At 47.6% G+C, this 57,671-nt stretch carries 52 protein-coding genes and 1 riboswitch (2 of these 53 cut by a window edge); of the genes, 38 read left to right on the top strand and 14 right to left on the bottom strand.

Features of this window, described 5'->3' with window-relative positions; all coding sequences use genetic code 11:
• Both ppx and ppk1 read right to left on the bottom strand, forming a co-directional pair.
• Nucleotides 1–31 carry the 5' portion of an exopolyphosphatase gene (gene ppx / locus C4S60_RS15370; protein ID WP_103881239.1) on the bottom strand. The gene continues 1,475 nt to the left of window position 1, outside the view, so only the first 31 of its 1,506 coding nucleotides appear in the window; the start codon lies at nucleotides 29–31; the stop codon falls past the left edge of the window.
• Nucleotides 9–2,192: a polyphosphate kinase 1 gene (gene ppk1, locus C4S60_RS15365; protein WP_103881238.1), complete on the bottom strand. Its 2,184-nt coding sequence runs from the start codon at nucleotides 2,190–2,192 to the stop codon at nucleotides 9–11. The genes ppx and ppk1 overlap by 23 nt, the downstream gene beginning before the upstream one ends.
• 280 nt (nucleotides 2,193–2,472) lie before the next feature.
• Between ppk1 and C4S60_RS15360 the strand changes: the two genes are divergently transcribed.
• The 4 genes from C4S60_RS15360 to phoU are packed head-to-tail and all read left to right on the top strand — an operon-like array spanning nucleotide 2,473 to nucleotide 7,873.
• Nucleotides 2,473–4,671, top strand: a complete 2,199-nt coding sequence (locus C4S60_RS15360) for an ABC transporter permease subunit (RefSeq protein ID WP_103881237.1) — start codon at nucleotides 2,473–2,475, stop codon at nucleotides 4,669–4,671.
• A 20-nt stretch (nucleotides 4,672–4,691) separates the two neighbouring features.
• Nucleotides 4,692–6,338 (top strand): phosphate ABC transporter permease PstA, encoded by a 1,647-nt coding sequence (gene pstA / locus C4S60_RS15355; protein WP_103881236.1) that lies wholly within the window; start codon nucleotides 4,692–4,694, stop codon nucleotides 6,336–6,338.
• Nucleotides 6,339–6,340: 2 nt separating this feature from the next.
• Nucleotides 6,341–7,159 carry a phosphate ABC transporter ATP-binding protein PstB gene (pstB, locus tag C4S60_RS15350; RefSeq protein ID WP_103881235.1) on the top strand — a complete coding sequence of 273 codons (819 nt, stop codon included), beginning with the start codon at nucleotides 6,341–6,343 and terminating at the stop codon, nucleotides 7,157–7,159.
• An 18-nt stretch (nucleotides 7,160–7,177) separates the two neighbouring features.
• On the top strand, nucleotides 7,178–7,873 hold the full coding sequence (gene phoU / locus C4S60_RS15345) for a phosphate signaling complex protein PhoU (RefSeq protein WP_103881234.1): 696 nt from the start codon (nucleotides 7,178–7,180) through the stop codon (nucleotides 7,871–7,873).
• A 9-nt stretch (nucleotides 7,874–7,882) separates the two neighbouring features.
• Here the strand turns inward: phoU and C4S60_RS15340 are convergent, their stop codons facing one another.
• The 5 genes from C4S60_RS15340 to C4S60_RS15320 form a co-directional block, all read right to left on the bottom strand.
• A complete protein-coding gene (locus tag C4S60_RS15340; RefSeq protein WP_103881233.1) occupies nucleotides 7,883–8,371 on the bottom strand; it encodes a hypothetical protein in 489 nt (162 codons plus the stop codon).
• A gap of 86 nt (nucleotides 8,372–8,457) precedes the next feature.
• Nucleotides 8,458–9,399, bottom strand: a complete 942-nt coding sequence (locus C4S60_RS15335) for a LysR family transcriptional regulator (protein WP_103881232.1) — start codon at nucleotides 9,397–9,399, stop codon at nucleotides 8,458–8,460.
• Complete coding sequence (ppk2, locus tag C4S60_RS15330) at nucleotides 9,383–10,180, bottom strand: polyphosphate kinase 2 (RefSeq protein ID WP_103881231.1); 798 nt, start codon at nucleotides 10,178–10,180, stop codon at nucleotides 9,383–9,385. Before ppk2 ends, C4S60_RS15335 begins: the two co-directional genes overlap by 17 nt.
• 23 nt (nucleotides 10,181–10,203) lie before the next feature.
• A complete protein-coding gene (locus tag C4S60_RS15325; protein WP_103881230.1) occupies nucleotides 10,204–10,953 on the bottom strand; it encodes a copper homeostasis protein CutC in 750 nt (249 codons plus the stop codon).
• A 191-nt stretch (nucleotides 10,954–11,144) separates the two neighbouring features.
• The gene (locus C4S60_RS15320) at nucleotides 11,145–11,753 is read right to left on the bottom strand and encodes a peroxiredoxin C (RefSeq protein ID WP_103881229.1); all 609 of its coding nucleotides are present in this window, start codon (nucleotides 11,751–11,753) and stop codon (nucleotides 11,145–11,147) included.
• A gap of 188 nt (nucleotides 11,754–11,941) precedes the next feature.
• Between C4S60_RS15320 and C4S60_RS15315 the strand changes: the two genes are divergently transcribed.
• Nucleotides 11,942–12,847, top strand: coding sequence for a hydrogen peroxide-inducible genes activator (locus C4S60_RS15315; RefSeq protein ID WP_103881257.1), 906 nt, complete (start codon nucleotides 11,942–11,944; stop codon nucleotides 12,845–12,847).
• Between the two features lie 576 nt (nucleotides 12,848–13,423).
• Nucleotides 13,424–14,923, top strand: coding sequence for an aldolase/citrate lyase/malate synthase family protein (locus C4S60_RS15310; RefSeq protein ID WP_103881228.1), 1,500 nt, complete (start codon nucleotides 13,424–13,426; stop codon nucleotides 14,921–14,923).
• Between the two features lie 103 nt (nucleotides 14,924–15,026).
• On the opposite strand, the gene C4S60_RS15305 is transcribed toward C4S60_RS15310, so the two are convergent.
• The gene (locus C4S60_RS15305; protein WP_103881227.1) at nucleotides 15,027–15,479 is read right to left on the bottom strand and encodes a CBS domain-containing protein; all 453 of its coding nucleotides are present in this window, start codon (nucleotides 15,477–15,479) and stop codon (nucleotides 15,027–15,029) included.
• 255 nt (nucleotides 15,480–15,734) lie between these two features.
• Here C4S60_RS15305 and queA point away from each other — a divergent pair, with 255 nt between their 5' ends.
• The 5 genes from queA to secF all read left to right on the top strand — a co-directional run bounded on the left by queA (nucleotide 15,735) and on the right by secF (nucleotide 21,475).
• Nucleotides 15,735–16,787 (top strand): tRNA preQ1(34) S-adenosylmethionine ribosyltransferase-isomerase QueA, encoded by a 1,053-nt coding sequence (gene queA, locus C4S60_RS15300; protein ID WP_103881256.1) that lies wholly within the window; start codon nucleotides 15,735–15,737, stop codon nucleotides 16,785–16,787.
• A gap of 219 nt (nucleotides 16,788–17,006) precedes the next feature.
• Nucleotides 17,007–18,140, top strand: a complete 1,134-nt coding sequence (gene tgt / locus C4S60_RS15295) for a tRNA guanosine(34) transglycosylase Tgt (protein WP_208623275.1) — start codon at nucleotides 17,007–17,009, stop codon at nucleotides 18,138–18,140.
• 169 nt (nucleotides 18,141–18,309) lie between these two features.
• On the top strand, nucleotides 18,310–18,639 hold the full coding sequence (gene yajC / locus C4S60_RS15290) for a preprotein translocase subunit YajC (RefSeq protein ID WP_103881226.1): 330 nt from the start codon (nucleotides 18,310–18,312) through the stop codon (nucleotides 18,637–18,639).
• 22 nt (nucleotides 18,640–18,661) lie between these two features.
• Nucleotides 18,662–20,518: a protein translocase subunit SecD gene (gene secD / locus C4S60_RS15285; protein WP_103881225.1), complete on the top strand. Its 1,857-nt coding sequence runs from the start codon at nucleotides 18,662–18,664 to the stop codon at nucleotides 20,516–20,518.
• 9 nt (nucleotides 20,519–20,527) lie between these two features.
• Nucleotides 20,528–21,475: a protein translocase subunit SecF gene (secF, locus tag C4S60_RS15280; RefSeq protein ID WP_103881224.1), complete on the top strand. Its 948-nt coding sequence runs from the start codon at nucleotides 20,528–20,530 to the stop codon at nucleotides 21,473–21,475.
• A 155-nt stretch (nucleotides 21,476–21,630) separates the two neighbouring features.
• Here the strand turns inward: secF and suhB are convergent, their stop codons facing one another.
• Entirely contained in the window at nucleotides 21,631–22,434 is an 804-nt protein-coding gene (gene suhB, locus C4S60_RS15275; RefSeq protein ID WP_103881223.1) for an inositol-1-monophosphatase, read from the bottom strand.
• A gap of 177 nt (nucleotides 22,435–22,611) precedes the next feature.
• On the opposite strand from suhB, the gene trmJ reads away from it, so the two are divergent.
• The 21 genes from trmJ (at nucleotide 22,612) to C4S60_RS15170 (ending at nucleotide 42,285) form a co-directional block, all read left to right on the top strand.
• Nucleotides 22,612–23,343, top strand: a complete 732-nt coding sequence (gene trmJ / locus C4S60_RS15270) for a tRNA (cytosine(32)/uridine(32)-2'-O)-methyltransferase TrmJ (RefSeq protein ID WP_103881222.1) — start codon at nucleotides 22,612–22,614, stop codon at nucleotides 23,341–23,343.
• 112 nt (nucleotides 23,344–23,455) lie between these two features.
• Nucleotides 23,456–23,962, top strand: coding sequence for a Fe-S cluster assembly transcriptional regulator IscR (gene iscR, locus C4S60_RS15265; protein WP_103881221.1), 507 nt, complete (start codon nucleotides 23,456–23,458; stop codon nucleotides 23,960–23,962).
• A 29-nt stretch (nucleotides 23,963–23,991) separates the two neighbouring features.
• The gene (locus C4S60_RS15260; protein ID WP_103881220.1) at nucleotides 23,992–25,206 is read left to right on the top strand and encodes an IscS subfamily cysteine desulfurase; all 1,215 of its coding nucleotides are present in this window, start codon (nucleotides 23,992–23,994) and stop codon (nucleotides 25,204–25,206) included.
• A 33-nt stretch (nucleotides 25,207–25,239) separates the two neighbouring features.
• Entirely contained in the window at nucleotides 25,240–25,620 is a 381-nt protein-coding gene (gene iscU / locus C4S60_RS15255) for a Fe-S cluster assembly scaffold IscU (protein ID WP_103881219.1), read from the top strand.
• A 58-nt stretch (nucleotides 25,621–25,678) separates the two neighbouring features.
• Nucleotides 25,679–26,002: an iron-sulfur cluster assembly protein IscA gene (gene iscA, locus C4S60_RS15250; protein ID WP_103881218.1), complete on the top strand. Its 324-nt coding sequence runs from the start codon at nucleotides 25,679–25,681 to the stop codon at nucleotides 26,000–26,002.
• 97 nt (nucleotides 26,003–26,099) lie between these two features.
• The gene (gene hscB, locus C4S60_RS15245) at nucleotides 26,100–26,615 is read left to right on the top strand and encodes a co-chaperone HscB (protein WP_103881217.1); all 516 of its coding nucleotides are present in this window, start codon (nucleotides 26,100–26,102) and stop codon (nucleotides 26,613–26,615) included.
• 23 nt (nucleotides 26,616–26,638) lie between these two features.
• On the top strand, nucleotides 26,639–28,489 hold the full coding sequence (gene hscA / locus C4S60_RS15240; RefSeq protein WP_103881216.1) for a Fe-S protein assembly chaperone HscA: 1,851 nt from the start codon (nucleotides 26,639–26,641) through the stop codon (nucleotides 28,487–28,489).
• A gap of 18 nt (nucleotides 28,490–28,507) precedes the next feature.
• Nucleotides 28,508–28,846 carry an ISC system 2Fe-2S type ferredoxin gene (gene fdx, locus C4S60_RS15235; RefSeq protein ID WP_103881215.1) on the top strand — a complete coding sequence of 113 codons (339 nt, stop codon included), beginning with the start codon at nucleotides 28,508–28,510 and terminating at the stop codon, nucleotides 28,844–28,846.
• A gap of 19 nt (nucleotides 28,847–28,865) precedes the next feature.
• The gene (iscX, locus tag C4S60_RS15230) at nucleotides 28,866–29,066 is read left to right on the top strand and encodes a Fe-S cluster assembly protein IscX (protein WP_103881214.1); all 201 of its coding nucleotides are present in this window, start codon (nucleotides 28,866–28,868) and stop codon (nucleotides 29,064–29,066) included.
• A gap of 176 nt (nucleotides 29,067–29,242) precedes the next feature.
• Entirely contained in the window at nucleotides 29,243–30,541 is a 1,299-nt protein-coding gene (gene pepB, locus C4S60_RS15225) for an aminopeptidase PepB (protein WP_103881213.1), read from the top strand.
• A 34-nt stretch (nucleotides 30,542–30,575) separates the two neighbouring features.
• Nucleotides 30,576–31,001 (top strand): nucleoside-diphosphate kinase, encoded by a 426-nt coding sequence (gene ndk / locus C4S60_RS15220; protein ID WP_103881212.1) that lies wholly within the window; start codon nucleotides 30,576–30,578, stop codon nucleotides 30,999–31,001.
• A gap of 188 nt (nucleotides 31,002–31,189) precedes the next feature.
• Complete coding sequence (gene rlmN, locus C4S60_RS15215) at nucleotides 31,190–32,314, top strand: dual-specificity RNA methyltransferase RlmN (protein ID WP_103881211.1); 1,125 nt, start codon at nucleotides 31,190–31,192, stop codon at nucleotides 32,312–32,314.
• A gap of 488 nt (nucleotides 32,315–32,802) precedes the next feature.
• Complete coding sequence (gene rodZ, locus C4S60_RS15210; RefSeq protein WP_103881210.1) at nucleotides 32,803–33,753, top strand: cytoskeleton protein RodZ; 951 nt, start codon at nucleotides 32,803–32,805, stop codon at nucleotides 33,751–33,753.
• An 8-nt stretch (nucleotides 33,754–33,761) separates the two neighbouring features.
• Complete coding sequence (gene ispG / locus C4S60_RS15205; protein ID WP_103881209.1) at nucleotides 33,762–34,886, top strand: flavodoxin-dependent (E)-4-hydroxy-3-methylbut-2-enyl-diphosphate synthase; 1,125 nt, start codon at nucleotides 33,762–33,764, stop codon at nucleotides 34,884–34,886.
• Between the two features lie 26 nt (nucleotides 34,887–34,912).
• Nucleotides 34,913–36,181 (top strand): histidine--tRNA ligase, encoded by a 1,269-nt coding sequence (gene hisS / locus C4S60_RS15200; protein ID WP_103881208.1) that lies wholly within the window; start codon nucleotides 34,913–34,915, stop codon nucleotides 36,179–36,181.
• Nucleotides 36,182–36,251: 70 nt separating this feature from the next.
• The gene (locus C4S60_RS15195) at nucleotides 36,252–36,866 is read left to right on the top strand and encodes a YfgM family protein (RefSeq protein WP_103881207.1); all 615 of its coding nucleotides are present in this window, start codon (nucleotides 36,252–36,254) and stop codon (nucleotides 36,864–36,866) included.
• Between the two features lie 11 nt (nucleotides 36,867–36,877).
• Nucleotides 36,878–38,035 (top strand): outer membrane protein assembly factor BamB, encoded by a 1,158-nt coding sequence (gene bamB, locus C4S60_RS15190; RefSeq protein ID WP_103881206.1) that lies wholly within the window; start codon nucleotides 36,878–36,880, stop codon nucleotides 38,033–38,035.
• Nucleotides 38,036–38,208: 173 nt separating this feature from the next.
• A complete protein-coding gene (gene der / locus C4S60_RS15185) occupies nucleotides 38,209–39,690 on the top strand; it encodes a ribosome biogenesis GTPase Der (protein WP_103881205.1) in 1,482 nt (493 codons plus the stop codon).
• A 68-nt stretch (nucleotides 39,691–39,758) separates the two neighbouring features.
• Nucleotides 39,759–40,625, top strand: coding sequence for an alanyl-tRNA editing protein (locus C4S60_RS15180; RefSeq protein ID WP_103881204.1), 867 nt, complete (start codon nucleotides 39,759–39,761; stop codon nucleotides 40,623–40,625).
• 322 nt (nucleotides 40,626–40,947) lie between these two features.
• Nucleotides 40,948–41,967: a sensor domain-containing diguanylate cyclase gene (locus C4S60_RS15175; RefSeq protein ID WP_103881203.1), complete on the top strand. Its 1,020-nt coding sequence runs from the start codon at nucleotides 40,948–40,950 to the stop codon at nucleotides 41,965–41,967.
• An 81-nt stretch (nucleotides 41,968–42,048) separates the two neighbouring features.
• A complete protein-coding gene (locus C4S60_RS15170) occupies nucleotides 42,049–42,285 on the top strand; it encodes a zinc ribbon domain-containing protein (RefSeq protein ID WP_103881202.1) in 237 nt (78 codons plus the stop codon).
• On the opposite strand, the gene xseA is transcribed toward C4S60_RS15170, so the two are convergent.
• Nucleotides 42,280–43,653, bottom strand: a complete 1,374-nt coding sequence (gene xseA / locus C4S60_RS15165; RefSeq protein ID WP_425275136.1) for an exodeoxyribonuclease VII large subunit — start codon at nucleotides 43,651–43,653, stop codon at nucleotides 42,280–42,282. The two genes, C4S60_RS15170 and xseA, sit on opposite strands and share 6 nt — an antisense overlap.
• Before the next feature lie 207 nt (nucleotides 43,654–43,860).
• Here xseA and guaB point away from each other — a divergent pair, with 207 nt between their 5' ends.
• The 3 genes from guaB (at nucleotide 43,861) to C4S60_RS15150 (ending at nucleotide 47,766) form a co-directional block, all read left to right on the top strand.
• On the top strand, nucleotides 43,861–45,324 hold the full coding sequence (gene guaB / locus C4S60_RS15160; RefSeq protein ID WP_103881201.1) for an IMP dehydrogenase: 1,464 nt from the start codon (nucleotides 43,861–43,863) through the stop codon (nucleotides 45,322–45,324).
• Nucleotides 45,325–45,442: 118 nt separating this feature from the next.
• Nucleotides 45,443–46,996, top strand: coding sequence for a glutamine-hydrolyzing GMP synthase (guaA, locus tag C4S60_RS15155; protein WP_103881200.1), 1,554 nt, complete (start codon nucleotides 45,443–45,445; stop codon nucleotides 46,994–46,996).
• A 176-nt stretch (nucleotides 46,997–47,172) separates the two neighbouring features.
• Nucleotides 47,173–47,766: an acetate uptake transporter gene (locus C4S60_RS15150; RefSeq protein WP_103881199.1), complete on the top strand. Its 594-nt coding sequence runs from the start codon at nucleotides 47,173–47,175 to the stop codon at nucleotides 47,764–47,766.
• 81 nt (nucleotides 47,767–47,847) lie between these two features.
• Here C4S60_RS15150 and C4S60_RS15145 read toward each other — a convergent pair whose 3' ends face one another.
• From C4S60_RS15145 to thiD, 3 genes are all read right to left on the bottom strand, one after another.
• The gene (locus tag C4S60_RS15145) at nucleotides 47,848–49,398 is read right to left on the bottom strand and encodes an alanine/glycine:cation symporter family protein (RefSeq protein ID WP_103881198.1); all 1,551 of its coding nucleotides are present in this window, start codon (nucleotides 49,396–49,398) and stop codon (nucleotides 47,848–47,850) included.
• 328 nt (nucleotides 49,399–49,726) lie between these two features.
• Entirely contained in the window at nucleotides 49,727–50,389 is a 663-nt protein-coding gene (gene tenA, locus C4S60_RS15140) for a thiaminase II (RefSeq protein ID WP_103881197.1), read from the bottom strand.
• A 155-nt stretch (nucleotides 50,390–50,544) separates the two neighbouring features.
• A complete protein-coding gene (thiD, locus tag C4S60_RS15135; protein WP_103881196.1) occupies nucleotides 50,545–51,369 on the bottom strand; it encodes a bifunctional hydroxymethylpyrimidine kinase/phosphomethylpyrimidine kinase in 825 nt (274 codons plus the stop codon).
• Nucleotides 51,370–51,438: 69 nt separating this feature from the next.
• Nucleotides 51,439–51,538, bottom strand: a riboswitch (TPP riboswitch).
• A 341-nt stretch (nucleotides 51,539–51,879) separates the two neighbouring features.
• Here thiD and C4S60_RS15130 point away from each other — a divergent pair.
• From C4S60_RS15130 to C4S60_RS15120, 3 genes are all read left to right on the top strand, one after another.
• Nucleotides 51,880–54,402 (top strand): glycosyl hydrolase family 18 protein, encoded by a 2,523-nt coding sequence (locus C4S60_RS15130; protein ID WP_103881195.1) that lies wholly within the window; start codon nucleotides 51,880–51,882, stop codon nucleotides 54,400–54,402.
• 197 nt (nucleotides 54,403–54,599) lie between these two features.
• Entirely contained in the window at nucleotides 54,600–55,409 is an 810-nt protein-coding gene (locus tag C4S60_RS15125) for a phosphate/phosphite/phosphonate ABC transporter substrate-binding protein (RefSeq protein WP_103881194.1), read from the top strand.
• 9 nt (nucleotides 55,410–55,418) lie between these two features.
• Entirely contained in the window at nucleotides 55,419–57,242 is a 1,824-nt protein-coding gene (locus C4S60_RS15120) for an ATP-binding protein (RefSeq protein ID WP_103881193.1), read from the top strand.
• 16 nt (nucleotides 57,243–57,258) lie between these two features.
• Here C4S60_RS15120 and ribB read toward each other — a convergent pair whose 3' ends face one another.
• Nucleotides 57,259–57,671, bottom strand: partial view of a 3,4-dihydroxy-2-butanone-4-phosphate synthase gene (gene ribB, locus C4S60_RS15115; protein WP_103881253.1) — the 3' portion only. Its footprint extends 250 nt past the window's final position; 413 of the gene's 663 nt are visible here — the last part of the coding sequence; the start codon falls outside the window, past its right edge; it ends in the stop codon at nucleotides 57,259–57,261.

The following is a 57,671-nucleotide window of genomic DNA, read 5'->3' as shown; positions in this document are numbered from 1 at the left end:
CTTTGATACTACTGTCCTTGTTCTGGTTCATTGTGCTCTTGTTGCTGCCTGTTCTTTTTGGTTTGTTTCTCTATTTGTTTAAGATAGTCGTAAATAGCAATTTGTGAACGAACTTTCTTGCGATTGCCTCGGGGGACGTAGCTATTGGTCATCTCTTTATCTATCCAGCGCGCCTTCACCGTGTCGGTAAACTGAATGTTGATGATGTCGATTATTCGTTGTTTTAGCCTTGGGTCGCGGATCGGAGCTGCTACCTCGATTCGGTGATCGATGTTGCGGGTCATCCAGTCAGCCGAGGAAATGTAGACCTGAGGATCACCATCATTATGAGTAATGATCACCCGGGGATGTTCCAGAAAACGATCGACAATACTGATGATTGTGATGTTGTCGCTGATGCCCTCCACCCCTGGAACTAAAGAGCACATACCACGGATGATCATATTGATTTTCACTCCAGCAGTGCTGGCACCATATAGCTTGTTGATCAGTCCCTTATCAACCAGATTGTTTACCTTTAGTGTCAGGGCTGCTTTTTTCCCGGCCTTAGCATTGGCAATTTCACTATCGATTAGCCGATATAACTGTTTGCGCGAGTTCCTCGGTGAGACGATGAGATGATTGAACTTGACCGGGCGATAAGGATTTTCGATGTAGCCAAAAACGTTACGGACTTCTTCGGTGATATCCTGATCCGCAGTCAGCAACGAGAAATCAGTATAGATACGCGCATTGCGTTCGTGGAAGTTTCCGGTACCGATATGGGCGTAGTGCACAAGCTGTTCGTCTTCTCTGCGGCTGAACAGGAGCAACTTAGCGTGAATCTTGAGGCCAGGCGCGCCGAAGATGACCTGAACCCCATTTTCTGTCAGTACTTTCGCCCATTCAATATTGGCTTCTTCGTCAAAGCGCGCCTGAAGCTCAACAACAACCGTGACGCTCTTGCCATTGTGCACGGCATCGATCAAAGAGTTCATCAGTCGGGAGTCTTTGGCGACTCGATATATGTTGATTTTAATGCTCAGAACTTTGGGGTCGAACGAAGCCTGACGGACTAATTCAGTAATGTGTTCAAAGGTGTGGTACGGATAGTAAAGCAGGATATCCCGGGCACGGATGGCATCAAACAGGTTGTGAAAACCGTCAAAGTCCGCACAGCGCATCGGTGGTAGAGACTTGTGCTCAAGATAATCACGGCCGACATTTGGAAAACCGATAAAATCTTTGAAATTGTGGTAGCGCCCTCCGGGGATCAGACTATCGTAGTTGGATATGCCCAATTTGCTACACAACGTATTTAACATATCCTCCGGCATATCTCTCTCATAGACAAACCGCACCGGCATAGCGGTCAGTCGCTGACTGACGCTTTCTGACATCTGCTCTAGCAGGCTATGCTCTACCTCGTTGCTTAAATCGTACTCGGCATCACGTGTCATTTTCATCGCAAAGCCACTCAGTTCATCGTAGTCAAAGAACCCTTGAAACAGCTCATCCAGACAATAACGGATTATATTATCTAGTAATATTATGGTCTTACGGCGTTTTCCTTTCTGCTCAGGTACCATGACAAAACGGGGGAGGTGGTCGGTCGGGATCTCGACTATTGCATATTGCGATTGGCCGTATTGTGATTGGGCCTGTTGTGAACGATCCTCCTCGGACGAACCCCACTGCGTATGCTCATCCTGAGGTTGGTCCCACTTCTTCATGTCTACAACGATGTAGGCATATTCGTCCTTAAGAAACTGTAAGACATTGATATCGTCGCTGAGAATAAAAGGTGTTAAGTGTGGCAGAACTTTTCGTCGGAAAAACTTCCGGATCCACTTCTGCTGATTTTCATCAAGCTGACTTTCATTGACGAGGAAGATGCGATGACGGGCCATTTCTAGGATGAGTTCATTGTATAGCTCATCAAAACTGAGATTAAGCTTGAGCGCTTTGCTTTGCATCTTGCCAAGAAGGTGCTTAGAGTTGTCATTGATCCCACTTTCCTGATTGATCAGGATGCGGCGTTTTACGTCAGAGAAACGAACCTTGTAGAACTCATCAAGGTTATTGGAGAAGATGCCGAGAAATCGAATGCGCTCAATCAGTGGCACTGATTTATCGGCTGCTTCTTGCAATACGCGTTCGTTGAAAGATAGCCAACTGAGTTCTTTTTCGATGTAGAGTTTCTCTGTGCTCATAGGGTTAACCACTGACTTTTGTGTCCCATAGTTGCCTATAGGAGGGATGAAAGACTAATCTGATCGTGAACCTTAGTGATCCTGTATGACATTTTTATCTCAAATAGAGTGCGGTACGACACATTTCATTATTTTCAGCAGCTTAGATGAGATGTAATATAAGTGTCATCTAAGCGACATAAAATGTTGAGGCAACTCGTACATGCTTGTGATTGTCCTTGACCTCCTTATGGGGAGCACCCCGTAGATCCTAATCGTTACAAAGAGAACCGATGCAGATATGGCTTCAGCCAATTTTTCATTACAGACCACAGATCGCAAGCGACTGATTCAGGATCGTTTGGTTCGCTGGATCGTCTCTTTTGGCGGTTTGAGTGTGTTAGCAAGCCTTATTTTTATCTTTGTTTATCTGGCGTTTGTGACATTTCCTCTGTTCTCTGAGGCAGAAACCTCCTGGTCTGAAGGCAAACCCATTTCGCTGGATGCTCCGATTGTATTCAGTGCTATTGATGATCACGCCACTCGAACGGTGTTCATCACCAGGCAGGGAAACGTAATTGACAAGTCGCTGACCTCAGATGAGATGACCTCAAAAATCTTACTGCCTAAATTACTTAGTGTAGAGCCCATTGGTGTTAATCAGTTATTGTTAACCGCCACAGATGGGCGTATGGCGACCGCTGCGATTAAGTTTCAGTGGCAGGCCGAGCATCAGCGAAGTCGATTAACCCTTGAACTGCCGAATGCTGACGATTGGGTATCCGTGACCACAAACAACAGCGCACTTGTGCTCTCAACTGCAGAGCGACATCGTCATGAATCAGTGTATGCAGCCCTGGATTCTGCCGGTTATCTACATTTAGTTTGGCAGAACGACAGGGTGGATCAAGCGACAGGGATCCCAAATCGAGTGACTGATCAACTATCAGCTCAGGTCTTTGTGGATGAGGCTGAAGAGATACTGCTGACGCCTGACGGTCGAACAGTTTATCTGCGAGCCGGAGATGAGTTGCTGGTAGTAAACAGAGCCGGCGAGAGCTTAAATGTCAGAGAGGTCGTCGACCTGTCGGCTCCCACAGGTAACAGAGTGACCAAGATGCAACTGCTGGCTGGAGCACACTCTTTAATGGTTGAGTACGAAGGAAACAGAGTTTGGCAGTGGTTTGATGTACTGGAAAATGGCGTGCGAACGCTAACACCAATTCGTGGTTTTCAGTTTGACGCGCAACTACAGAGCTTGATACCAGAGAACATGAGCAAAGGCTTTGCAGTGCTGTTGGGTGATGGCACGATGCAGAGTGTTTACACCACCAGTGAGAAAATCGCGCCGTCGAGTCCACTCCCGACAAAACGTGTCCATGCTGCAGCACTGTCTATGAATAACCAATACGCTCTGTTGTTATCGGACAGCCAACTCTACGTTGGTCATCTGGATAACGAGTTTGCAGAAGTCTCGTGGCGCGCGCTATGGGGAAAGGTCTGGTATGAAAGTTATCCTGAACCCGAGTTTGTTTGGCAGACCACCGCAGGTTCGGATGACTTTGAAGCCAAGTACAGCCTGGTGCCCATCGCGTTTGGGACCATAAAGGCGGCTCTCTTCGCGATGTTGTTTGCGGTACCTATTGCCGTGTTTGGTGCGATCTACACTGCTTACTTTATGTCTTCGGGCATGCGTAAGGTAGTGAAACCCACCATCGAACTGATGGAAGCGCTGCCGACTGTTATTATTGGCTTTCTCGCCGGGCTTTGGTTTGCTCCCATTGTGGAAACACACTTGCCCGCTGTAGTCCTCTTGCTGGTGGCGTTGCCACTGGCCTCGCTGCTGATGGGGGGGATTTGGTATATTATCCCACGCCGATACACGTCAAAGTTACCCAGCGGATTGCATCCATTCACCCTGATCCCAGTGATCATTGTTGTGATGTACTTTGCGATGGGTTATTCCAGTGAGTTGGAGTTGTGGCTGTTTAATGGCGATGCTCGAGTGTATCTGGCACAACACGGAATCGATTTTGATCAGCGCAATGCCCTGGTGGTGGGATTTGCCATGGGGTTTGCAGTGATCCCCACCATTTTTACCATCGCAGAAGATGCCATTTTCTCGGTTCCTAAGCATTTGTCTGATGGTTCACTTGCCTTAGGGGCAACTCAATGGCAAACCCTGACACATGTGGTGCTGCTGACGGCCAGTCCGGGTATTTTCTCTGCGGTCATGATGGGGTTGGGCCGTGCCGTTGGTGAGACCATGATTGTTTTAATGGCGACCGGAAACACGCCGATCATGGATTGGAATATCTTCGAGGGGATGCGAACTCTGTCCGCCACGATGGCAGTGGAATTACCAGAATCGGAAGTGGGCAGTACCCACTATCGATTGCTATTCCTTATCGCGCTAATTCTGTTTAGTTTTACTTTCCTGGTGAATACCTTGGCCGAGTGGGTACGACAGAGACTTAGGGAGAAATACAGTGCGCTGTAGGTATAGAAAGGAGTCACGTTATGTTTAAGTGGCTTAAGTCTGGCGCTCCCTGGGTTTGGCTGACTGGCGGGGCGGTCAGTATCAGCCTGATTTCGGTATTGGGATTGCTGCTGCTTATAGGTTGGAAAGGCTTGACCTACTTCTGGCCAGCGCCACTGTATCAGTGGCAGGATTCTCATGGTGCGGCACTGATTGGCCAGATCTATTCCAAGAGTTGGGTCCAGACACGCAATATCCCTAACGCCAGGGACGTGTTGCCTGAAGAGGTTCTCGCGACTGGTAAAGTTGAGCGCTACAGCATTAAGATAGCTAATAGAGACCGCTACGGATTTGACTTTGTCTCCGTGTTAGCTCCCGAATTATATCATGAGGATAAACCCACTGACCTGGTCGTCATAGAGCGAAGCCGGGGCGGACATTTTTTTGGTCGCATTATCGCTCTCAAAGGGCCATTGGGGCAGGTGAACAGCGAGTTGGCAACACTGCTGAGCATCGAGTTGTCCCAGGTGGAAGAAATTCGTGATCAAATTGAAGCGATTGTAGAACGTAAGATAAAAGGTCTGAACCATCAACTAGAGGCTCTGCGTCTTAAGCAGCGTAGAGATAAGCTCAACGGTGTGCTGACGGACGAACTTGCACAGCGCTATCAGCAGCAGACCAGCATTATTCACCAGCAATTGGCACAGAGTGAAATCGAACTTGACGCGTTACAGCATGAGCTTGCCAGTAAGGTGCTTACTGTCGAAGACATGAAAGGGGAACGCTTTGATATTGGTTTGAACCGGGTGTTGGACTTCTGGTATCCCAATCAAATGTCTTTCAGCGATAAATTATCTCACTGGGCGCAGCAGGTCTGGAAGTTTCTGTCGGATAACCCGCGTGAATCCAATTCTGAAGGGGGTGTTTTTCCGGCCATCTTCGGTACGGTGCTATTGGTTATCATTATGTCCGTTATGGTGATGCCACTGGGGGTCTTGGTGGCGGTCTATCTGCATGAGTACGCTGAGAACAACTTTTTGACGCGTATGGTGCGGGTTGGGGTGATCAACCTTGCCGGTGTGCCGTCTATCGTTTATGGCGTTTTTGGTCTGGGCTTTTTCGTCTACACCATCGGTGCTTCCATTGATTCACTGTTTTATGCCGAACGACTTCCTGCACCCACATTTGGTACTCCGGGGCTACTCTGGTCAGCGTTAACTTTGGCGATATTGACGTTGCCAGTTGTGATCGTGGCAACAGAGGAAGGGCTGAACCGTATTCCAATGTCGGCGCGCCATGGTTCATTGGCGCTTGGTGCTACTCAGTTTGAAACTTTATGGCGTATCGTTTTGCCGATGGCCAGTCCGGCTATCATCACCGGACTGATATTGGCGGTCGCCAGAGCTGCAGGGGAAGTGGCTCCCTTGATGTTGGTCGGGGTGGTAAAGCTGGCATCCAGTTTGCCGATAGACTCGCAATTCCCTTTCTTGCATCTGGAGCGCAAGTTTATGCACCTCGGTTTTCATATTTATGATGTCGGATTCCAAACTTCGAATATTGAAGCCGCCAGACCGTTGGTATATGCCACATCATTCTTACTGGTTACCGTCGTCGTTGGGCTAAACTTAACAGCGATAGCCATCCGCAATAATTTGCGTGAAAAATACCGAACTTTAGGACAAGACTAAGCATGTTTTCTATCAATCAGACTTTGGGCTACCCAACCCCGCTCGACGTCAATAATCTCAGTGATGAGCAAACGGCAATTGCTATCGAAAACTTAAACTTGTTCTATGGCAATAAGCAGGCGCTCGATAATGTCTCGATGCGAATTCCCAAAGGACAGGTGACCGCATTTATCGGGCCATCCGGTTGTGGTAAGTCTACGTTATTGCGCTGTATTAATCGTATGAATGACCTGATCGAAGGGTGTACGGTCGAGGGCAAAGTGAAGTTGCATGGCGGCAATGTGTATCATCCCAAAGTCGATGTGGCGACATTGCGTCGTCGGGTGGGCATGGTGTTCCAACGTCCTAACCCGTTCCCTAAGTCTATTTATGAAAATGTGGTTTACGGACTGAGGCTGCAGGGTATCAAAAACAGCCGTCACCTGGACGATGCTGTAGAGCGCTCGCTGCGGGCCGCTGCACTGTGGGATGAAGTGAAAGATCGCTTACATGAAAATGCGTTTGGTCTGTCTGGTGGTCAGCAACAGCGACTGGTCATTGCCCGGGCGATTGCCATCGAACCGGAGGTGCTGTTATTAGATGAACCGACATCTGCTCTCGATCCGATCTCCACGTTAACCATTGAGGAGCTCATCAACGATCTCAAAACCAAGTATACAGTTGTGATCGTCACCCACAATATGCAGCAAGCGGCGCGAGTTAGTGACCATACTGCGTTTATTCACCTTGGAAAACTGGTAGAGTACTCCGATACTGATAGTATCTTTACCTCGCCAATCGAAAAACAAACAGAAGACTACATTACCGGTCGCTACGGATAATTAAGGAAGCGTTCAGACATGCATTTTGGTCGTCATATTTCGGGTCAGTTTAATGCGGAGTTGGAGTCTATTCGCACCCATGTTTTGGGTATGGGAGGGCTGGTGGAGCAGCAACTCTCTTTTGCGATGCAGGCTCTGCATAAAGATGATATTGAGCTTGCCAAGAAAGTGGTGCGTGACGATCACAAAGTCAACGCGATGGAAGTCTCAATTGATGAAGCTTGTACCCGTATTATCGCGAAGCGTCAGCCAACGGCTAAAGATCTGCGTCTGGTGATGGCCATCATCAAGACCATTACTGATTTGGAGCGTATCGGAGATGTAGCCTCCCGAATTGCCAGAGTAGCTATCGAGCAGCCGTCCACTAAGCAGCAAAAATTTCATGTTTCTCTGGAGCCTCTTTGCCGTCAGGCGATCACTATGTTGCATCAGGTCCTCGATGCTTTCGCTCGCATGGATGTCGATGCTGCGGCCGAGGTTTACAAGCTGGATGATAAGCTGGACGCAGAGTATGAAGCGGTGGTGCGTCAGTTGATGACTTATATGATGGAAGACCCGAAGAATATTCCCAATATTCTTCAGGTCATGTGGTCAGCTCGGGCGATAGAGCGTGTTGGGGATCGCTGTCAGAACATCTGTGAGTACATCATCTATTTTGTTAAGGGCAAGGACATTCGTCACCTGGACCAAAAAGCCATCAACGACATACTTTAATGCGGTGCTCTAGAACCGGGCCACAACACCAAAATTCAGGGTGAAGTTGTTATCAAGCGAGATAAACGTATTCTCAGCCCCGAACACGTCGTAGTCAAACCCTGTTTTCAGACCGAAAGCGGGATTAAGCATATACACGTAGCTGGCACTGATACTCAGGCCTGTAGCGCTGCGGTGTGCCCATTCACTGCCTGACTTTTTATCGCCATTGTAATTCGCGACACCGATTTCCGCCTGAAGGCCATAATTTTCGCGATCGCCAAACATATGCTGCAGACCAATTCGGTATGAATCTATGGTCTCATCGTAACGACTGGTGTCATAGGTTTTGCGGGCATAACTGAAAAACACTGCGTCCATGCCAAGGGTGTCAGCGACACCGAGTTGAATCCCTGCACCGTTGTAAGCGCCAATTTTCACTTCCGGTGAAACGTGAAATGTTTGCGCGTAAGCAGTAAAAGAGAAGCTTGCAATTAAAGGTAATAACAGCTTTTTCATCGACACACCTTCTGGAACAGTTTAGGAGCGCCGATAGTAAGCGCTCGGGTGTGTATGTGGCTAAAAAGCATTGCTTATAGCTGCTATTAGCGTTGGTTATTTAAGTGTTGTTGGAGCTTATCGCGAATGATGGTCTCAATCCACTGAGCCTTGGGTGACTGACGGTTCTTATTGTGAAGGTAACTGTACAAGCTTTTGGTGTAGGTGTGACCGTCCAGATTAAGCTGTAGTGCCCTCAACTCTGGGTAGTTTTGAACTGGAAACAGATTGGAATGAGGCAGCAGCATATCCGTTGACATTACAACATCAATAAGCGCCAGCAAAATTTCTGAACGAAAGCCTATTTTCGGCTGGTAGCCTTGCTGTTCGAGTACTTGCCCGGCAAAGCTAAAGTTGTCGTTCCAGCCCGGAGAAACCAGTGAAGCAATTTCATAAGGGGCGGCGTCTTTTGGGGTGATCGTGGATTTAGTGATGGGGTGGCCCTGCCTGACGAGCACCAGCCCCTCCAGCGTTGCCAATTTGTTTCTTGCGACTTCTTTCGAGAGGTTGTCCAGATCATAGTGGACGCCAATCAGTACTTCACCACTGCGGATCTGCTCGGGGGTGTGGTGACTCCAGCTGACCAGCTCCAGATGGACTTTTGGTGCCTGCTTACGGATTTCAGCGAATAACGACCCGGCAAGGCAGGGCATCACGATAGGTGCCAGCGCCACCTTGATTGACCCTTCCAGAACTGAGGGTTCAAATTCCTCCAGTTGCTCGAGACAGGACTCTAAGCCATCCATAAATGGTGCTATTTTCTCTTCCATCTGAATGGCAAACGGCGTGGGTTCCAGACCTCCCTGAACTTTGACGAACAACTCATCGTTGAGGTGAAAGCGCAGCTTTTGCAGCGCCTGACTAATAGCGGGTTGAGTGACAAACAGCCGTTCTGCGGTTTTTCGCGTATTTCGCTCAAGAAACAGGACACGAAATGTTTTGAGTAAATTGAGATCGATTTTCTGAAACAGGTTAGTTGGTGTCGTCATAATGATCCGGTACGAAAGATTGTTCATTCATAGGTGTACGCATGTAACCTTGTTTATTGATGTCAGGCAGATTGATTTTTGGGTAATCAACCTCGTGGTACTCAATCTGGCTGAGCAGGTGGGCGATGCAATTGAGCCTGGCCCGCTTCTTATCATCTGAAGGGACAACCCACCACGGGCATTGTTTGGTGTCGGTGTAGGAAAACATGATGTCTTTTGCTTCAGAGTACTCTGCCCAGCGATTGCGCGATTCCAGATCCATCGGGCTAAATTTCCAACGCTTTATCGGAGTATTCACACGTTCTAGAAAGCGTTTTTCTTGCTCCTCATCCGATACAGAGAACCAGTATTTCAGTAAAATAACACCGGAGCGAACCAGCATGCGTTCAAATTCGGGGCAGGAGCGCAGAAACTCCTGATACTCCTCTTCGTTGCAAAAACCCATTACCTTTTCTACCCCTGCCCTGTTGTACCAGCTACGATCGAAAAGCACCATTTCTCCGGCTGAAGGCAAATGAGCGACATAGCGCTGAAAATACCATTGAGTTTTTTCTTTTTCGGTAGGGGCAGGTAATGCAGCAACCCGGCAGACTCTTGGATTGAGCTTTTCGGTGATGCGTTTGATCACGCCACCTTTTCCTGCGGCATCTCGACCCTCAAATACGACGACGATCTTCAGGCCCTGATGTTTCACCCATTGTTGAAGTTTGACTAGCTCAATTTGTAGTCGGGCCAGTTCCTTCTCGTAATGCTTTTTGTCCATCTTACCGTTCTTGCCCATGGTCTTCCTTTTCTCGGTATTATTTATAGAGAGTTTAGCACCTTAGAGACGCTGCGAATTTTCTCGCTACTGGTCACAGGTATCGCGAAGTCGTCAATATCGTGGTTGCCCATCTTGGCGTCACTAGCGATGTAGTGCATCTTACTTTTGCGGCTGGCTTTGCCGGAAAGGTGAATTTCCTCTATCCGACTGGTGTTGACTATCTGGGCGACATTGTCGGCAGCAACACCAGCACCAGCCATAATGGCAATACGCCCATTCGCCTGTTGATTCAATTTAGCGAGATAGTCGGCCCCATCGAGAGCGGTAGCCTGTAAGCCAGAGGTGAGTATTCGCTCACACCCCAGAGCGATGACGTCTTCAAGCGCTTGTTCAGGGTTTTTGCATTGGTCAAAAGCACGGTGAAACGTCACACCCAGACTCAACTCATGCGCCAACTTGATTAAGCGTATTGCGTGGGGCATATCGATGTGACCGTCTTTATCGAGTAAACCAAGAACAATGCCCTGCGCGCCATATTTGGCTGCAGTGCGAATGTCTTCGGCCATGATTTCGATATCATCACAGTCATAAAGAAAATCACCTTGTCGGGGGCGTATCATGACGTACACGGGAACATATGAGGATTGGACTGCCTGTTTAATCAGTCCGGCATTGGGTGTCAGACCACCCAGTGACAGTGATGAGCATAGCTCGATACGAGTTGCACCTCCTGCGATGGCAAGGGGCAGGGATTCAATGTTGTCGATGCAGACTTCGAGTTGGTAATTCATATCGCTACTCAGTAAACATACTGACTATCAATATATCTCTGCAGGTCACATCGGAAAAGAGAAAAAGCCCGAGTCGTGACTCGGGCTTTGTTTTTTGGCTAACTCGTTTCTTCTTCAATGATTGGCGTGCGTTTTCCGCTTTATATTGTTCCAACCATCAACCCTGATTGAGCGCAGGGTGAAGGCTCGAATTATTTAGAAAGGTCGTCTGCGTGCTCAGATAGGAACGCTGCAACACCTTTTGGAGATGCGTCCATACCTGCTTTACCTTCTTCCCATTGTGCTGGGCAAACTTCACCGTTAGTTTGGTGGAAGTTAAGTGCGTCAACCATACGTAGCATTTCGTCGATGTTACGGCCTAGAGGAAGGTCGTTAACAACTTGGTGACGTACTAGGCCGTCTTCGTCGATTAGGAATGAACCACGGAAAGCAACGCCCGCTTCTGGATGCTCAACATCGTAAGCTTTGCAGATTTCGTGCTTAACGTCAGCGATTAGTGGGTATTTCACTTGACCGATACCGCCGTCTTCAACAGCAGTGTTACGCCATGCGTTGTGAGAGAACTGAGAGTCGATAGAAACGCCGATAACTTCAACACCTTTCGCTTGGAAGTCTTCGAAGCGGTTGTCGAATGCGATCAGTTCTGATGGGCAAACGAATGTGAAGTCTAGTGGGTAGAAGAATACAACTGCTTTCTTACCTTTTGTGAACTCAGCAAAGTTGAAGTTCTCAACGATTTCGCCGTTACCTAGAACAGCTGCTGCAGTAAAATCTGGGGCTTGACGACCAACTAGTACCATTTTTTTTGCTCCTAAATAGAGTTTAATTCAAACCAATTACGGTTTGGTCCGTGTTTGTACGAGACAAACTATAGTACACATTGTAGTATTGAAAAAAGCGAAATTAATAGATTAATTTCATCGAAAAAAGCGATGAAGCCTGATTGCTGATTCCTTTTTTGATTTTGTTCCAAAAACAGGCAGTTACTATGAACAAATGGCCCAGTTTAAAGCAGCTTCATTACTTGGTGACTCTTCATGAGACCCGTCATTTTAGTGAGGCGGCAGAGCGTTGTTTTGTCAGCCAGTCGACTCTTAGTAAAGGGATTCAGAATCTGGAAGAGCTGATAGGGTGCCCACTCTATGAAAAGAAAGACAAGAAAAGTCCGTTAGTGTTTACTCAGGCTGGTGAAATGGTTGTCGCACAGGGCAGGGAGCTGCTCGCTAAGGGGCAGGATCTGATTGAATTAGGAAATTTGTGTCATGGTGACGCAATGCAAGGTCAGCTGAAACTGGGTTGCATTCCTACCATTGCCCCTTTTTTGCTGTGTGATTTGGTTCAGGAGGTGAATGCTCGTTACCCGCAGCTTAACCTGTTATTGCGAGAAGACACCACAGCCAACCTATTGGCAGCGTTAAGGCATGGTGAACTCGATGTGTTGATACTGGCACTACCAATGGAAATCGGCAATATGGATAGCTGTGTTGTTGGTCACGATCCTTTTAAAATGGTGATCAGTCGCACACAGGCGGATCGAATCAGGGTGCCCATCAAATACGACGATCTGCCGGATGAGTCGGTATTTTTGCTAGAGAATGAACACTGTCTGACGGAGCACGCAGTCTCTGCCTGCAAACTGACAGAGAAAGAGAAAATTAATCCATTCAGTGCGACAAGTTTACACACGTTAGTGCAAATGGTTGCTAACGGTCTGGGGACGACCTTTATACCGCAGATGGCAATTGAGCATGGTCTGCTCGATAATCAGAACTTGATTGTGGTAGAGCCACCGGGTCAGCAGGCCCATCGCGATATTGGCTTGGTGTGGCGTCCTAGCTCTTCACGACGAGACACGTTTTTGCAGCTTGCGGATGTGGTGTCAGAGCTGTTGTAAATCAAGATCTCTTGCTTAAACATTAGAGAGACAAAATTACTAGTGAAAGGCACCAGGATTGGTGCCTTTTTTGTGATATTTGACTGTTACCCTGAGTGGGTGTGTAAAATTTCACAGCGTCAAATCAGAAAATTTTTTCAGTCAAACTTTGTAGTTCACAGAGTAAATTTCACATTGTCAAAATTCACTTAACGTCTTTTCTGCTCGTATATCACTTCGATGGCATTTGGTGCTATCCACAATTGTACCCACCAAACAAGGATGTCGACCGTTCCGGCCAATAATGGTGGTTTTGTAATTTAATTACGTAATTATCTACATTTTTTGAGTTTGAGGGCGGGGCCTAGTGTCAAAGTGGAAACTGTCGAATTTCGATATTTGCCAGAATTGGAGTTGCTGCTCTAATGTGGTTTGGGTTACTGTGAATAAAAGCTTTACTTGCTGTCGGTAATGATTTTTGGCTGGATCTGAGAGAGAGAGACTGATTCTGATTAAATGATAGCGGGCAAGCATAGGATTACATGGATGTTGTAAGTTTTGTTGTTTCAAACTTACATGATGGCTTGAGGAACGGGCATGCTTGATGAAGGAACAGTAAATCAAACAACACAGCGATATTATTCCGCTCGTAGTCTGTTCGTGACGAACATGCTGTCAGACGCGCACAGCCGTGTTTTTAGTAGGGAAGCCCAAGATTTTCTGGCAGCGCTGTGCGACCGGTTTGCTGAGCGCGTCTCGATACTGATGGCACAAAGAGTCAAGTATCAGGACGTGATCGATACCGGTATCAAGCCTGACTTCCGTCAGGATACCGAGTATCTACGCCAATCGGATTGGCGGATTCAGGGATCTGTAGAGGATAGTCTGAAAGACTTGCAGGAAATAACGGCAGCACCAAAGCGACACATTATTACCTCCGCTCTCCAAACTGGTTCAATTTTATTTGTCGCTGACTTTGAAGATTCGATGACGCCTGTGTGGGAGCGTGTACTGGATGGTCAGTTGAACCTGCATGACGCGATACACTCGGAGTCTTACTGGTCAGCACGACAAAATAACGATGCTTTAGATGTCGCAACAGGGCCGACATTATTTCAATGTCGCGTCCGTGGTTTACATATGACCGAAAAGCACGTGTTGTGGAATGGCTGCGCCATGCCCGCCGCACTGTTCGATTTTGCGGTCTATTTTTATAACAACCACAGACAGTTATTGGAGAACCAATGTAGTCCGCACTTTTGTCTGCCAAAATTACAAAGCTACGAAGAGGCGTGCTGGTGGAGTGATGTCTTTCACTTTACAGAGCAACTCTTTGGGTTGGGTAATGGCACGATTAAAGCGACGGTGTTGGTTGAAACACTGCCCGCCGCATTTCAGATGGAAGAAATTTTGTTTGCATTGAAAGAGCATGCAGTGGGTCTTAAGTTTGATATTCACGATTACATTTTTAGTTATATCAAAACGTTGAAGAACCATCGTGACAGCGTGCTTCCAGACGGACAGGCTATTAGTTTGGAAGCGCCGTTTGTTAATGCTTGTTGCACACTCTTGGCGGCCATATGCGATAAGCGAGGGGCGCTCGCGTTCACCGAACCCGCGGGATCTTACAGACCTCAGCAATCAGAATACTTTCAGTCATTGGAAAGTGTCGGTCGTGACCAAAAAACGCGTGCTAGCACTGAGCAGTTGTTGTGTCCATGCTCAGGCCCGAGAACAGAACAAGGGATGAGGCAGTTGATTGCCGTGGCGATCAAACACATCGAAGCCTGCCTGTCAGACAACGGCTGCAAGTCTCAGGATGAGTCGCAGGCAGCAACAGTATTCACTGAGATGGCACGTGTGTCCATTTGGCAGTGGATTCAACACAAACAGCGCCTTGATAACGGTAGTTTAATCACTAAAGCGCTGTTTCGTGATTATCTGAGTCAAGAAATTAACATAGTGAGAAAGCAGGTTGGCGCGGTACGTTTTGACCAAGGACGTTACTGCGAAGCGGCTTATTGGTTCTCGGAACAAGTAACCAGTGATCAATTGAGCGACTTTCTCAGCTTAAACTCGTATGAGTCTCTACCTTAAAACCAGTTTTGAGCACTGCCTCAGTACGCCTGTATGGGCTACTGACTGTCGGCAAGTTTGAGCGGCGCAAGCCGCTCTTTTTTTTATTGCCAGACTCAGAAGTTTAGTCGTTGGTTGCTTCGACTTCTTCTGGCTCCACTTCTTCCTGAAGCTCGAGCAGATTGATCGCAATGGCGACAAAGTCACTGTCAGTGATGATACCAACTAATTCCTTATCGCTCACCACAGGTAAACAACCGACTTTGTGCTTTTGCATATAAATCGCACTTTCTTTCAATCCAGCTCGTGGCTCTACCGTCATGATATTGATGTGCATAATTTCACTGAGCGGGGTAGAGAGCGTGTAAGACTGGTCGCTGGGGATTTTCTGTAAGATAGATTCTTGTGCTGCCAGTACATCGCGTTGAGAGACAATACCGAGCAAACGACGTTCCGCATCGACAATGGGGATGTGTCTGATGTCGAGCGCTTCCATCGTATGTTTAGCATCGGCTAGTGAGTGAGACCGCAATAGGGTGTGAGGGTTGCGAGTCATCATATCTTCGACCTTAATCATAGGGCCTCCAACTCGTTCTGATTGTGTACTTTAACTATAGATTTTTTCTGGGATTATTTCTGAGATGGGCGTCGTTTTTTGCCAGGCTAATCACAAATTATCCGCAATAACAATAAGGTCAAGAACAGGTGTTCGGAACGAGGAGTTTCGCGTGTTGAAATGACGGTTCAGCTTGCTATTCCATTGGGGCACTTTATACTATGCGGCTGCGAATTTTTTCGCCGTTTTTATCTCTCATTACAGAAGATTGGTGTTATGCAAGTTTCAGATTTTCACTTTGACTTACCTGATGAGCTAATTGCTCGTTATCCTAAAGCTGAGCGTAGCTCAAGCCGACTACTGCAGCTGACCGGTAATACGGGAGAAGTGGTGGATGGAAACTTCACTGATATCGTGGCTCAAGTGCAGCCGGGCGATCTATTGGTATTCAACAATACCCGCGTTATTCCTGCCCGTATGTTTGGTCGTAAGGCGTCAGGGGGTAAGCTAGAAGTTCTGGTTGAAAGAATGTTGGATGACAAGCGCGTTCTTGCCCATGTTCGCTCATCGAAGTCACCTAAGCCGGGAACCGAGCTACTACTTGGTGAAAACGACGAGTATCAAGCGACAATGGTGGCACGTCACGATGCCCTGTTTGAGATCGAAATGAAATCGGAGAAGACAGTACTTGATATTCTGAATGACATTGGTCATATGCCGCTTCCGCCTTATATCGATCGCCCTGATGAAGACGCGGACAAAGAACGCTATCAAACGGTATACAACGAGAAACCAGGTGCAGTTGCTGCACCGACAGCAGGTTTGCACTTTGATGACGCTGTACTTGAACAAATCAAGGCTAAAGGGGCAAATTTTGCCTATGTCACGCTGCACGTTGGTGCGGGCACATTCCAGCCAGTACGTGTAGAGAACATCCATGACCACCACATGCATGCTGAATATGTAGAGGTGCCACAAGAGGTGGTTGATGCGATCAATGAGACCAAATCGAATGGCGGTCGAGTGATTGCAGTAGGTACTACGTCTGTACGTTCTCTGGAGAGCGCGGCACAAGATGCGCTGAAAAAGGGGACGGAGCTGGTTCCATTCTTTGGTGATACCGAAATCTTCATCTTCCCGGGCTATGAATACCAGTTGGTGGACTGTCTGGTGACTAATTTCCATCTTCCAGAATCGACATTGATTATGTTGGTGAGCGCATTTGCAGGCTATGACAACGTTATGAATGCTTACAAGCATGCGGTAGAACAACAGTACCGTTTCTTTAGTTACGGTGATGCCATGTTTATCACTAAGAAAACGAGCTAATCATTGATTCAGAAGAGTGTCACACATTATTCTGACACTTATGCCCATACGATGGTGTGAGCAAGATATTGCTATTCCACTCAGGGAGTCAGTGGAATAGGGTAAGGACTACCCAGGCCACCAGCTACATATAGCTAGTGCATTCGAGTGCGGCAAGCTACGCTTGTTAGTGCGTTTAAAGATAGAGTCAGACTGTGTCTCTGGCAATTTGGAGGCTTCGTGAAGTTACAATACGAACTTAAAAAGAAAAATGGTCATGCTCGTCGTGGTCAGCTAACGTTTGAACGCGGGACAGTACAGACCCCTGCATTTATGCCAGTCGGTACGTACGGTACCGTGAAAGGCATGACACCAGAAGAAGTGAAAGGCACAGGTGCCGAGATCCTATTGGGTAACACGTTCCACCTCTGGTTACGCCCGGGTCAGGAAATCATGAAAATGCACGGTGACTTGCATGATTTCATGAACTGGCATGGACCGATTCTGACCGATTCAGGCGGCTTTCAGGTGTTCAGTTTGGGTGACATCCGAAAGATCACGGAAGAAGGGGTACATTTCCGTAACCCTGTAAACGGTGACAAGATTTTCATGGACGCAGAAAAGTCGATGGAAATTCAGAAAGATCTGGGTTCTGATGTTGTGATGATCTTCGATGAATGTACGCCTTACCCAGCGACGCACGCTGAGGCGAAGAAGTCGATGGAAATGTCTCTTCGTTGGGCGAAGCGCTCACGTGATCACTTCGACAAACTAGAAAACCCGAACTCACTGTTTGGTATCGTACAAGGTAGTGTATACGAAGATCTGCGTGATGTGTCGGTGGAAGGGTTGACTGAAATTGGCTTCGATGGATACGCCGTAGGCGGTCTTGCTGTCGGTGAGCCAAAAGAAGACATGCACCGCGTACTGGAGCACACGACGCCAAAACTACCGGAAGATAAGCCTCGCTACCTAATGGGTGTGGGCAAACCAGAAGATTTGGTCGAAGGCGTTCGTCGTGGCATTGATATGTTTGACTGCGTAATGCCAACACGTAACGCGCGTAACGGTCACTTGTTCGTGACTGGTGGTGTCATCAAGATTCGTAATGCCAAGAATAAGACCGATACCGGTCCATTGGATGAGCATTGCGACTGCTACACCTGTAAAAATTACTCGAAGGCGTATCTGCACCACCTGGATCGTTGTAACGAAATTCTGGGTGCTCGCCTGAACACCATTCACAACTTACGTCACTACCAACTTCTGATGGAAAGTATTCGTACGGCGATTGATGAAGACCGTTTTGATGAGTTTGTGGAAGAATTTTATGCACGTCGCAACCGCGAAGTGCCGCCACTAAACATGAAATAGTTGGCGAAATTACCGGCTGTCCCCAAAATAGGTAACAAATCCTAGCTCTGGGTCACACTTTTTGTGACTTTAAGTGACTATGAAACATTGAGTTACCGTTTGCTTCTTGAAAAGATAGGGGGATAGCCCAATTTTGGATATGTATTTACATTAAAGAGGATGTTTCCCGATGAGTTTGATTTCTGTAGCTCACGCAGCTGAATCGGCACCACAAGGTGGCGGTTTCGAAATGCTAATCATGCTAGGCATGTTTGCGGTTATTTTTTATTTCATGATTTACCGCCCACAAGCTAAGCGCGCTAAAGAGCACAAAAACCTGATGGCGTCTATGGGTAAGGGCGATGAAGTCCTGACTAACGGCGGCCTGATCGGCAAAATCACTAAGATTGCTGAAGACAACGACTACATTGCTATCGCACTAAACGACAACAATGAAGTAGTTATCAAGAAAGACTTCGTTACTGCAGTGCTACCAAAAGGTACGCTGAAGTCTCTATAAAAACAGCTAAAGGATCCTCGCTGTGCTAAACCGTTATCCTTTGTGGAAGTATCTGATGGTGATCTTTGCCATCGCGATTGCAGCACTCTATGCACTTCCCAATCTATACGGTGAAGATCCGGCTATTCAAATTACAGGGGCGCGTGGCGCCTCTGTTGATATGTCGACGCTGGATACTGTCACTAAAGCTCTTAATGAAGAGCAACTTTCTCATAAGTCCATTGCATTAGAAGATGGCTCCATTCTTGTTCGTTTCAATGACACTGATACGCAAATCAGTGGCCGTGATGTTATCAGCCAAGCGTTAGGCAAAGACTCAATTGTTGCATTGAACCTTGCGCCAGCAACGCCAAACTGGCTTGAATCCATCGGTGCGGCACCAATGAAGCTCGGTCTTGACCTTCGTGGTGGTGTTCACTTCCTGATGGAAGTGGATATGGACGCGGCGATGGAAAAGCTGGTTGGTCAGCAAGAAGAAGCCTTCCGCAGTGAACTACGTGAAGATCGTATTCGCTACCGTTCTATTCGTCCATCCGGTAAAGATGGCGTCGAAGTGCTACTACGAGATGCCGAGCAATTGGCAGAAGCAAAAACTGTGCTAGCGAATAAGCACCCGGATATGGACTTCTTTGACTCTGATTCCAATGGCCGTTTTGCTCTGGTTGCCAAGTTCAAAGAAACCCGTCTGCAGGAAATCCGTAATTACGCGGTGGAACAGAACATTACCATCCTTCGTAATCGTGTAAACGAACTGGGTGTGGCTGAACCATTAGTTCAGCGTCAGGGTGCAAGTCGCATTGTGGTGGAACTGCCTGGTGTTCAGGATACCGCTCGTGCGAAGGAAATTCTTGGTGCGACTGCGACACTTGAATTCCGCGAAGTGGACAGTTCCGCCGATCTTGCTGCAGCAGCCAGCGGCCGAGCGCCAGCCGGCAGCGAAATCAAGCAAGATCGTGATGGGCGTCCTGTCGTGCTTAAAAAACGAGTCATTCTTGGCGGTGCAAGCATTACCGATGCGAGCTCAAGTGCTGACGAATATGGTCGTCCACAAGTTAACATCTCACTTGATAGTGAAGGTGGCAACAAGATGGCGGCATTCTCTCGTCAAAACATTGGCAAGCTGATGGCGACAGTCTTTGCAGAATATAAAGACAGCGGTAAGCGTACACCGGAAGGTAAGGTGATCCTTGATAAGCATGAGGAAGTCATCAACCAGGCGACAATCCAGTCTGCACTGGGCCGTAACTTCCGAATCACAGGTATCGATTCTGCGGCTGAAGCGCACAACCTGGCGCTGCTATTGCGCGCTGGTGCGTTGATTGCCCCTATCTCGATCGTTGAAGAACGTACCATTGGTCCGTCTATGGGACAACAAAACATCGATATGGGTATCAAAGCCTGTATTACAGGTATGATCGCTGTGATGCTGTTTACCCTTGTTTACTATCGTCGTTTCGGCTTGTTTGCCAATATGGCGCTGATGGCGAACATCGTACTCATCGTAGGTGTCATGTCGATGATCCCTGGCGCGACCATGACCCTACCGGGCATCGCCGGTATCGTGTTGACGGTTGGTATGGCGGTGGATGCTAACGTTCTGATATTTGAGCGGATACGTGAAGAGCTAAAAGAGGGACGTAACCCTCAACAAGCGATTCACCAAGGCTACGCTAACGCATTCAGTACCATCGCTGATGCCAACATCACAACGCTTATCACAGCAATTATTCTGTTTGCTGTGGGCACCGGTGCGATTAAAGGCTTCGCGGTAACACTGTCTATCGGTATTATCACCTCTATGTTTACAGCCATTATTGGTACACGTTGTCTCGTGAACCTGATTTATGGCGGTAAGCGCATCAACAAATTGTCGATCTAAGGGTTAGTTATGTTTCAAATATTGAAAGCAGACAAAACGATCGACTTCATGCGTTGGTCAAAAGCCGCATTTGCATTGTCGATCGTGATGATCGCGGCAGCTATTTTTACTCTGTCAACTAAGTGGTTGAACTGGGGCCTGGACTTCACTGGCGGTACTTTGATTGAAGTGGGCTTTGAACAGCCAGCTAATCTTGAGAAAGTTCGTTCTGCACTTGAAGCTAAAGGTTTCGGCGATGCCACTGTGCAGAACTTCGGTTCCTCACGTGACGTGATGGTGCGTTTGCGCCCTCGTGATGATATGCAGGCCGAAGCACTGGGTAACCAAATTCTGGATGCGATTAAGCAGGGCACAGGCGAAAGCGTTGAAATGCGCCGTATCGAGTTTGTGGGTCCGAACGTGGGTGACGAGCTGACTGAAGCAGGCGGCTTAGCGATCCTGGTATCGTTAATCTGTATCTTGATCTATGTATCTGTGCGATTTGAGTGGCGTCTGGCTGCGGGTGCGGTACTTGCTCTGGCTCACGACGTTATCATTACCCTGGGTATTTTCTCACTGATGCAAATTGAAGTGGATCTGACGATTGTCGCAGCTTTGTTGACGGTTGTTGGTTACTCTCTTAACGATACGATCGTGGTCTTTGACCGTATCCGTGAGAATTTCCGTAAGATGCGCAAAGGTGAGCCTGCGGAAATCATGAACAACTCTATCACGCAAACGCTGAGCCGTACCTTGATTACTTCCGGTACCACATTATTTGTGGTTATTGCCCTCTTTACTCAAGGCGGTGCAATGATTCACGGTTTTGCAACAGCACTGTTGTTGGGTATTACAGTAGGTACTTACTCTTCCATCTACGTCGCGTCAGCACTCGCGCTTAAACTGGGTATCCAGAAAGAGCACTTGATGCCGCCTCAGATTGAGAAGGAAGGTGCCGAGTTTGATGAAATGCCTTAACAGGCAGTGCTCAATACTCACAGACAAAGCCACTCAGTAGAGTGGCTTTTCTTTTGTTTGTAACAGCGACAAATGAGCAATAAAAAAAATCCCGACCATTGGTCGGGATTTCTAATTCAGCGGTGACGGGCTGGGCTGTGCTTTCCTTTATCGAATTACTTAAGGATAGCTTCGTTTCCGTTTTCACGGATGTGTTTTAGCATCGCTTTCACGCCACGTGCGCTTGAAGCAACAACATTGCCAGACTTCATATACTCAGTACCGCCTGAGAAGTCAGTCACGATAGCGCCAGCTTCACGAGCAATTAGCTCACCTGCTGCCATGTCCCATGGTTTTAGGCCTAGTTCGAAGTAACCGTCCAGACGACCAGCAGCCACGTAGCAAAGGTCTAGAGCAGCAGAGCCAGCACGACGGAAGTCAGAGCACTCTACAAACATAGAAGACATGATTTTGAAGTAGCTTTCAGAGTGTTGCTTCTGCTTGAATGGGAAGCCAGTACCTATGACAGTACCTTTGATATCTTTAAGCTGATTTACACGGATACGTGCATTGTTTAGTTGAGCGCCAGCACCACGTTGTGCAGTGAAAAGCTCGTTAACCATTGGGTCGTAAACACACGCGACTTCTGTTTTGCCTTTGATGCGAACAGCAATAGACACAGAGAAAGTAGGAATGCCTTGAACGAAGTTATTGGTGCCATCCAGTGGGTCGATGATCCATTGTACGTCACTATCTTTACCTTCGATTAGGCCACCCTCTTCAGCAATGATGCTGTGGTCTGGGTATGAAGCTTGGATAGTGCTAATGATGATTGCTTCGGCTTCTTTGTCTACATTAGTAACAAAGTCATTAGTGCCTTTCTGTACTGACTCAATCTTGTCAGTGTTTTCTAGTGATTTAGCAATATGGTTGCCCGCTTTACGCGCTGCGCGTATAGCGATATTTAGCATTGGATGCATACGAATTTTCCCAACGGATGTTAAAGAACAAAAAGCGGCGGGGAGTATACCAAAGATTTAGCAAAAGGGAAGTGGTTATTTTTTGGTCGCTCACCGGGTGATTGAAAAAGACCCTGACCATTTTAGTCAAGAATATGTTACTATTCGTCGGTTTTGTAAACTCGGTGCAATTTGACAATGCTAGACAACGTGAAAATCGTCCTTGTAGGGACCTCCCACTCCGGAAATATTGGCTCTGCAGCCAGAGCGATGAAGGTAATGGGGCTGAGTCAAATGGTACTGGTTGATCCTCAGTGTGAGGTAGACTCGCAAGCCGTGGCTTTGGCTGCTGGAGCGAGTGACATTGCGTTGGGAGCCAAAGTCGTTGCGACTCTGGAAGAGGCCATTGAGGATTGCGGTCTGGTAGTTGGTTCTAGCGCTCGCTCCCGAACCCTTGATTGGCCGATGATCGAGCCCCGTGAATGCGGTAAGACATTTGCACTGGAGGGGGAAAAACACCCTGTCGCTTTGGTATTTGGCCGTGAACGTACCGGGCTCACAAACGACGAATTGCAACTGTGTCATTATCACACATGTATTCCAGCAAACCCGGAGTACAGCTCTCTTAATCTCGCCATGGCGGTACAGACGTTGAGCTATGAAGTGCGTGTTGCACATCTCGAGCGTCAGGCCGAACGATATCCTGAGCAAGGTGAAACGGACTATCCGCGTCACAAAGAACTGGAAATGTTCTACCAACACCTTGAAAAGGTCATTATGGATACCCAGTTTATTTCTAGAGATAAACCAGGGCTGGTCATGAACAAGTTACGTAGGATGTTCAGCCGAGCTCGACCAGAGTCTCAGGAAATCAATACATTAAGAGGTATTCTTACCTCGGTAGAGAAAGCAATGGGGGTTAAAAAATAACCACTTTTTCTATTGGGTTAAATACCTGACTAATTTAGTCAAATAAATACTTGATTAAAACAGTCAGGTATGGAAAAATTCCAACCACATACTCAATGTGGATACGTGTGATATGAGACTAACATCAAAAGGAAGATATGCAGTAACAGCGATGCTAGATGTCGCACTGCACTCACAGCAAAGCCCAGTACCACTGGCGGATATCTCTGAACGACAAGGGATTTCCCTGTCTTATTTGGAGCAACTGTTTTCTAAATTGCGCAAAGCCGGTCTGGTGGCCAGTGTGCGTGGTCCCGGTGGCGGCTATCGCTTGGGAGCAGAGGCGACAGACATCTCAATTGGTACCGTGATTGCTGCTGTTGATGAGTCGGTTGATGCAACAAAATGTGCCGGCAAGGGAGATTGCCAGGGTGGTACACGTTGCCTCACACATACACTGTGGAGAGACCTGAGTTCTCGCATTAGTGACTTCCTGAATAACATCACTCTTGGTGAGTTGATGGTCGATAACGAAGTATTAGAAATTTCAGACCGACAAGACGTAGATCTTGCGGTAAATCATGGGTTCTCAAGAAAAAGTACAAGCACCGCACCCATCGGAATCAATGTTCGCTCGTAAGTAGTGTTGCTTTTACATTGGAGTAAAGAATGAAACTGCCTATTTATCTAGACTACTCTGCCACATGCCCTGTTGATCCAAGGGTTGCAGAAAAGATGGTTCAATTTATGACGATGGACGGTACCTTTGGTAACCCGGCGTCACGATCACACCGTTTTGGCTGGCAAGCAGAAGAAGCAGTAGACAATGCACGTGAGCAGATCGCTGACCTGCTCAACGCAGATCCTCGTGAAATTATTTTCACTTCGGGTGCGACAGAATCAGATAACCTTGCGATTAAAGGTGCTGCGCACTTTTATAGCAAAAAAGGTAAGCACGTTATCACCTGTAAAACGGAGCACAAAGCGGTACTTGATCCATGCCGTCAGCTAGAGCGCGAAGGCTTCGAAGTGACTTACCTTGAGCCAGAATCAAACGGTTTGATCGACCTGGCGAAACTGGAAGCAGCCATGCGCGAAGACACAGTGTTAGTGTCGATTATGCACGTTAACAATGAAATTGGCGTGGTTCAGGATATTTCCGCAATTGGCGAGTTATGCCGTAGCAAAAAAATCGTTTTCCACGTAGATGCAGCACAATCAGCTGGCAAGTTGCCAATCGATGTTCAGGAAATGAAAGTGGATCTGATTTCAATGTCAGCGCACAAGATCTACGGTCCTAAAGGGATTGGCGCGCTATACGTTCGTCGTAAGCCACGTATTCGCCTCGAAGCGCAAATGCACGGTGGTGGTCACGAGCGTGGTTTCCGTTCAGGCACGCTACCGACTCACCAGATCGTGGGTATGGGTGAGGCCTTTGCTATTGCTAAGCAAGACATGCAGAAAGATTATGATCATGCAAAAGCATTGCGTGACCGTCTGTTAAATGGCATTAAAGATCTTGAAGCGGTGACGGTAAATGGTGACCTTGAGCAGCGTGTACCGCAAAACCTCAACGTGAGCTTCGCGTTCGTTGAAGGCGAATCGTTATTGATGTCTCTTAAGGATCTGGCGGTGTCTTCCGGCTCAGCCTGCACGTCAGCAAGCCTGGAACCGTCTTATGTGCTTCGTGCGCTAGGTCTGGACGATGAACTGGCACACAGCTCAGTGCGTTTCTCATTCGGTCGATTCACGACTGAAGAAGAGATCGATTATGCAATTGAGCAGATCACCACAGCAGTGAACAAATTACGTGACATGTCTCCTCTATGGGATATGTATAAAGAAGGGATTGACCTGAGTACGGTTGAGTGGGCACACCACTAATCTCACGGAAGTAGAGGATTCGAGGAATTTATTATGGCGTATAGTGAAAAAGTTATTGACCACTATGAGAACCCACGCAACGTCGGTTCATTTGATAAAAATGATCCCAACGTGGGTAGTGGCATGGTCGGTGCACCTGCATGTGGCGACGTGATGAAGTTGCAAATCAAGGTAACACCAGAAGGTATTATCGAAGATGCAAAGTTCAAAACGTATGGCTGCGGCTCCGCGATTGCTTCAAGCTCGCTCGTTACTGAATGGGTAAAGGGTAAATCGATTGACGAAGCAGCAGCAATCAAGAACTCAGAAATTGCAGAAGAGTTAGAGTTGCCGCCAGTAAAAGTACACTGCTCGATCCTTGCGGAAGACGCAATCAAAGCAGCAGTGGCTGATTACAAGAAGAAGCACGACTAAACCACTTGGATAGCCAAGTGAACGAATACCATCAAGAGAAGCAGACAAAGGTTGTAGTATGGCCATCTCAATGACAGAAGCAGCAGCGAGCAGAGTAAGAACGTTTTTGGAAAACCGTGGCAAAGGGATTGGGTTACGCTTAGGTGTAAAAACTACGGGTTGCTCTGGTATGGCCTATGTCCTTGAGTTTGTGGACGAGCTTGAAGATGGCGATGAAGTCTTTGAGCATTCCGGTGTGAAAGTCATCATAGATGCTAAGAGCTTAGTTTATCTCGATGGTACAGAGCTCGATTATGTAAAAGAGGGCTTAAACGAGGGCTTTGAATTCAACAACCCTAACGCTAAAGGCGAGTGTGGTTGTGGTGAAAGCTTTAATGTTTAATATCTCTTGAATCTGGGCGGGCGCATCGCGCGGCCCGAACTGTCAGGCGTCGCAACGCGACGTCTGTCCCAGGTTCACTACTTTGCGAGTTAATGTTATGAACCATTTTGAATTATTTGGGCTACCTGTTCAGTTTCAGTTGGACGGTAGCCTTCTTTCTTCTCAATTCAGAGAGTTGCAAAAACGCTTTCATCCCGACAAGTTTGCAACGGCGTCAGAGCGCGATCGAATGCTGGCTGTTCAGAAAGCAGCGCAAATTAATGACGCCTATGAAGTGCTGCGCCGACCTATCTCTCGTGCCGAGTATCTGCTTGCGGAACAGGGCGTTGATATTCGCGCTGAGCAACAGACGCTGCAAGACCCGATGTTTCTTATGGAGCAAATGGAACTGCGCGAGGAGTTGGAAGACATCGCTGCATCCAGTGATGTTGAAGCAGAACTTTTTGACTTTGACGCTAAGGTAAGCAAAATGTTCAAAGCACAGCTAACTGGGCTGGAGCAGCAGCTTGATCAGAGCGAGTGGCTGCATGCTGCTGACAGCGTCAGAAAACTAAAATTTATCGCCAAGTTGCAAAGTGAAATAGAACAGCTCGAAGATAAGCTGCTTGGTTAATGGAAGCTCCCAAGGATATTTGAATGGCATTACTTCAAATCGCAGAGCCGGGTCAAAGCTCCGCACCCCACGAACATAAATTGGCAGCCGGTATCGATCTGGGCACCACCAACTCTCTCGTGGCCACAGTAAGAAGTGGCGAAGCGGCGACTTTACCGGATGCCAACGGTCAGAAAATTCTGCCTTCAGCAATACACTATGCTGAAGACTCAGTTACCGTAGGTATCGAAGCGCGTGACAATGCGGCCGCCGATCCTGCGAATACGATTATTTCCGTTAAGCGGTTATTAGGGCGTTCATTGGCGGATGTGCAGGCACGTTATCCGTCTTTGCCCTACTCGTTGACCGAGAGCGACAATGGATTGCCTGTATTACAAACCCAGGCAGGTCCGAAAAACCCGATTCAGGTGTCTTCCGATATTCTCAAAACGCTGGCTCAAAGAGCCGAAGCGTCTCTCGGTGGTGAACTGGCTGGCGTGGTGATTACGGTTCCTGCGTATTTTGATGACGCTCAGCGACAAGGAACCAAAGACGCCGCTAATTTGGCGGGGTTGCATGTACTAAGACTGCTCAATGAGCCGACTGCGGCGGCGATCGCTTATGGCCTCGACAGTGGTCAGGAAGGCGTGATTGCCGTTTATGATCTGGGTGGTGGCACCTTTGATATATCGATTCTTCGTTTGTCGCGTGGTGTATTTGAAGTGTTAGCTACCGGCGGTGATTCCGCTCTGGGTGGTGATGACTTTGACCATTTGGTGGCAGATTACCTGCAGCAACAGATTGGCAAAGCCGAGCTTAACGCACGCGAGCAACGTCAGCTTCTGGATGCGTCTACTCAAGCTAAGATAGACCTGAGTCAGAGTGACACGGCCGCTATCGATGTACTGGGTTGGCAAGGTGAGCTGAGCAAGTCTCAGTTTGAGCAACTGATTCAGCCACTGGTGAAGAAAACGTTGATGTCTTGCCGTCGAGCTCTCAAAGACGCCGAAGTGGACGCTGACGAAGTGCTTGAAGTCGTCATGGTAGGTGGCTCAACTCGCACTCCGTTGGTACGAGAGATGGTTGGAGACTTCTTTGGCAGAACGCCCTTGACCAGCATCAACCCAGACGAAGTGGTGGCGATTGGCGCTGCGATTCAGGCTGACATTCTGGCTGGCAATAAACCGGATTCAGAAATGTTGCTTCTGGATGTACTTCCACTATCACTGGGTATCGAAACCATGGGTGGATTGGTGGAAAAAATCGTTCCACGTAATACCACCATTCCGGTAGCGCGGGCGCAGGAATTTACCACGTTTAAAGACGGTCAGACGGCGATGTCTGTGCATGTGGTACAAGGTGAGCGAGAGATGGTTGATGATTGCCGTTCTTTAGCTCGTTTCTCGCTCAAAGGTATCCCGCCAATGGCGGCTGGTGCTGCTCACATTCGAGTGACTTATCAGGTGGATGCCGATGGTCTGCTGTCTGTAACGGCGATGGAAAAGAGCACGGGTGTGCAATCTGAAATTCAGGTTAAACCATCTTATGGTCTGAGTGATGATGAAGTGACCAACATGCTCAAAGATTCCATGACTCATGCAAAAGATGACATGCTGGCTCGCGCATTGGCTGAGCAGCGTGTGGAAGCGGACCGAGTGATTGAAGGGCTGATTGCTGCAATGCAGGCCGACGGTGACGCGCTTCTCAGTGAAGAAGAGAAACAAACGTTGCTTGCTGTGATCGAAGCACTGATCGAATTACGCAATGGTGACGATACTGACGCCATTGAACAGGGTATTAAAGATACTGACAAAGCGAGCCAGGAGTTTGCATCACGCAGAATGGATAAGTCCATTCGTGAAGCGCTTGCAGGCCAGTCAGTGGATAACATTTAAATCGAGGACCAAGTAGTCATGCCAAAAATTGTTGTTCTGCCCCATGAAGAGCTGTGTCCGGAAGGCGCAGTATTAGAGGCTAACGAAGGCGAAACGGTATTGGATGTTGCGCTTAAAAACGGCATTGGAATTGAACACGCTTGTGAGAAGTCGTGCGCTTGCACCACTTGTCACGTCATCATTCGTGAAGGCTTTGACTCCCTGGAAGAGAGTGAAGAGCTGGAAGATGATATGCTCGATAAAGCGTGGGGACTGGAGCCTGAGTCTCGTCTTGGCTGCCAGGCCGTAGTGGCGGATGAAGACCTTGTGGTCGAAATTCCTAAGTACACCCTTAACCACGCATCTGAAGATCACTAGTAAAAACTGCGGAGGATACATGAGCTTAAAATGGATAGACTCTCGTGATATCGCTATTGAGTTGTGCGATCAATTTCCAGAAACAGACCCTAAAACGGTACGGTTTACCGACCTGCATAAGTGGATAACTGAACTTGAAGATTTTGACGACGATCCAAATCGTTCCAATGAAAAAATCCTCGAGGCAGTCATTTTATGCTGGATGGATGAGTACGACTAATAAGACTCTCTGACTTTGATTCTAAAAACGGACCTTTGGTCCGTTTTTTTTTCGCTATATGTTACATTGTTATTAATTCCTATGGGCCAGTCATTGGTATTGCCTCTACATGGTGATAACATCATTTGAATACCAAGAGACGGCACTACAAAACAGAATTAAGACAAGGAGAGACCATGTCTAACACAATGTCGGTATTTCTTAGCCAAGAAGCGGCGGCTCCACATTGGGGCGACAAAGCGATCATCTCATTTTCAGAGCAGGGCGCGACAATTCATTTAGGCGAAGGTCATGATTTAGGCGCTATCCAACGCGCTGCACGCAAGTTAGATTCACAAGGCATCTCTAATGCGACACTGGCGGGCGAAAGCTGGGATCTGGAATCGACCTGGGCTTTTTATCAAGGCTACCGCAACCCGAAAAAAAGCACCCAAGTGACACTTCCCGAGCTGAGCGAAGGTGACCAGCATGAGTTGCAGTCTCGCATTAAAGCCGCAGACTGGACTCGTGACATCATCAACAAAAGCGCAGAAGAAGTGGCACCTCGCCAACTGGCAACCATGGCGGCAGAGTTCATCAAGTCTACCGCACCAGAGCATGTCACTTACCGTATCGTAAAAGACAAGGACCTGTTAACAGAAGGTTGGGAAGGTATTTTTGCCGTAGGTCGTGGCTCTGAGCGTACTTCTGCGATGCTACAACTTGACTACAACCCAACAGGTGACGAAAACGCACCAGTGTTTGCTTGTCTGGTCGGTAAAGGTATCACGTTTGATTCTGGTGGTTACAGCCTGAAACCGTCGAACTTCATGTCGGCGATGAAAGCTGATATGGGCGGCGCTGGCACCATCACTGGTGGCTTAGGTCTGGCGATTATGAGGGGCCTGAATAAACGCGTTAAGCTAATTCTGTGCTGTGCTGAAAACATGGTGTCCGGTCGTGCACTCAAACTGGGCGATGTGATCACCTATAAGAACGGCAAAACCGTCGAAATCATGAATACCGACGCCGAAGGTCGCTTGGTTCTGGCGGATGGCCTCATCTACGCCAGTGAGCAAAACCCTGAGTTGATCATCGACTGCGCGACCTTAACCGGGGCAGCGAAGAATGCATTGGGTAATGACTATCACGCAGTGATGTCTTTTGATGACGAACTGACCCATCAGGCACTGACTAACGCAAATCAAGAGAAAGAAGGTCTGTGGCCTCTGCCTCTGGCTGACTTCCACCGTGGAATGTTGCCTTCCAATTTTGCAGATCTGTCGAATATTAGTAGCGGTGATTACTCACCGGGTGCCAGCACGGCGGCAGCGTTCCTGTCTTACTTTGTAGAAGACTACAAGAAAGGCTGGTTGCACTTCGATTGCGCCGGTACTTACCGTAAGTCAGCAACGGACAAGTGGTCGGCAGGTGCAACGGGTATGGGCGTTCGCACTCTGGCCCGATTACTTAATGAGCAAGCGCAGAATAAATAAAGACAACTATATAAATGAAATAAAAGGAACAACAATGGCCCTAGAAAGAACATTCTCTATCGTTAAGCCTGATGCAGTAGAACGTAACCTGATTGGCGAGATCTATCATCGCATTGAAAAAGCCGGACTGAAAATCATTGCGGCTAAGATGGTACATCTTACCGACGATCAGGCGAAAGGCTTTTATGCGGAGCATGAAGGTAAACCCTTCTTTGGTGCACTGCGTGAGTTTATGACTTCAGGCCCTATCATGGTTCAAGTCCTTGAAGGTGAAGATGCGATCAGCCGTTACCGTGAACTAATGGGGAAAACCAACCCTGAAGAAGCGGCCTGTGGCACGATTCGTGCTGATTATGCGCTTAGTATGCGTCATAACTCAGTACACGGTTCTGACAGCCCAGAGTCGGCAGCTCGCGAGATTGAGTTTTTCTTCCCTGAATCTGAAATTTGCCCACGCTAATTAACGATATTGCTCAACAAAAGGAGGCTTGGCCTCCTTTTTTATTCGCTGTCATTTGTATTGTACAAAAAATGTTCACTTAGAAATGAATACCTTAATATTTTAGGGTTTTGTGGCACTTGTTGTAGGCGTCTAAAGGCTGTACAATTCGCGCCCTTAACACCATTCACCGTCATCGAAGAGGCAACATGACCGTACAAAAAGTCAATCTACTCGATTTTGATCGCAAAGGTATGCGTAAATTTTTCCAAGAGGAACTTGGCGAAAAAGCCTTCCGTGCCGATCAGGTTATGAAGTGGATTTATCACTTTGGTTGTGACGACTTCGAGAAGATGACCAATATTAATAAGAAGCTACGTGAAAAGTTGATCCGTTTGGCTGAAATCAAAGCGCCGACGGTATCAGAAGCGCAGCATTCTTCTGACGGCACCATTAAATGGGCAATGCGTGTTGGTGATCAAGACGTTGAGACTGTATACATTCCAGATGACGATCGCGCCACTCTGTGTGTTTCATCGCAAGTGGGATGCGCTTTGGAATGCAAATTCTGCTCAACGGCACAGCAAGGGTTTAACCGTAATCTCAAAGTCTCCGAAATCATCGGTCAGGTTTGGCGTGCAGCACGAGAAATTGGCCTTGAGAAAGAGACGGGTCGTCGCCCGATCACTAACGTAGTGATGATGGGGATGGGTGAACCACTGCTTAACATGAAAAACCTGATGCCATCATTGGAAATCATGCTGGACGATCTTGGTTTTGGCTTGTCTAAGCGTCGCGTCACAGTGTCGACATCTGGCGTGGTTTCAGGCCTTGATCAGATGACAGGTCAGATCGATGTTGCGCTGGCTATTTCTTTGCACGCTCCAAATGATAAGCTACGTAGCGAAATCATGCCGATCAATGACCGCTGGGATATTGAAGACTTCCTGGCTTCGGTGCGCCGTTATATTGCCTCATCAAACGCAAACCGCGGCAAAGTAACGGTCGAGTATGTGCTTCTTGATCATGTCAATGATGATATGGACCATGCTCGTGAACTTGCCGAACTGCTTAAAGACACACCGGCAAAAATCAACTTGATTCCGTTTAACCCATATCCGGGTTCGCCATACAAAAAGCCGAGCAACTCGCGCATTGATCGCTTCATGAAAACGCTGATGCAGTACGACTATACGGTCACCGTACGTAAGACGCGTGGTGATGATATTGATGCTGCGTGTGGTCAGTTGGTGGGAGACGTCATCGATCGAACCAAGCGCACTAAGCAACTGGCGACACAAAAAGGTGAAGCGATACCGGTTAAAGCGCTGTAGTTGAACAGGATGGATAGAGAAGCCAAGTCATGACTTGGCTTTGTTGTATCTGACGTCTGACTCAGGCAAATATCTGATCTTGTCCACATTTTCCTGACAAATAGTTCAGTAAGCGTGGAACAAATATCGATTTGGTTAATCAAATATTACAAAACGTCGCCACTACTATATAGATAGTGTCAATTTTTAATCAAAATTGCCGCTATTTACGCCGTTTTACCTTTGTAGATTTCAACTCGCGGATAGAATCGACTATGATGGTCACTTCCATTCGTGGTCACGCAAAGATTGGTTCACAATCTAACGCGAAATTCATAATAAAATCGAGCACTTTGCAATCAATTGAAGTGCAGAAGTTGGCAATTTGGGACTATGCTGTTAAGACAGTTAGTGCGAACGATTTACCTTACTATTAGCGCCGGACACCGATAAATAAAACGAAGCAAGTGTGCCGCGTCATAGTTACAACCAGAAGATATTAATGATCAATGAGTATTGAGCAACATAACCCAACAGACAACACCGAAGACAAGTCAGAAGTCGTTCTAGCTGGCACCATTCTAAGAGAAAAGCGTGAGGCATTAGGGCTGACTCAGAAACAGATCGCCGATCGCCTGCGCCTACGTGTGGCCATCATTCAAAAAATCGAGTCAAACGAGTTTGATGGTGAGCAGGTTGCCACTTTCACTCGTGGTTATTTACGCTCATACGCTAAGGCCGTTGGTGTCGATGAGCACAAAGTATTGGGCGCCGTCGAACCTCACGGTCACGCTCACCATGATGAGCAACCGATGCAAAGTTTTTCTAAGAAAACGAATAAAGAGAAGCACGACAGCCGTATCATGAAGCTGACATGGGGCATCTTCATTGTGATCATCGGTATTTCTTCGGTGTGGTGGTTGCAAAATCAGCAAAAAGATACCTTATCTGAAATAGCAGAGACCAGTGATCCGGCGTTTCAGGTTGAAGAACCCGCTCCCGAAGATGGAGTGGTGGGTGCTGCGTTAACCATAGATGAAGCACCGACCAAGATACTGGATGTTTCTGAAGTCATCGAGCAACCACAACCTGAGGTTGCACCAGAGGAAGCGGAATCGCTGACATCGGACGCTGCGGATGAATCCGCAACAGAGTTGGAATCGGCACCCGTAGTAGCGGAAATCCCACAGCCAAAACCTGAACAGTCAAAAGCGGAAAATGGTTTGACGAATCTGACCATGACCTTTAACGGTGACTGCTGGATCCAGGTAAAAGACGCCAATGGTAAAACCGTGTCTACTGGCATCAAGAAGCAAGGTGAGAGTCTCAATCTTAATGGAAAAGCACCATTTAAGATCATTTTAGGGGCTCCAGAGAAGGTTTCTATGACATTTGCGAGTGAACCTGTCGACCTTTCTGGGTATACTTCAGGCAAAGTAGCTAGATTCACCTTACCTTAGATATCAATATGCATCACGAATCACCAATTAAACGTCGTCCATCTACGCGTATTTATGTGGGCGACGTACCTATCGGCGATGGCGCTCCCATTGCTGTACAATCTATGACGAACACTCGCACTACCGACGTAGCTGCGACGGTTGCTCAGATCAAAGCCCTTGAGAATGTTGGCGCAGACATAGTACGTGTTTCCGTACCGACGATGGATGCGGCAGAGGCATTCCGAGAAATCAAGAAACAAGTGTCTATCCCTTTGGTGGCAGACATCCACTTTGACTACCGCATTGCACTGAAAGTTGCCGAATACGGTGTTGACTGCTTACGCATTAACCCGGGCAATATCGGTAAAGAAGATCGCATCCGCTCGGTCGTGGATTGCGCGCGCGACAAAAATATTCCGATCCGTATAGGTGTCAATGGTGGTTCGCTGGAGAAAGACATCCAGATGAAATACGGTGAGCCAACGCCTGAGGCATTGGTCGAATCGGCGATGCGTCATGTGGATATTCTCGATCGTCTTAATTTTGATCAGTTCAAGGTCAGTGTTAAAGCGTCTGATGTGTTCTTGGCTGTCGACTCGTATCGATTGCTGGCGAAGAAAATCGATCAACCCTTGCATCTGGGTATTACCGAAGCTGGTGGTGCACGAGCGGGTGCTGTGAAGTCATCGGTCGGGCTGGGTATGCTTCTGGCAGAAGGTATTGGTGATACGCTACGAATTTCTCTGGCTGCTGACCCAGTTGAGGAAATCAAAGTGGGCTTTGATATCCTGAAATCTCTTCGTATTCGTTCTCGAGGTATCAACTTTATTGCCTGTCCAAGTTGCTCACGTCAGGAATTTGATGTGATTGGCACTGTAAACGCGCTAGAGCAGCGTCTTGAGGACATCATTACCCCAATGGATGTGTCTATCATCGGTTGTGTGGTAAATGGTCCGGGTGAGGCAGAAGTTTCACATCTAGGTCTTGCAGGCAGTAACAAGAAGAGCGCGTTCTATGAAGACGGCAAACGCCAGAAAGAACGTTTCGACAATGATGATCTTGTTAACCAGCTAGAAGCGAAGATCCGAGCGAAAGCTTCCATGCTCGATGAAGCAAATCGCATCGAAGTAAATCAAATAGCAGATAAATAATCTCAACGATATAACGGTATTAAACTGTGGCAAAAACAATTCAAGCAATTCGAGGCATGAACGACTGCCTCCCAACCCAGTCTCCACTTTGGCAAAAAGTAGAGAATACAGTGAAGCATGTTGTCAGCGCATACGGCTACAACGAAGTACGTATGCCAATCGTTGAGATGACACATCTATTTAGCCGCGCTATCGGTGAAGTGACCGATGTGGTTGAAAAAGAAATGTACACCTTCGAAGACCGCAATGGTGACAGTCTGACACTTCGTCCAGAAGGTACGGCGGGCTGTGTACGCGCGGGCATCGAAAATGGCCTGTTGTACAACCAAGAGCAGCGCCTGTGGTATATGGGACCAATGTTCCGTCATGAGCGTCCACAGAAAGGACGCTACCGTCAATTCCACCAATGCGGTGTGGAAGTGTTTGGTCTGAACGGCCCAGACGTTGACGCAGAACTTATCATGATGACTGCGCGCCTATGGCGTGAGCTGGGCATTTCTGAGCACGTACGCCTGGAGTTGAACTCTATCGGTTCATTAGAGGCACGTGCCAACTACCGTACCGCGCTGATTGCTCACCTGGAGCAGCATGTGGATGTGCTTGATGAAGACAGTAAACGTCGTATGCACACAAATCCACTGCGAGTACTGGACAGCAAAAATCCAGACGTTCAGGCGATCCTTGTTGATGCACCAGAACTTTCGGATTATCTGGACGAAGAATCTAAAGCGCATTTTGCAGGTCTTTGTGAACTTCTTGACGCGGCAGGCATCGAATATACCGTGAATCAGCGCCTTGTACGTGGTCTGGACTACTACAACCGCACCGTTTTCGAGTGGATCACTGAAAGCCTTGGGGCTCAGGGCACTGTATGTGGTGGTGGTCGCTATGATGGTCTGGTCGAGCAATTGGGCGGAAAAGCTACTCCAGCGGTAGGTTTCGCGATGGGTCTTGAGCGTCTGGTTCTGATGATGGAAACGCTGGAACTGACTGAAGTACGCCGCAGCGTAGACGTTTACGTCGTCACGGCTGGTGAAGGCACCATGATGGCAGGAATGAAGTTGGCTGAAAACTTACGTGAAGCGATTCCGGGTATTCGCGTGATGAGCCATTTCGGCGGCGGAAACTTCAAGAAACAATTCAAGCGCGCTGACAAAGTCGGAGCAGTATATGCTCTTGTGCTTGGCGAGAACGAAGTCGCTGAGAATACGGTTGTGGTCAAAGATTTGCAGGGCGGAGAGCAAGAAACTATTGCTCAAACTGAGTTAGCCGCTAAATTAGCAGATATTATTTAGTTTACAGGCTGAATGGGGTCGCGAGATAGCGAACCCATTCAGGTTAAGATTTCTTTTAAGAGGACAGGAAGTGGAACTCTACGATTCTGAAGAACAACAAGTAGAAGCGATCAAAGATTGGTGGAAGGAAAACGGCAAAGCCGTAGTTCTTGGTGTCGTTGTCGGCTTGGGCGGTTTGTTTGGTTGGCGCTACTATCAAGACTCAATCACTCAGGCACAAGAAGCCGCTTCTGAGCAATACACAAAAGCGATTGAATCGATTGCAGCAAAAGGCACTGATGCGAGTTCTGATGTACAGGCATTCATTGATTCAAGTAAAGAATCAGAGTACAGCGTGCTTGCTGCCCTTCAACTGGCTAAAGTTCAGGTCGAAGCGGGAGAGTTGGATAAGGCATTAGTGCAATTGCAATGGGCTCAGAGCAATACCAAAGATGCCGCAATTACTCCACTAATCACCTATCGCATTGCACGTCTGATGGCTGAAATGGGGAACAGTGACGGCGCACAAGCTGAGCTGAGCAAAATCAGTGATGAAGCATGGGCAGGTCGAGTGGCTGAGCTTCGCGGTGATATTGCGATCCGCGAAGGCAATCGTGATGCAGCCTATACCGCTTATACAGAAGCGCAGCAAGCGCAGGATGCTAGCCAGGGGCTACAAATCAAACTGGATGATCTTGCCAAGTAAGGGCTGAGCCGATGAACAGATTCGTAAAGAAAGTACTGCTTTCTATCTCGGTATTGGGAATACTAGCCGGTTGTTCTAGTGAAGAAGATACTGTGGTCATGGCGCCTTTACCTAAGGTACAAAGTGAGTTTACGCCTAATTCACTTTGGTCCTCCCGAATTGGTGATGGAGTAGGGCAGTTCTTTTCCAAACTGGCTCCGGTGTATGCGTATGACAACCTGTTTGTCGCAAGTCGAGACGGCGCAGTGAAAGCACTGGATCCTGAAACAGGTAATACGGTTTGGGAAGTAGATCTGCAAGGTGATACTTCTGCTCGACTTTCTGGTGGTATTGCCGCGGCCTATCAAAAACTCTATCTGGGCAGTGAGAACGGTGAAGTGATTGCCCTGGATGTGAAGACGGGTGAAGAAGTTTGGCGTACGAAAGTCAATGGTGAGGTGTTAGCCAACCCCGTTGCAGACGCCAGTCTTATCATGGTTCACACCAGTCAGGGGACTATGGTTGCCCTTGAACAGGCGAGTGGCGAAGAGCGTTGGACCATCAGCACAGATGTCCCAAACCTGACATTACGTGGTGACAGTGCACCTTCAACCGTTTCTGGTGGTGTTTTTTGGGGGACGGCGAATGGTCGTCTGGCAGCAGCAATTGTTGAGCGTGGCCAGTTGATTTGGCAGCAACCAGTAGGCACTCCGAAAGGAGCTACTGAAATCGACCGTCTGGTGGATGTCGATTCTTCGCCAATTATTCTTGGTGGTACCCTGTACACGGTTGGTTTTAACGGGCAATTAATCTCCATCGACCTTCGTTCAGGTAACCCAATCTGGAAGCGTAATTACTCATCAGCGACTGATATGGCAACCGACAACCGCAGTTTGTTTCTGGTTACAGACAAAGATCATGTTGTTGCTGTCGATGCTCGTAGTGGCACTGAGCTATGGGAAAATGACTTGTTGGAGAACCGCTTGTTGACGGCTCCGGTTATTGTTGATGGGTATTTAGTCGTCGGTGACAGTCTGGGCTATTTGCACTGGCTTGATCGTGAGACAGGCAACTTTGTCTCTCAACAGTTGACTAATGACAGCGGACTGTCCGTTGGGCCAACAATGGTGCCTGGCGGCTATGTCATTGTGAACCGTGATGGTGAGATAAAGAAACTGACCATTAACTAGAAAGCGTGATATAATTCACAAACGGCTCCTGGCTGATTTCAGTTAGGAGCCGTTTTATTGCTGCGAAGCAAAAGGATCTTTTCGAATTCGGACAGATGGATTAATTTGTAGTTATAGGAAAGCGTAGAATTTTTACCTATAACTACAATTAGAAGATAAGTGTAGAGGTTAATATGGTACCTGTTGTTGCCCTAGTTGGCCGCCCAAATGTGGGCAAGTCGACCCTGTTTAATAGATTAACGCGTACTCGCGATGCGCTTGTTGCGGATTTTCCGGGACTGACTCGTGACCGTAAATACGGTCAGGCTAAACTGGGTGAGCATGAATTTATTGTGATTGATACTGGCGGTATCGATGGCAGTGAAGAAGGTGTTGAAACAAAAATGGCTGAACAGTCGCTGGCAGCGATTGATGAAGCAGATGTTGTCCTGTTCCTGGTTGATGGCCGTGCTGGTTTAACGGTCTCTGATGAAGCGATTGCTCAGCATTTACGAAAAATCGACAAGCCAGCATTTCTGGTAGTCAACAAGGTTGATGGTATTGATGCTGACGCGGCGAGTTCCGAATTCTGGCAACTTGGTATGGACAACATGTATCAAATTGCAGCGGCTCATGGTCGTGGTGTCTCTGCACTTATTGATCGTGCACTTAACCCATTTGCGGAAAGCTTAGCTGAAAAAGACCAGATTGAAGATCTGACGGTATTCGAGGACGAAGAAGAGAAACTCGACTACACAGAAGAAGAAGCGGAAGCGGAATTCAAGCGCCTTCAGGATCAGCCTATCAAACTGGCGATTATCGGACGCCCAAATGTGGGTAAATCGACGCTTACGAACCGAATTCTGGGTGAAGAGCGTGTGGTGGTCTACGACATGCCTGGCACAACGCGAGATTCGATCTACATTCCGATGCAACGTGATGAACGCGAATACGTACTTATTGATACTGCAGGTGTCCGTCGTCGTAAACGTATCAATGAAACGGTCGAGAAGTTCTCCGTGGTCAAAACGTTGAAAGCGATCGAAGACGCTAACGTTGTTCTGCTTGTCATTGACGCGCGCGAAAACATTTCTGATCAGGATCTGAGCTTGTTAGGTTTTGCACTCAATGCAGGGCGTTCAATTGTCATCGCTGTGAACAAGTGGGATGGCTTGGATATGGATGTGAAAGAACACGTGAAGAAGGAACTGGACCGTCGTCTCGGTTTCGTTGATTTTGCGCGAATTCACTTCATCTCTGCGCTTCATGGCACCGGTGTTGGTCACCTGTTCGAATCCGTTCAGGAAGCGTATAAGTCGGCAACAACCCGAGTGGGTACATCAGTACTGACACGCATCATGAAAATGGCGACGGAAGATCACCAACCACCTATGGTTCGTGGACGTCGCGTGAAACTGAAGTATGCCCACGCTGGTGGTTATAACCCACCTATCGTGGTGGTCCACGGCAACCTGGTTAATGAGTTACCAGATTCGTACAAACGTTATCTGATGAACTACTATCGCCGCTCATTAGAAATTATGGGTACGCCGATTCGTATCAACTTCCAGAGCAGCGACAACCCATTTGAAGGCAAAACAAGCAAGATGACATTATCTCAGGAGCGTAAACGCAAGCGCCTAATGAGCATGATGAAAGGTCGCCCTAAGAAATAAGCGACTCAGTGAACAAAGATACGCCCCCTGATTTCAGTGGGCGTTTTTTATTGTAAGGAACCGGTTCAATGGTAGCGCCAAGCAAAGTACTTTTTTGCCATCAAACATGGCAACTGGAAACCACCATTCAGTTTGTTGATACACACCAGAATTTTTGTGATGTGGTTGTCGACAGCACGCCTTTTCACCCTGTAAGTCACATTTGGCCCGATCATCCGGCGGATAAGGGCACGTTAGCGACCCGAACGCAACAGTATGAGGTCAACGAGTGTCTGGTTGGAGCAATTGAACTATCGTCAATGACCCTATATGTCGACAAAGCGATTCCGGTCAAGCGGGATGCAGAAGGCTGGGTATTTGTGGTGGTGCATCGTCTGGCGCGTGAAGCTGAATTAGCGATAGGCCAAACGGTTCTGTTGACGGTGGATAAACCTTATCAACAGAGTTTGAGTCGTGGTCACAGTGCGGGTCATATTGCGTCTCTTGCGCTCAACAAAGTTTTGGCAGAATCATATTGGCGCAAAGATGCTGATCGTAGAGACGGGTTGGGAAGCTACGACTTCAACAGTTATGCTCAGGAACTGAGTGTTGTCTCTGCTGAGTGCTGTTTCGATCGCTACCGTCTGGGTAAAACGTTGAAGAAAAGAGGCTTAAATACGGCCGATGTGCTAGCGAACCTCAATGATATCGAATCGAGAGTCAATCAGCAGCTTGCTCAATGGCTAGCCATGCCAACAGACGTTGAAATGAAACTGGAAGGGCCATACCTGACCAGTTCACGCTACTGGCAATGTCAGTTGGACGGTGTCAACGTGGTAATGCCATGCGGTGGAACGCACATCAACAGTACTGCTGAAGTATCGGCTATGAGGGTCGAGTTACAGGCCATTGAATCCATGTATATCGAAATGCATACCCATGTAATCGACCAATAACGAATTTGATCTTTTTATTAAATGCTGTTTAGCTTTAATAAAGTCTTTAGTTTGGTGTTTTATTTTGTTTTAAATCCAAATGCAGAATATGTAACTTATGCTTTCGGTATGTGGTTATATAAATGTTCTTTTTGATGCAGATCGCTGATCAGAGTCGATTAAGGCGAAGATCTAGCAAAGATCCGAATGTGAAGCTTGTGGGCACCGAGTAAGATCCAACATACGACTAAATAGTAAACTGGTCAATAGATCATCTTGCCGTATGGTATGCTAAGATAGCGGCGTAACGCATACCAAATAATAATGAAAACAGTGCGGAAGTATGAATAAAGAATTGCTGCTAGATGCTCATAAGGGCATGAACATATTGCTGAAAGAACTTGCGTTGGGGCTGCCCAAGCCGCAACTCGATGTGCGTATTACCAAGCTCGCAGAGCGTCTATTCAAAGATAAAAAAGCGTCGATCCTGACTTTAGACAGGAACACTCAACGGCTTCACTGCACTTCAGCGCCAAACCTCCCCGACGATTACAATAAAGCTATTGATGGGTTGAGCATCGGTACTGATGTCGGATCCTGTGGTGCCGCGGCGTACCATAAACGTACCGTCATCGTGGATGACGTCACATGCCACCCCAACTGGCTTCCTTACTTAGAGTACGCGACGAAAGCTGATATTCGTGCATGCTGGTCTGTTCCTGTGGTGTCCACTCAGGAACAAGTGCTTGGCACATTTGCGCTCTACAGTTCGACACCTTCACAACCTCACCCTCTAGAGATGGAAATGTTAGAATCCATCGCCGCCGTCTACTCCGTTGCATTAGAAAAATATGCTTTAGAACAAAAGCTTACCTATCAGGCACAAGTTGATCCCCTGACTCAGTGCCTAAATCGACGTGCGCTGTTAGATCGGGTTAAGCAGAACAACTGCTTTGACGGCAATTATCTGGGCTGTTTCTTTATTGATATTGATAAGTTTAAGCAGGTCAATGATGTATATGGACACCAATTTGGCGATAAGGTACTGATTGCTGTGGCGCAAAAGCTCAAAGCCCAGTTGCCCGATGAAGCCTTGTTAGGCCGTTATGGTGGTGATGAATTTATCGCGTTTAGCTGTTTTCCTAGCGAAGAAGATGCCCGCACGTTTTACGAAACCTTGCAGTCCGAGCTAAATCAGCCTGTCGCGATGGAAAATACCAATATTGCCGTTAGCGTGGGTTTTGCAACCAAAGCGTGTTGCTCTGAGACGCCGATGGATCACTTGATTCGTGCTGCTGACAGTGAGATGTATAAAGTGAAGCGCAAAGCCAAACTGGACGCTATGCTTTCGGGCGGTGAGTAAACACCGTGGATACTATCAGTAGCATCACATAGAAGAACGCGATAAACTGTCCATATTAATAGTTGCTAATATAGGTGTAGTATGAGCCAGTCTGAGAATCAGTGTCCGTCTTGTCAGATAGAACTCGGTTGGGATGGTCAATATGTGTGTAGCGAGTGTAAAGAGCACTTCAACAAAGTGGGTTACTGTCCGGAATGCGCTGCGCAACTCGAAAAACTGCAGGCTTGCGGAGCTACCAATTATTTCTGCAATTGCTGTAACGAACTCAAGTCAAAATCCAGAATTCGATTTGAATTCGTTAAGCCTTCTCAATCATGATGTCTGGGTTCTGACTACCGTCGAGACAATAATACCTTGCTCTACCTGAGTGGTCAGTTCAGTGCCCGGCATCACACTGTCGGCCTGCGTGACCACCTTGCCCTGAGCGTCCTGAGTGATCGAGTATCCGCGTTTTAGTGTCGCTAGGGGACTCACTGTATCAAGTTTGCTGATCTGAAGTGCAAACTGGTGCTCGGCGCTGTTCAGTTGACGCTGCATCGCTTGTTTCAGTCTACTTTCGGCCCGTTGCAAGCGATGGCTCTGTTCAGACAAGCGTTTTTCCGGAGATAACAAGGCCAGGCGGTTCTGTTTGTTATTTAAACGCAGAGCTTCTTGCGCCAAGCGCTGCTTCATTGCTGCGGTCAGTCGATATTCACATTCATCAAGTAATTGACTCTGGCGTTGTAATTGATGTTTTGGATGGTGACTGTTGAGTGTCTGTACCAGCGTAATTAGGGATTGCTTTTGCTTAGTGAGGTAATAGCGCAACGCATTTCGCAGACGCTGATCGCGACTTTGCAAAGACTCGCGTTTATGGGCGCTGTCATTGCTGACCAATTCAGCAGCCGCACTTGGGGTTGGCGCTCTCACATCCGCAACATAGTCCGCGATTGTCACGTCAATCTCATGACCGACTGCACTGATTATCGGGATCTGGCTCGCTGCCATAGTGCGGGCGACAATTTCGTGGTTGAAACACCAGAGATCTTCCAGTGAACCGCCACCGCGTCCTACGATCAGAACATCACATTCATTACGACTGTTGGCCCGGCCGATAGCCTGAGCGATTTCAATCGCTGCCGCTTCGCCCTGAACCGTTGTCGGGTAGACTACGACAGGTAGAGTAGGATCGCGACGTTTAAGTACATCCAGAATATCGAATAATGCCGCACCAGTTTTCGAGGTAATGATACCGACGCGTTTTGGGTGTTGCGGTAGTGGCTTTTTCAGTGACTGCGAGAATAATCCCTCAGCCGCCAGCGACATTTTTAGTTTCTCAAACTCTTGTTGCAGCCTGCCATCACCTTCAGGTTGCATCGACTCAATGATCAGTTGATAGTCACCACGTGGTTCATATAAAGATAAGCGCGCTTTAACCAATACTTGGTTACCATTGACTGGTTTAAAGGTGACACGGCGATTGTTACCACGGAACATCGCGCACTTTACCTGGGCACGAGAATCTTTAAGGGTGAGATACCAGTGACCAGACACCGGAGCGGAAAAGTTGGATATTTCTCCCACGAGCCAGACGATGCCCATTTCATTTTCCAGCAACAGACGAACTTCGGAATTCAGACGAGAAACCGTGTAAATATTCTGATTATTGGTAGAAGAATTAGACGTTGATCGCGGGGATAGGGACACAGCTAATCTCAAAGGCGTGGGTATGGAAATTAGCGGCAATATAATACATATCAAGGGGGTAATTGCAAATAAAAAATAGAAAAATGTGTAGCCAAGCGATTTCGTCGGGCGTATAATCCCACCGCAATATCTAATCCAAATCACCTTATTATGCGAAACGATAAGGGCGGATTATCCTTTAAACTCCTCTATTGTGAGATATTGCAAATGCTAAGAATTGCCAAAGAAGCGCTGACGTTCGATGATGTACTACTCGTTCCAGCTCACTCCACCGTTCTCCCAAACACAGCTGATCTTCGCACTCGGCTGACCAAGAATATCACTCTGAATATTCCAATGATCTCTGCGTCTATGGACACAGTGACGGAAGCGCGTCTTGCGATCGCGCTAGCCCAAGAAGGTGGCATTGGCTTTATCCACAAGAACATGTCTATCGAGCAGCAAGCTGAGCAGGTTCGTCTAGTTAAAATCTTTGAAGCAGGTGTTGTGACTAACCCGGTAACGGTTAGCCCAGATGCATCAATCGCTGATGTGGTTGCGTTGGCGGACAAGCACGGCTTTGCAGGTTTCCCTGTTGTTGCACAAAACAACGAGCTCGTTGGCATCATCACCGGCCGTGATGTTCGCTTTGTTACTGACTTAACAAAGAAAGTAGAATCAGTAATGACGCCAAAAGAGCGTTTGGCGTCAGTTAAAGAAGGTGCTTCTCGTGAAGAAGTACAAGAAGAGATGCACCGCGCACGTGTTGAGAAAGTACTGGTTGTTAACGACGAGTTCCAACTAACCGGCATGATCACTGCGAAAGATTTCCACAAAGCAGAACGTAAGCCTAACGCATGTAAAGATGCACAAGGTCGCCTACGTGTTGGTGCTGCGGTAGGTGCGGGCGCAGGTAACGAAGAGCGTGTTAAAGCGCTGGTTGAAGCGGGTGTTGACGTTCTACTTATCGACTCTTCACACGGTCACTCTGAAGGTGTGCTGTCTCGTATCCGCGAAACTCGCGAAGCATACCCAGATCTAGATATCATCGGTGGTAACGTAGCAACAGCTGCTGGTGCTAAAGCACTGATTGAAGCTGGCGTAAGCGCAGTGAAAGTAGGTATCGGCCCTGGTTCTATCTGTACCACGCGCATCGTAACTGGTGTTGGTGTGCCTCAGGTGACGGCAATCGCTGACGCTGCGGCTGTTGCCAATGAATATGACATTCCAGTTATCGCTGATGGCGGTATCCGTTTCTCTGGCGACATTTGTAAAGCTATCGTTGCTGGCGCATCTTGTGTCATGGTTGGTTCAATGTTTGCCGGTACTGAAGAAGCACCGGGTGAAGTGATTCTATATCAAGGTCGTTCTTACAAAGCTTACCGTGGTATGGGTTCTCTTGGCGCAATGTCTCAAGGTTCTTCAGACCGTTACTTCCAGTCTGATAACGCCGCGGATAAGTTGGTACCAGAAGGTATTGAAGGCCGTATCGCTTATAAGGGTCGCCTAAAAGAAATCGTTCACCAACAAATGGGTGGTCTTCGTTCAAGCATGGGTCTTACTGGCTCTGCTACGATCGAAGACATGCGTACCAAGGCAGAGTTTGTTCGCATCTCAGGTGCGGGTCTAAACGAGTCTCACGTACACGATGTTCAAATCACCAAGGAAGCACCTAATTACCGTTTAGGTTAATAGGTATATCGTAGCGATATCAATCCTACGTAAACGTTTGCTTTTTTCCTTGAAGCAAAGATAAGAGGCGGGTAAACTCGCCTCCGTTTCCAACACTTAGCTGATAAGATTGCCCAAAATGACGAAAAATATTCATGACCAACGAATTCTGATCCTAGACTTCGGTTCTCAATACACGCAGCTAGTAGCACGTCGTGTTCGCGAAATCGGTGTTTACTGTGAACTATGGAGCTGGGACGTAGAAGAAGCGGATATTCGTGAATTCAACCCAGACGGTATCATCCTATCTGGTGGTCCAGAGAGCGTTACGGAAGACAACTCTCCACGCGCTCCTCAGTACGTGTTTGATTCAGGCGTACCAGTGCTTGGTGTGTGCTACGGCATGCAAACTATGGCGGAGCAACTTGGTGGTCGTGTCGCAGGATCGAACGAGCGCGAATTTGGCTACGCACAAGTTAAAGTTTCTGGCGAATCTGCCATCTTCAAAGATCTTGAAGAGACTCAAGATGTTTGGATGAGCCACGGCGACAAAGTTGTTGAAATCCCAGCAGACTTCGTAAAAGTTGGTGAAACGGATACCTGTCCGTACGCAGCAATGGCAAACGAAGAAAAGAAATACTACGGTGTTCAGTTCCACCCAGAAGTTACTCATACTAAACAGGGCTTACAGATGCTTGAGAACTTTGTTCTTGGTGTATGTGGCTGTGAGCGTCTGTGGACGCCTGGTTCTATCATCGAAGACGCGGTTGCTCGCATTAAAGAGCAAGTGGGCGATGATGAAGTGATTCTAGGTCTATCTGGTGGTGTTGACTCATCAGTAGTAGCGATGTTGGTTCACCGCGCTATCGGTGACAAACTGACTTGTGTATTCGTAGACAACGGCCTACTTCGTCTGAATGAAGGTCAGCAAGTAATGGATATGTTTGGCGACAAGTTCGGCCTGAACATCATCAAAGTAGACGCAGAAGAGCGTTTCCTTGCAGCACTTGAAGGCAAGTCTGATCCAGAAGAGAAGCGTAAGACTATCGGTCATGTGTTCGTAGACGTATTCGACGAAGAGTCGAAGAAGCTAGAGAATGCGAAGTGGCTAGCGCAGGGTACTATTTACCCAGACGTTATCGAATCAGCAGCATCGAAAACAGGTAAAGCACACGTCATCAAGTCTCACCACAACGTGGGTGGTCTTCCTGATGATATGGAAATGGGTCTTGTTGAGCCGCTACGCGAGCTATTTAAAGACGAAGTACGTAAGATCGGTCTAGAGCTAGGTCTTCCATACAATATGCTTTATCGTCATCCGTTCCCAGGTCCAGGTCTGGGTGTTCGTGTACTTGGCGAAATCAAGAAAGAGTACTGTGATCTACTGCGTCGTGCTGATGCTATCTTCATTGAAGAGCTACACAATGCAGACCTTTACCACAAAGTGTCTCAGGCGTTCACGGTATTCCTACCAGTTCGCTCTGTAGGTGTTATGGGCGATGGCCGTAAATACGATTGGGTCGTTTCTCTGCGTGCGGTTGAGACTATCGACTTCATGACGGCTCACTGGGCGCACCTGCCATATGACTTCCTGGGTAAAGTATCCAACCGTATCATCAACGAAGTAGATGGTATCTCTCGCGTGGTTTACGATATTTCTGGTAAGCCACCAGCGACGATCGAATGGGAATAACCCTGATTTCATTTGAATAAAAAAAACCGGCATTTGCCGGTTTTTTTATGCGTGTAGGTTTATATATTCAATTGCTAAATCTTAGATTGCAAATAATAGATCTGCTCAGTATCACAAATTTCGATTAAAATTTTTCTATAACTTTTACCACTTATTTTGAAGTAAGGCTCTTTTACATGTCGAACAAACTCGCTAACCCGGCGCCACTTGGCCTAATGGGCTTTGGTATGACAACCATTCTACTGAACATCCACAATGCTGGATTTTTTCCTATTGATTCAATGATTCTGGCGATGGGGATTTTTTACGGCGGTCTGAGCCAGGTGTTTGTAGGCATGATGTGCTTTAAGCGAGGCGACACATTTGGTACCACGGCTTTCACTTCTTATGGTCTGTTCTGGCTGACGCTGGTGGGTATTATCGTGATGCCATATATGGGCCTACCGGCAAGCCCGGCGAAATTTATGGGTTGGTACCTATTGCTCTGGGGAGTGTTTACTGGCTTTATGTTCATCGGTTCACTTTGCTATCCAGTTGCAAAGCAGGTGGTATTTGGCTCTTTGACAGTTTTGTTTTTCCTGTTAGCTGCACGTGATTTCTTCGGCAGTGAACTGATTGGTACGATTGCTGGCTTTGAAGGTATCTTCTGCGGCGCGAGTGCGATTTACTTTGCGATGGCTCAGGTACTGAATAACGAGTACGGGCGCACAATTTTGCCAATCGGTGAGAAGAGAACACCAGAAATGACCGCTCAGGAAATTCCGGCATAATTTTGATTTCATTCATTCGGGAACAGTGAATGTAAAAAAGGGTAGCGCTGGCTACCCTTTTCTTTATCTATCTCGTCTCAGTTACTGAGAGGGTTGAGTTTCACCGGTGACTGTGATGGTTTCTTCACTTTTCGGTTTCTCTCCTTGGCGACGCTTATAGCGTTCTTCCCAATAATCAGCCCCTTGGATGCCCAATGCGACAGGGTTGAATGTGTAGTCTTTCACACCCTGTTGCTGCTGACGTTCATAGTCTTTAAGAGCCACTATCGCTGGCTTAGCCATGAAGAAGATGATGATGATGCCAACAATATTCAGCCACGCCATCAAGCCAACGCCCACATCACCCATTGCCCACGCCAGGTTTGCCGTTTTTACCGTACCGTAGAATACCGATGTAATCAGAACCAGTTTAAGGAAGAACATCAGTCCACTTAGCTTAAATGTGCGACGAATATAAGCGATGTTGGTTTCTGCTATGTAGTAGTAAGCAAGAATAGTGGTGAATGAAAAGAAGAACAGTGCAAACGCAATAAACAGTTTACCTACGCCAGGCATCGTACTTTCAATGGCGAGCTGGGTAAACGCCGGACCATTTGCGCCCACAGTTTCTGCCAGGTTTTGTACCAGGAATGCACCTTCACCTGCACCGTGAACGTTGTACGCACCAGTGATAAGGATCATAAAGGCCGTTGCAGAGCACACTAGCAGCGTATCGATATAGATAGAGAAAGACTGCACCAGACCTTGCTGTGCTGGGTGGTCAACGTTTGCTGCTGCCGCTGCATGTGGACCTGTGCCTTGACCCGCTTCATTCGAGTAAACACCACGTTTCACACCCCAGCCAATTGCCGCGCCAAAGCCCGCCATAGGGGTAAAGGCATCGCCGATGATCATACCTACGATACGTGGTACTTCGCCAATGTTCAGCAGAATAATAACGAAAGCAATGATGATGTAGGCTAGTGCCATAAAAGGAACCACGATCTGAGTGAAGTTCGCGATACGTTTTACGCCACCAAAGATGATGAACGCCAGAATGACAGAGATGACTGCACCAGTGAAAATTTTGGCAAAACTGATGGTACCGATGGCAGTATCGATCATCGCGCCAGTTCCGAATGCAGTTTCGACCGCATTACCGATACTGTTCGATTGAACGCCTGGCAGTAACACACCACAAGCGAAAATCGTCGCAATGGCAAAGATCCATGCGTACCATTTTTGCCCCATGGCTTTTTCAATATAGTAAGCAGGACCACCACGGAACTCGCCGCGATCTTCTTCTTTATAAATTTGAGCCAGAGTTGACTCTATGTATGCGGTGGCTGCGCCAAAAAACGCTACGGTCCACATCCAGAATACGGCACCAGGGCCACCAAAACCGATCGCTGCTGCCACACCGGCGATGTTACCTGTACCTACACGGCCAGACAGTGAGACTGCCAGAGCCTGAAACGATGAAATCCCTTTTTCTGAACTTTTCCCCGACAGTAGCAAGCGCCACATTTCAAAGAAATGACGAACTTGAACAAAGCGAGTAAGGACAGAATAAAAAAGGCCTGCACCAAGACATAAATAAATCAGAGCGGGACTCCAGATAATCCCGTTTAAAAAATCAACCAAAGACTGCATAGTTCTTCCCTGTAGAGCTGGGGTAGCTTTTGAAACTCAGCGACTGATGTTCTGATTGCTCAAAAGCTATTGTTGATACTCATCCTGCCTCAATCGTCCTTGCTTGCACGAAAAGCATGAAACAGGTGAGCGCGATGTGTTTGATTCTATAAAACACCTCGCGAATCCTACCTAACTTTGTTGCTAATGTTAAGTTCGGATGTAAATATTGTGTTAACACGTGATATCTGGCACAAAATTCTATATGCGGCTTGTGAGTGTGATATTTGTTTGTTAATTGGACTAAAGTAAGATTAAAAAAATACGTCCTCGATAGGGCGATATTGGCTTAAGCCGCGTCTAAGCCCTGTTGCCAGAAGGCGATTTCCATTCGTGTGGCGGTTTTAAACGCCTGTTTGACTTCTTGGGCTCGCTGGCTGTGAATATCGATGTCAACCAGCAAGGTGTTTAAACGATTAATACTGGTATTTACCCCGGATTGAAACTCCTCACCGCCGTAGAGTTCGATCCAACTGCGGTAAGGATTTCCTTCTAGCTGAGTCTCAGGGTGCTCAGCCAGCGTTTTGCCTATCTCCGCATAACCGATAGAGCATGGGGCCAGAGCCGTATACAGATCAACCAGTTCTCCGGTCATGCCCGCGTCCAACACATATCGTGTGTAGGCCACTGTACCAAAATCTTCTTCCTCACCTTCCATATCGGATTCTGTGATCCCCCATTGATTGCAGTGAGTGACATGATGGGCAATTTCGCTATTTAGCAGCGCGGCAACGTTAGGAACCGCTTCGCGCATCTGAGTCAGTGTCTTAGCTTTATATATTGCCAGTGCGTAGGCTCTGCCATATTGCTTGAGGAACAGAAAGTCTTGCTTCAGATAATGCAAGTAGGCCCGCTGACTCAGGCTGCCATTTGCTAGTTGCTGGACGAAGTCGTGTTCAGTATACGCCTGCCATTCGGGCAGACAGGCGTTAATCAAATCCTGATGATTCATAGAAGTTCCTATAGTGCGGGGACAAACGTCTCACAGGTGGTTTGAGACAATACGATCTTGTGTTGGTGCATGAACTCAGTGAACACATCGTCGTCGCTGCTAAACAGAGTGCCTTGGCATCAACATGGTCATTCAAAGAGGGGGTAAGCAGAGCATCAATCATGAGCAAGAGCAAAGAAGTGATGGACGGGACCGTGGCCATGGCCAATATTGAGTGCATCAGCATGAGAGATGGCCTGAGTAATGTACTGTTTAGCCAGAGAGATTGCTTCTGTAAGCGGGTAGTTTTGTGCCAGATATGAGGCGATCGCCGAACTTAACGTACACCCTGTGCCGTGCGTGTTCTGAGTATGGATCCGCTCAGTTTCGTAGTAATGAACTTCAAATGGTGTGATTAACAGGTCGGTGCTGGTTTGCTCGGACTCCAGATGCCCCCCTTTGAGTAAAATGGCAGGGGTGTCCAGTGAGCGTAAGTCCTCAATCAATGCTTCCATCGCCGACTGAGAACCCGGGGTTGTGCTGCCTAGCAGTGCCGCACATTCGGGTAGGTTAGGGGTAATGATCGTAGCCAGTGGCAGCAGTTCACTTTTCAATGCATCAATAGCATTGGCCTCAAGCAGCAGGTCGCCGCTGGTGGCCACCATTACAGGATCCAATACCACGAACTTAGGGCGATAGTGACGTATTTTTTCTGCTACGGCGGTGATGATTGTAGCATCTGCCAGCATGCCGATTTTTACCGCGACGATATTAAGGTCGCTAAATACAGCGTCTAGCTGGGCATGCACAAATTCAGGCTCGATCCCCAGAATGCCAGAGACGCCCTGAGTGTTCTGGGCTGTCAGGGCGGTGATCACGGAACAGGCGTAACTGCCGGTTGCAGAGATCGCTTTGATATCGGCCTGAATACCGGCACCACCACCAGAGTCAGAACCAGCGATGGTTAATACGATAGGCGTGTTGGATTTTGAGGTTGCCATTGTGTGCTCCTTTTCTGCGCAGGAACAAGCAATAGGCATAACAAGATGCACTGCGGGTGCAGGGCGATCGTGAGGCGTCTATCAGTTCCCTACGTCAGTGCTAACTGAATCAGGTTCAACGGGTCTCACCTATGGTGATCTCAGCGAAAACGCTCCCCGACTAATGAGAAAGTCATTGTTATACAACGGACATTTTTTTTCCAGAACTAAAGCGTGAGCGAATCTACTTATTTACACAATCCACTACAACGCTGGTTTCATGGTGCTAATGGGAGGAGAGTATTCTGTCAACCAGGATGCCGGTCAACAGTAAAAAAAATGTGGGCAGCGTGTTTAATATGGAATGAAAACTCTTGAAAGTCTCCAGGTATTTTTGAGTGGTGACTCGAAGTGGGTTTATTAAAAGCGCAAAAAATAATCATGAGCTCCTATTTATTATTCTCGATGTTTACATTTTTTTAACCGATGTGGACAGGGACATTATGGTTTTTAGGGAAAGAGAATAATTACATGAATAGAATCGTACTTGGTGTGTCGACACTGGCTTTGGCTCTCAGTCAAAGTGTGGCTGCGGCACCCGCTAAGCCTTCTATCGACGTCTGGGGCTCGAACAATCTGCAGTTTTCGAAAATCCAATTGGCAATGGAAACCACCACAGGTTATGACCAGATGGTGCAGTATAGCGACTTAGCACAAATCAATATTACCTTTAATCAGTGGAGTGGCACCACGGGAGACACTTACAACATCTATTTTGATGGCGCAAAGGTTGCGAGCGGCGCCATCAATGGCAGTCAGACCACGGCCAGTTTTGGTTATGGACAGGGGGGCTTATATCAGATGGAGGTGGAGGCCTGTGATGCTACAGGGTGCAGCCGAAGTACAGCAATGGAATTGGTGGTTGCGGATACCGATGGCGCTCATTTAAAGCCTCTGACTATGAACGTTGACCCTAACAATAAGTCTTACAACTCCGATCCAAATACCGTCGTGGGAACCTATTTTGTTGAGTGGGGGATTTACGGTCGAGGCTATACCGTCGATAACATTCCGGCAGATAATCTGACTCATATTCTGTACGGCTTCATACCCATTTGTGGACCAAACGAATCGGTGAAATCTGTGGGGGGCAACAGTTTTAATGCACTGCAAACCGCCTGCCGTGGTATGCAAGACTTCGAAGTGGTGATCCACGACCCTTGGGCCGCATACCAGAAAGGGTTTACTCAGGCTGGACATGACTACAATACGCCAATCAAGGGTAATTACGCCATGCTAATGGCACTCAAACAGCGCAATCCAGATCTGAAAATTATTCCGTCAATCGGTGGCTGGACCCTTTCAGACCCTTTTTACAGCTTTACCGACAAAGCCAACCGAGACATTTTTGTTGCTTCGGTGAAACGCTTCCTGAAAACCTGGAAGTTCTATGATGGCGTCGACATCGACTGGGAGTTTCCAGGAGGAGATGGCGCTGCGCCTGATTTAGGTGATCCGGTGAAAGACGGTCCGGCGTATGTGGCTTTGATGCGAGAGCTGCGAACCATGCTGGATGAGCTAGAAGCGGATACAGGCCGTGTCTATGAACTGACCTCAGCGATTGGTGTTGGCTTCGATAAGATTGAAGATGTGAATTATGCGGAAGCGATTCCTTATATGGATTACATCTTTGCCATGACCTACGATTTTTATGGTGGCTGGAATAATGTCCCGGGGCATCAAACCGCATTGTATTGTGGCAACTTTATGCATCCGGGTCAGTGCGATGGAACTGGTGTAGACGCTGAAGGCATACCGTACAAAGGACCAGCTTATACCGCTGATAATGGTATCCAGTTATTGCTTGCTCAAGGCGTACCCGCGAACAAACTGGTTTTGGGTACCGCCATGTATGGCCGTGGCTGGACGGGTGTCACGCCCGACACGCTCACCGATCCCAGCGATCCAATGACAGGTACTGCGACAGGTAAACTGAGCGGCACTACCGCGCAGGGGGTTTGGGAAGATGGCGTTATTGATTACAAAGGCCTTAAGTCCTACATGCTGGGAGCCAATAGTACCGGCATCAATGGTTTTGAGTACGGCTACGATGCGATGGCAGAAGCACCCTATGTATGGAATCCAACTACGGGTGATTTGATTACCTTTGATGACGACCGCTCGGTAAAAGCAAAGGGTGCGTATGTTCGCAGCCTGGGGTTGGCGGGGCTGTTCTCATGGGAAATTGACGCCGATAATGGTGATATCCTCAATGCGATGCACGAAGGTTTGGCTGGAGGAGTGCCAGCAAACCGGGTACCTACTGCCAACGCAGGTAGCAACCAAACGGTAGAAGGGCCTGCCAGTGTAGTTCTGGATGGCAGTTTGTCACGCGATAGTGACGGCAGCATTGTCAGCCATGTATGGACTCAGCCTGTCGGTCAGTCGCTGCCAGTCAGTGGAGAAAACACCGCTCAGCTTAACGTCAGTGTTGCCGAAGTGGCACAAAGCGTCACCTATCACTTCATGTTGACCGTGACCGATAATGAAGGAGCAACTGACTCGGCCAACGTACAGGTCACAGTGAATCCGAAGAATAGCACACCCGTTAATACCCCCCCATCAGCGGTAATTACAGGCGTGGCCACAGCAAATGCTGGTGACAATGTGTCGCTGGATGCCAGCGGATCAAGTGACGCAGAGAATGATCCACTGTCCTTTACATGGCAAGCACCAACGGAGTTAAACGTCACAGTGAATGGGAGTGCTATTAATTTTGTAGCACCTAGTCTCACAACTGATACGGATTATACTTTTACCGTGGTCGTAAGTGATGGCGAACTGACAGCGACGCAGTCTCATACGTTGACCGTGAAAGCGGAGGGAGTGGTGGTTGGTTGTCACGATACCTGGGATCCTGCGATGGTCTACAACGGTGGCGACAGTGTTGTCTATCAAGGACTCAACTATCAGGCCAAATGGTGGACACAGGGTGAAGACCCTACCCAGTCAGGAGAGTGGGGCGTGTGGAAAGATCTTGGCGCATGTAATTAACAGCTATCTAAGCGTTCAGTAAAGTAAATAAAGTCCCGCCATTTGTTAACGGTGCACGGTAACAAATTTGCGGGCTTTTTTCATGCTCCCAAAACCGGTGACGCTGATTGACTAAGGGGTTTCTTAGCTAGAAAGGAGAGTTGTTTATTGGCAATGACCTCCTATTCTTAATAGACATTGTGGTCAGGATTACGCTTATGAGAATATCAATAATAACAATAGGTTTTTTGTTATTGCTCTCGTCTACAGTGACAGCGAAAGAGAGCATAGTATTTGGTGTCGTACCTCAACAGTCGGCAAGTAAACTGGCATCTCAGTGGCTTCCGGTAATGAACTACCTCTCTAAAGAGGTAGGTGTGCCGATGACGTTCGCAACCAAACCATCCATTCCTGAGTTCGAGCGAGAACTGTCCCAAAATGGTTATGACATCGCCTACATGAACCCTTATCACTATACGGTGTTCAGTCGCGAAAATGATTATCGGGCAATCGCCAAAGCTAAAGATAAGCTCATCAAGGGCATTATCGTTGTTCGCAAAGACAGTTCTTATAACTCAATGGCAGAACTGTCTGGCACGGCCGTGGCCTTCCCTTCTCCAGCAGCATTTGCCGCGAGTATTTTGAGTCGAGGTTACTTCATTCAGCAAGGTATTGACATCACTCCAACGTATGTACGCTCACATGATTCCGTTTACTTGAACGTTGCTAAAGGACTTTTTCCCGCTGGTGGCGGTGTGAAACGAACTTTTAATGCGATGGATCCAAAGGTCACTGATCAACTGAAGATCATGTGGGAAAGTAAAGGCTATACACCTCATGCTATTGCAGTGAGTGCTGATATGCCTTCAGACCTGAAACAGCGACTGCAACAAGCGTTTATTAAAATGGATGCGGAAATGCCAGAGCTTCTGCTGCCATTGAAAGTGAAAGGGTTTGTCGCTGCAGAGGATTCTGATTGGGACGATGTTAGGGAGTTAGCGATTAACGTTGAGCTAAGTCGAGAGTAGATTTCAGCAATGAAGTTTCGTACCAAAATGATTTTGGGCGTGGCGACAATAGAGGCCGTATTTCTTATGGTCTTGGTCTTTTATGCGATGAGTTTTGTGGCGGACTCCAACGTGGAACTGTTCGAGAACAAAATGAGTGCGACGTTATCGTTATTTAAGCAGAGCTCTATAGATGCCTTGCTAACCTATGATATTGCCAGGCTACAGAGCCTAGCGCGAGATGTCCTGAATGACCCTGATATTGTCTTCGTCAAAATCCATATTTCGGGGATAGAAGTGGTGTCGGTAGGTGACACCGACACCGTTCAGTCTCCACTGCCAGAGGGACACTATTTACGTCAGTTGGAAGTCCTGTTCGATAGCTCTCATATAGGACGCTTGGAGGTCATGTTTGACGGCAGGAGAATTGATGAGGTCGTGAGAAATTCGGGCTTCTATTTGAGCATCATTGCTCTCGTCGAAATCTTGTTCGTGGCAATCGCGTCGCTGGTATTTGGTTGGATACTTACCAGAGATCTTCTCAAATTATCCACTGCCAATAAACAGATAGAGCTAAAAGGGCCTGGTTACATCGTAGAGCACAAAAATCGGGATGAAATTGGCCAGGTGATTGATGCATTCAATAGCATGTCCATAGAAATGCGGAAGCAATATCAGGCATTGGAGCGCTCACGAGAACAGGCAACTGCCGCAAATAAGGCAAAGGACAGTTTTCTAGCCCTGATTAGTCATGAAATACGCACTCCTCTTAATGGCATTTTGGGAATGTCTAAGCTCTTGGAGTCAGAGCTCGCGGGTAAGCACAAATATCATTGCAAAGTGATCAATGACTCTGGTGAACACCTAATGTCGATTCTTAACGACATTCTGGATTTTTCGAAAATCGAGCAAAACAAGTTGGTGATAAATTGCGAGCGATTCCGAATCGCGCCAACGTCACAGTTGGCTCGTAGTTTCTTTAATCCCATGTGTGTTGAGAAAGGAATCGCTTTGTATGTTGAAAATAGTGTGCCGGAAAATATAGTCTGGTTTGGCGACGAGGCTCGTATCAAACAAATTTTGTTTAACCTAGTGAATAACGCAATAAAGTTTACTGCGAAGGGGAGTGTGACGATCCGTATTTTCTGGAATGAGTCACCGGCGGGTTTGACGCTTGAAGTTGAAGATACCGGCATAGGCATTCCATCAGATAAAACTGCGCTCGTGCTACAACCATTTACTCAAGTTGACAATACGGTAACCAGAGACTTTGGGGGAACCGGGTTGGGGCTGTCTATTGTGAGCAAATTGGTAGAGCTAATGGCAGGGATATTTGTTGTCTCTAGTGAGCTTGGGGTTGGAACTCGCATGACCGTTTGTCTGCCACTTAAGTTTGAACGGCAAACCACCCCAGTTTCTGGCGAACAGGTCAGCTTAACTAAATGGGAGGATATCCAATGGCGAGCTCCTGATGGGGCACGCGCCCTGTTGGTTGATGACAACAAAGTCAACTTGATCGTCGGCAAAAAATGGTGCGAAAAGCTGGGTTTTACTGTTGATGTAGCTGGAGACCATATCAGTGCAATTAGTCAGTTACAGCAGCATGACTATTTGTGCTTGTTGGTCGACAATCACATGCCAGAGGTCTCTGGAACTGAGCTTATTCAGTCGATGTTGAAGTTAAAGAGTGGCCTTACGATATTTGGCTGGACGGCGGACGTCTCCCAACGGACCTACCAAGAATTTATAAGAGTGGGAGCCAAAGGTGTTGTCGTCAAACCACTCGATATTCAAAACTTTTCAAATGTGGTTATTGATACCCTCAAGAAAAACCAGCGCCCTGAAGCCGACTAAGAGCGCTGGTCTTGCTTTATGCTGACTTTACGTCGGTTGCCAAACGATACTGAACCATGTCTTCAATAGTCAGAACCGGCATATTATGAAGCTTGCCGAAGGCAACGATTTCAGGTGCTTTCGCCATGGTGCCATCCGGGTTGGTGACTTCGCACAGAACGCCAAACGGAGACAGCCCGGCCATTTGCATGAGATCGATGGTGCCTTCGGTATGACCACGTCGCGTTAATACCCCACCTTGTTTTGCACGCAATGGGAACACGTGGCCAGGGCGGGCCAAATCTTCTGGACGAGCGCCAGACTGGCAGGCGGTTTTTATGGTGGTAACGCGGTCTGCCGCTGACACGCCTGTCGTGACACCTACTTTGGCTTCAATTGAGACAGTAAAGGCGGTTTGATTCGCACTATTATTGTTTTCAACCATGGGTG

This window comes from Vibrio hangzhouensis (genome assembly GCF_900107935.1).
Taxonomy (GTDB): domain Bacteria; phylum Pseudomonadota; class Gammaproteobacteria; order Enterobacterales; family Vibrionaceae; genus Vibrio; species Vibrio hangzhouensis.
This window is presented reverse-complemented; position numbering and strand designations above follow the sequence as displayed.

Bases quoted from the DNA above. Each gene is read 5' to 3' on its own strand.
- C4S60_RS15130 (WP_103881195.1), top strand. From the start codon at position 51,880: ATGAATAGAATCGTACTTGGTGTGTCGACACTGGCTTTGGCTCTCAGT.
- ppk2 (WP_103881231.1), bottom strand. From the start codon at position 10,180: ATGGGCAAGAACGGTAAGATGGACAAAAAGCATTACGAGAAGGAACTG.
- yajC (WP_103881226.1), top strand. From the start codon at position 18,310: ATGAGTTTGATTTCTGTAGCTCACGCAGCTGAATCGGCACCACAAGGT.
- guaA (WP_103881200.1), top strand. From the start codon at position 45,443: ATGACGAAAAATATTCATGACCAACGAATTCTGATCCTAGACTTCGGT.
- phoU (WP_103881234.1), top strand. From the start codon at position 7,178: ATGCATTTTGGTCGTCATATTTCGGGTCAGTTTAATGCGGAGTTGGAG.
- ppk1 (WP_103881238.1), bottom strand. From the start codon at position 2,192: ATGAGCACAGAGAAACTCTACATCGAAAAAGAACTCAGTTGGCTATCT.
- pepB (WP_103881213.1), top strand. From the start codon at position 29,243: ATGTCTAACACAATGTCGGTATTTCTTAGCCAAGAAGCGGCGGCTCCA.
- C4S60_RS15125 (WP_103881194.1), top strand. From the start codon at position 54,600: ATGAGAATATCAATAATAACAATAGGTTTTTTGTTATTGCTCTCGTCT.
- guaB (WP_103881201.1), top strand. From the start codon at position 43,861: ATGCTAAGAATTGCCAAAGAAGCGCTGACGTTCGATGATGTACTACTC.
- C4S60_RS15170 (WP_103881202.1), top strand. From the start codon at position 42,049: ATGAGCCAGTCTGAGAATCAGTGTCCGTCTTGTCAGATAGAACTCGGT.
- C4S60_RS15325 (WP_103881230.1), bottom strand. From the start codon at position 10,953: ATGAATTACCAACTCGAAGTCTGCATCGACAACATTGAATCCCTGCCC.
- iscX (WP_103881214.1), top strand. From the start codon at position 28,866: ATGAGCTTAAAATGGATAGACTCTCGTGATATCGCTATTGAGTTGTGC.
- iscU (WP_103881219.1), top strand. From the start codon at position 25,240: ATGGCGTATAGTGAAAAAGTTATTGACCACTATGAGAACCCACGCAAC.
- C4S60_RS15305 (WP_103881227.1), bottom strand. From the start codon at position 15,479: ATGATTAAGGTCGAAGATATGATGACTCGCAACCCTCACACCCTATTG.
- C4S60_RS15340 (WP_103881233.1), bottom strand. From the start codon at position 8,371: ATGAAAAAGCTGTTATTACCTTTAATTGCAAGCTTCTCTTTTACTGCT.
- ispG (WP_103881209.1), top strand. From the start codon at position 33,762: ATGCATCACGAATCACCAATTAAACGTCGTCCATCTACGCGTATTTAT.
- C4S60_RS15180 (WP_103881204.1), top strand. From the start codon at position 39,759: ATGGTAGCGCCAAGCAAAGTACTTTTTTGCCATCAAACATGGCAACTG.
- fdx (WP_103881215.1), top strand. From the start codon at position 28,508: ATGCCAAAAATTGTTGTTCTGCCCCATGAAGAGCTGTGTCCGGAAGGC.
- C4S60_RS15120 (WP_103881193.1), top strand. From the start codon at position 55,419: ATGAAGTTTCGTACCAAAATGATTTTGGGCGTGGCGACAATAGAGGCC.
- hscA (WP_103881216.1), top strand. From the start codon at position 26,639: ATGGCATTACTTCAAATCGCAGAGCCGGGTCAAAGCTCCGCACCCCAC.
- ndk (WP_103881212.1), top strand. From the start codon at position 30,576: ATGGCCCTAGAAAGAACATTCTCTATCGTTAAGCCTGATGCAGTAGAA.
- queA (WP_103881256.1), top strand. From the start codon at position 15,735: ATGCAAGTTTCAGATTTTCACTTTGACTTACCTGATGAGCTAATTGCT.
- C4S60_RS15150 (WP_103881199.1), top strand. From the start codon at position 47,173: ATGTCGAACAAACTCGCTAACCCGGCGCCACTTGGCCTAATGGGCTTT.
- C4S60_RS15320 (WP_103881229.1), bottom strand. From the start codon at position 11,753: ATGGTACTAGTTGGTCGTCAAGCCCCAGATTTTACTGCAGCAGCTGTT.
- iscR (WP_103881221.1), top strand. From the start codon at position 23,456: ATGAGACTAACATCAAAAGGAAGATATGCAGTAACAGCGATGCTAGAT.
- der (WP_103881205.1), top strand. From the start codon at position 38,209: ATGGTACCTGTTGTTGCCCTAGTTGGCCGCCCAAATGTGGGCAAGTCG.
- trmJ (WP_103881222.1), top strand. From the start codon at position 22,612: ATGCTAGACAACGTGAAAATCGTCCTTGTAGGGACCTCCCACTCCGGA.
- secF (WP_103881224.1), top strand. From the start codon at position 20,528: ATGTTTCAAATATTGAAAGCAGACAAAACGATCGACTTCATGCGTTGG.
- iscA (WP_103881218.1), top strand. From the start codon at position 25,679: ATGGCCATCTCAATGACAGAAGCAGCAGCGAGCAGAGTAAGAACGTTT.
- rodZ (WP_103881210.1), top strand. From the start codon at position 32,803: ATGAGTATTGAGCAACATAACCCAACAGACAACACCGAAGACAAGTCA.
- pstB (WP_103881235.1), top strand. From the start codon at position 6,341: ATGTTTTCTATCAATCAGACTTTGGGCTACCCAACCCCGCTCGACGTC.
- C4S60_RS15145 (WP_103881198.1), bottom strand. From the start codon at position 49,398: ATGCAGTCTTTGGTTGATTTTTTAAACGGGATTATCTGGAGTCCCGCT.
- bamB (WP_103881206.1), top strand. From the start codon at position 36,878: ATGAACAGATTCGTAAAGAAAGTACTGCTTTCTATCTCGGTATTGGGA.
- thiD (WP_103881196.1), bottom strand. From the start codon at position 51,369: ATGGCAACCTCAAAATCCAACACGCCTATCGTATTAACCATCGCTGGT.
- tenA (WP_103881197.1), bottom strand. From the start codon at position 50,389: ATGAATCATCAGGATTTGATTAACGCCTGTCTGCCCGAATGGCAGGCG.
- pstA (WP_103881236.1), top strand. From the start codon at position 4,692: ATGTTTAAGTGGCTTAAGTCTGGCGCTCCCTGGGTTTGGCTGACTGGC.
- C4S60_RS15260 (WP_103881220.1), top strand. From the start codon at position 23,992: ATGAAACTGCCTATTTATCTAGACTACTCTGCCACATGCCCTGTTGAT.
- suhB (WP_103881223.1), bottom strand. From the start codon at position 22,434: ATGCATCCAATGCTAAATATCGCTATACGCGCAGCGCGTAAAGCGGGC.
- hscB (WP_103881217.1), top strand. From the start codon at position 26,100: ATGAACCATTTTGAATTATTTGGGCTACCTGTTCAGTTTCAGTTGGAC.
- rlmN (WP_103881211.1), top strand. From the start codon at position 31,190: ATGACCGTACAAAAAGTCAATCTACTCGATTTTGATCGCAAAGGTATG.
- C4S60_RS15360 (WP_103881237.1), top strand. From the start codon at position 2,473: ATGGCTTCAGCCAATTTTTCATTACAGACCACAGATCGCAAGCGACTG.
- C4S60_RS15315 (WP_103881257.1), top strand. From the start codon at position 11,942: ATGAACAAATGGCCCAGTTTAAAGCAGCTTCATTACTTGGTGACTCTT.
- C4S60_RS15335 (WP_103881232.1), bottom strand. From the start codon at position 9,399: ATGACGACACCAACTAACCTGTTTCAGAAAATCGATCTCAATTTACTC.
- C4S60_RS15175 (WP_103881203.1), top strand. From the start codon at position 40,948: ATGAATAAAGAATTGCTGCTAGATGCTCATAAGGGCATGAACATATTG.
- C4S60_RS15310 (WP_103881228.1), top strand. From the start codon at position 13,424: ATGCTTGATGAAGGAACAGTAAATCAAACAACACAGCGATATTATTCC.